Origin of the sequence: Microcystis sp. 49638_E5, assembly GCF_021300285.1 — a bacterium.
GTDB lineage: Bacteria > Cyanobacteriota > Cyanobacteriia > Cyanobacteriales > Microcystaceae > Microcystis > Microcystis aeruginosa_C.
Map to the genome: position 1 here is coordinate 57,672 of NZ_JAJTDH010000029.1, position 49,429 is coordinate 107,100.

42 protein-coding genes and 1 tRNA gene (1 of these 43 running past the window's edge) are annotated in these 49,429 nt (G+C 42.7%); 19 read left to right on the forward strand and 24 right to left on the reverse strand.

The genetic code is table 11. The features are described 5' to 3' along the window. Together LW728_RS10220 and LW728_RS10225 are read left to right on the forward strand one after the other, a co-directional pair. A protein-coding gene (locus LW728_RS10220; RefSeq protein WP_004268101.1) for an aldo/keto reductase crosses the window boundary here: on the forward strand, positions 1–158 show its final stretch. Its footprint begins 802 nt before the window's first position; 158 of the gene's 960 nt are visible here — the last part of the coding sequence; its start codon lies beyond the left edge, outside the window; its stop codon occupies positions 156–158. A gap of 110 nt (positions 159–268) precedes the next feature. Continuing rightward, positions 269–844, forward strand: a complete 576-nt coding sequence (locus tag LW728_RS10225) for an Alr1449 family protein (protein ID WP_004268100.1) — start codon at positions 269–271, stop codon at positions 842–844. On the opposite strand, the gene LW728_RS10230 is transcribed toward LW728_RS10225, so the two are convergent. Continuing rightward, positions 827–2,470, reverse strand: a complete 1,644-nt coding sequence (locus LW728_RS10230; RefSeq protein ID WP_287766584.1) for a CocE/NonD family hydrolase — start codon at positions 2,468–2,470, stop codon at positions 827–829. The two genes, LW728_RS10225 and LW728_RS10230, sit on opposite strands and share 18 nt — an antisense overlap. A 135-nt stretch (positions 2,471–2,605) precedes the next feature. Between LW728_RS10230 and LW728_RS10235 the strand changes: the two genes are divergently transcribed. Both LW728_RS10235 and LW728_RS10240 read left to right on the forward strand, forming a co-directional pair. Further along, complete coding sequence (locus LW728_RS10235) at positions 2,606–4,300, forward strand: ABC-F family ATP-binding cassette domain-containing protein (RefSeq protein WP_004268096.1); 1,695 nt, start codon at positions 2,606–2,608, stop codon at positions 4,298–4,300. Positions 4,301–4,349: 49 nt separating this feature from the next. Beyond that, the gene (locus LW728_RS10240) at positions 4,350–4,805 is read left to right on the forward strand and encodes a peroxiredoxin (RefSeq protein WP_287668904.1); all 456 of its coding nucleotides are present in this window, start codon (positions 4,350–4,352) and stop codon (positions 4,803–4,805) included. A gap of 513 nt (positions 4,806–5,318) precedes the next feature. Here the strand turns inward: LW728_RS10240 and LW728_RS10245 are convergent. Together LW728_RS10245 and der are read right to left on the reverse strand one after the other, a co-directional pair. Next, a complete protein-coding gene (locus LW728_RS10245) occupies positions 5,319–6,194 on the reverse strand; it encodes an energy-coupling factor transporter transmembrane component T family protein (protein ID WP_287766586.1) in 876 nt (291 codons plus the stop codon). 3 nt (positions 6,195–6,197) lie between these two features. After that, on the reverse strand, positions 6,198–7,556 hold the full coding sequence (gene der, locus LW728_RS10250; protein ID WP_004268090.1) for a ribosome biogenesis GTPase Der: 1,359 nt from the start codon (positions 7,554–7,556) through the stop codon (positions 6,198–6,200). Positions 7,557–7,842: 286 nt separating this feature from the next. Here der and LW728_RS10255 point away from each other — a divergent pair, with 286 nt between their 5' ends. After that, the gene (locus tag LW728_RS10255; protein ID WP_002735750.1) at positions 7,843–8,313 is read left to right on the forward strand and encodes a DUF4079 domain-containing protein; all 471 of its coding nucleotides are present in this window, start codon (positions 7,843–7,845) and stop codon (positions 8,311–8,313) included. Positions 8,314–8,713: 400 nt separating this feature from the next. On the opposite strand, the gene mutL is transcribed toward LW728_RS10255, so the two are convergent. Further along, complete coding sequence (mutL, locus tag LW728_RS10260; protein ID WP_004268088.1) at positions 8,714–10,366, reverse strand: DNA mismatch repair endonuclease MutL; 1,653 nt, start codon at positions 10,364–10,366, stop codon at positions 8,714–8,716. 615 nt (positions 10,367–10,981) lie between these two features. Between mutL and aroQ the strand changes: the two genes are divergently transcribed. Next, positions 10,982–11,437, forward strand: coding sequence for a type II 3-dehydroquinate dehydratase (aroQ, locus tag LW728_RS10265; protein WP_159251592.1), 456 nt, complete (start codon positions 10,982–10,984; stop codon positions 11,435–11,437). 24 nt (positions 11,438–11,461) lie between these two features. Here aroQ and LW728_RS10270 read toward each other — a convergent pair whose 3' ends face one another. From LW728_RS10270 to LW728_RS10285, 4 genes are all read right to left on the reverse strand, one after another. Beyond that, positions 11,462–13,261 carry an ABC transporter ATP-binding protein gene (locus LW728_RS10270; protein ID WP_287668911.1) on the reverse strand — a complete coding sequence of 600 codons (1,800 nt, stop codon included), beginning with the start codon at positions 13,259–13,261 and terminating at the stop codon, positions 11,462–11,464. A gap of 40 nt (positions 13,262–13,301) precedes the next feature. Beyond that, positions 13,302–14,378: a phosphotransacetylase family protein gene (locus tag LW728_RS10275; RefSeq protein WP_287766588.1), complete on the reverse strand. Its 1,077-nt coding sequence runs from the start codon at positions 14,376–14,378 to the stop codon at positions 13,302–13,304. A 37-nt stretch (positions 14,379–14,415) separates the two neighbouring features. Continuing rightward, positions 14,416–14,790, reverse strand: a complete 375-nt coding sequence (gene ebsA / locus LW728_RS10280; RefSeq protein ID WP_271936327.1) for a type IV pilus biogenesis protein EbsA — start codon at positions 14,788–14,790, stop codon at positions 14,416–14,418. Positions 14,791–14,902: 112 nt separating this feature from the next. After that, entirely contained in the window at positions 14,903–16,159 is a 1,257-nt protein-coding gene (locus LW728_RS10285) for a GAF domain-containing sensor histidine kinase (protein WP_287766589.1), read from the reverse strand. Between the two features lie 388 nt (positions 16,160–16,547). Here LW728_RS10285 and LW728_RS10290 point away from each other — a divergent pair, with 388 nt between their 5' ends. Together LW728_RS10290 and LW728_RS10295 are read left to right on the forward strand one after the other, a co-directional pair. Then, entirely contained in the window at positions 16,548–16,862 is a 315-nt protein-coding gene (locus LW728_RS10290) for a DUF3155 domain-containing protein (RefSeq protein ID WP_287766590.1), read from the forward strand. Positions 16,863–17,435: 573 nt separating this feature from the next. Next, the gene (locus LW728_RS10295; RefSeq protein ID WP_287691733.1) at positions 17,436–18,452 is read left to right on the forward strand and encodes a type I glyceraldehyde-3-phosphate dehydrogenase; all 1,017 of its coding nucleotides are present in this window, start codon (positions 17,436–17,438) and stop codon (positions 18,450–18,452) included. 5 nt (positions 18,453–18,457) lie between these two features. Here the strand turns inward: LW728_RS10295 and LW728_RS10300 are convergent, their stop codons facing one another. Beyond that, positions 18,458–19,234 (reverse strand): ABC transporter permease, encoded by a 777-nt coding sequence (locus tag LW728_RS10300; protein ID WP_287668919.1) that lies wholly within the window; start codon positions 19,232–19,234, stop codon positions 18,458–18,460. A 228-nt stretch (positions 19,235–19,462) separates the two neighbouring features. Here LW728_RS10300 and LW728_RS10305 point away from each other — a divergent pair, with 228 nt between their 5' ends. Next, positions 19,463–20,575, forward strand: a complete 1,113-nt coding sequence (locus LW728_RS10305; protein WP_287766591.1) for a DegT/DnrJ/EryC1/StrS family aminotransferase — start codon at positions 19,463–19,465, stop codon at positions 20,573–20,575. Between the two features lie 305 nt (positions 20,576–20,880). Here the strand turns inward: LW728_RS10305 and hflX are convergent, their stop codons facing one another. Next, positions 20,881–22,584 carry a GTPase HflX gene (gene hflX / locus LW728_RS10310; protein ID WP_287668396.1) on the reverse strand — a complete coding sequence of 568 codons (1,704 nt, stop codon included), beginning with the start codon at positions 22,582–22,584 and terminating at the stop codon, positions 20,881–20,883. A 100-nt stretch (positions 22,585–22,684) separates the two neighbouring features. Here hflX and LW728_RS10315 point away from each other — a divergent pair, with 100 nt between their 5' ends. Then, positions 22,685–23,605, forward strand: coding sequence for a class II fructose-bisphosphate aldolase (locus LW728_RS10315; protein ID WP_287668398.1), 921 nt, complete (start codon positions 22,685–22,687; stop codon positions 23,603–23,605). A gap of 167 nt (positions 23,606–23,772) precedes the next feature. Further along, positions 23,773–24,366, forward strand: a complete 594-nt coding sequence (gene rdgB, locus LW728_RS10320; protein ID WP_004268069.1) for an RdgB/HAM1 family non-canonical purine NTP pyrophosphatase — start codon at positions 23,773–23,775, stop codon at positions 24,364–24,366. Here rdgB and lipA read toward each other — a convergent pair. Continuing rightward, positions 24,329–25,234, reverse strand: a complete 906-nt coding sequence (lipA, locus tag LW728_RS10325) for a lipoyl synthase (RefSeq protein WP_128575114.1) — start codon at positions 25,232–25,234, stop codon at positions 24,329–24,331. The two genes, rdgB and lipA, sit on opposite strands and share 38 nt — an antisense overlap. Before the next feature lie 71 nt (positions 25,235–25,305). Here lipA and LW728_RS10330 point away from each other — a divergent pair. From LW728_RS10330 to LW728_RS10350, 5 genes are all read left to right on the forward strand, one after another. Beyond that, positions 25,306–25,379: transfer RNA gene (locus tag LW728_RS10330), tRNA-Pro, on the forward strand. Between the two features lie 228 nt (positions 25,380–25,607). Then, positions 25,608–28,661: a type ISP restriction/modification enzyme gene (locus tag LW728_RS10335; protein ID WP_287766593.1), complete on the forward strand. Its 3,054-nt coding sequence runs from the start codon at positions 25,608–25,610 to the stop codon at positions 28,659–28,661. 794 nt (positions 28,662–29,455) lie between these two features. Next, positions 29,456–29,917, forward strand: coding sequence for a DUF2996 domain-containing protein (locus tag LW728_RS10340; protein WP_287766594.1), 462 nt, complete (start codon positions 29,456–29,458; stop codon positions 29,915–29,917). A 79-nt stretch (positions 29,918–29,996) separates the two neighbouring features. Beyond that, entirely contained in the window at positions 29,997–30,374 is a 378-nt protein-coding gene (locus LW728_RS10345; RefSeq protein WP_004268065.1) for a DUF3110 domain-containing protein, read from the forward strand. A gap of 170 nt (positions 30,375–30,544) precedes the next feature. Further along, on the forward strand, positions 30,545–30,964 hold the full coding sequence (locus tag LW728_RS10350; RefSeq protein ID WP_287668405.1) for a YraN family protein: 420 nt from the start codon (positions 30,545–30,547) through the stop codon (positions 30,962–30,964). A gap of 589 nt (positions 30,965–31,553) precedes the next feature. On the opposite strand, the gene LW728_RS10355 is transcribed toward LW728_RS10350, so the two are convergent. Then, positions 31,554–32,372 carry a tetratricopeptide repeat protein gene (locus tag LW728_RS10355; protein WP_287766596.1) on the reverse strand — a complete coding sequence of 273 codons (819 nt, stop codon included), beginning with the start codon at positions 32,370–32,372 and terminating at the stop codon, positions 31,554–31,556. 274 nt (positions 32,373–32,646) lie between these two features. Between LW728_RS10355 and patR the strand changes: the two genes are divergently transcribed. Beyond that, positions 32,647–33,519, forward strand: a complete 873-nt coding sequence (gene patR / locus LW728_RS10360) for a heterocyst master regulator PatR (RefSeq protein ID WP_004268060.1) — start codon at positions 32,647–32,649, stop codon at positions 33,517–33,519. Between the two features lie 68 nt (positions 33,520–33,587). Here the strand turns inward: patR and LW728_RS10365 are convergent, their stop codons facing one another. Then, positions 33,588–34,061 carry a hypothetical protein gene (locus tag LW728_RS10365; RefSeq protein ID WP_004268058.1) on the reverse strand — a complete coding sequence of 158 codons (474 nt, stop codon included), beginning with the start codon at positions 34,059–34,061 and terminating at the stop codon, positions 33,588–33,590. A 38-nt stretch (positions 34,062–34,099) separates the two neighbouring features. Between LW728_RS10365 and LW728_RS10370 the strand changes: the two genes are divergently transcribed. Beyond that, positions 34,100–35,023, forward strand: coding sequence for a lysylphosphatidylglycerol synthase domain-containing protein (locus LW728_RS10370; protein ID WP_287766597.1), 924 nt, complete (start codon positions 34,100–34,102; stop codon positions 35,021–35,023). Positions 35,024–35,088: 65 nt separating this feature from the next. Here the strand turns inward: LW728_RS10370 and LW728_RS10375 are convergent, their stop codons facing one another. Together LW728_RS10375 and LW728_RS10380 are read right to left on the reverse strand one after the other, a co-directional pair. Then, the gene (locus tag LW728_RS10375) at positions 35,089–35,325 is read right to left on the reverse strand and encodes a hypothetical protein (protein ID WP_004268050.1); all 237 of its coding nucleotides are present in this window, start codon (positions 35,323–35,325) and stop codon (positions 35,089–35,091) included. Between the two features lie 117 nt (positions 35,326–35,442). After that, the gene (locus LW728_RS10380; RefSeq protein ID WP_004268049.1) at positions 35,443–35,799 is read right to left on the reverse strand and encodes a hypothetical protein; all 357 of its coding nucleotides are present in this window, start codon (positions 35,797–35,799) and stop codon (positions 35,443–35,445) included. Positions 35,800–35,913: 114 nt separating this feature from the next. Between LW728_RS10380 and LW728_RS10385 the strand changes: the two genes are divergently transcribed. After that, positions 35,914–39,240 carry an AAA-like domain-containing protein gene (locus LW728_RS10385; protein WP_287766599.1) on the forward strand — a complete coding sequence of 1,109 codons (3,327 nt, stop codon included), beginning with the start codon at positions 35,914–35,916 and terminating at the stop codon, positions 39,238–39,240. Between the two features lie 268 nt (positions 39,241–39,508). On the opposite strand, the gene LW728_RS10390 is transcribed toward LW728_RS10385, so the two are convergent. From LW728_RS10390 to LW728_RS10430, 9 genes are read right to left on the reverse strand one after another with little or no spacing between them, the layout of a single operon-like run. Next, positions 39,509–40,645, reverse strand: coding sequence for a hypothetical protein (locus tag LW728_RS10390; protein ID WP_287668424.1), 1,137 nt, complete (start codon positions 40,643–40,645; stop codon positions 39,509–39,511). After that, the gene (locus LW728_RS10395) at positions 40,645–42,339 is read right to left on the reverse strand and encodes a YfaP family protein (protein ID WP_287766601.1); all 1,695 of its coding nucleotides are present in this window, start codon (positions 42,337–42,339) and stop codon (positions 40,645–40,647) included. Before LW728_RS10395 ends, LW728_RS10390 begins: the two co-directional genes overlap by 1 nt. After that, positions 42,336–43,967 carry a PrsW family glutamic-type intramembrane protease gene (locus tag LW728_RS10400; RefSeq protein ID WP_002799066.1) on the reverse strand — a complete coding sequence of 544 codons (1,632 nt, stop codon included), beginning with the start codon at positions 43,965–43,967 and terminating at the stop codon, positions 42,336–42,338. The genes LW728_RS10395 and LW728_RS10400 overlap by 4 nt, the downstream gene beginning before the upstream one ends. 40 nt (positions 43,968–44,007) lie before the next feature. After that, positions 44,008–44,187: a hypothetical protein gene (locus tag LW728_RS10405; RefSeq protein WP_287766603.1), complete on the reverse strand. Its 180-nt coding sequence runs from the start codon at positions 44,185–44,187 to the stop codon at positions 44,008–44,010. A 39-nt stretch (positions 44,188–44,226) separates the two neighbouring features. Beyond that, positions 44,227–45,468 carry a DUF1036 domain-containing protein gene (locus LW728_RS10410; RefSeq protein ID WP_287766605.1) on the reverse strand — a complete coding sequence of 414 codons (1,242 nt, stop codon included), beginning with the start codon at positions 45,466–45,468 and terminating at the stop codon, positions 44,227–44,229. Further along, the gene (locus tag LW728_RS10415) at positions 45,465–45,839 is read right to left on the reverse strand and encodes a hypothetical protein (RefSeq protein ID WP_287766606.1); all 375 of its coding nucleotides are present in this window, start codon (positions 45,837–45,839) and stop codon (positions 45,465–45,467) included. Before LW728_RS10415 ends, LW728_RS10410 begins: the two co-directional genes overlap by 4 nt. Beyond that, complete coding sequence (locus LW728_RS10420) at positions 45,836–47,134, reverse strand: PP2C family serine/threonine-protein phosphatase (RefSeq protein WP_287668435.1); 1,299 nt, start codon at positions 47,132–47,134, stop codon at positions 45,836–45,838. Before LW728_RS10420 ends, LW728_RS10415 begins: the two co-directional genes overlap by 4 nt. 12 nt (positions 47,135–47,146) lie before the next feature. After that, on the reverse strand, positions 47,147–47,842 hold the full coding sequence (locus tag LW728_RS10425; protein ID WP_002738410.1) for a vWA domain-containing protein: 696 nt from the start codon (positions 47,840–47,842) through the stop codon (positions 47,147–47,149). A gap of 57 nt (positions 47,843–47,899) precedes the next feature. Next, the gene (locus LW728_RS10430) at positions 47,900–49,231 is read right to left on the reverse strand and encodes a protein kinase domain-containing protein (RefSeq protein ID WP_079208033.1); all 1,332 of its coding nucleotides are present in this window, start codon (positions 49,229–49,231) and stop codon (positions 47,900–47,902) included. Between the last annotated feature and the right edge of the window lie 198 nt (positions 49,232–49,429).

Here is a 49,429-nt window from a genome sequence, read left to right on the forward strand (position 1 = left end):
CTAATGCAATTGCTGGGGTAAGAAATGCCGCTCAGGCAGTTAATAACGCTCAGGCAATGACAATTAATTTAACCCCAGAAGACCTAAAATTAATTGATAATATTGGTAAACAGGTAACTGATTTCTTGGATGATAATCCTGTGCTGTGGGATTTCTAAAAATTATACAGCAGTTATCTTAAGGGTGAAGACAGAGGCTTTGGTTAATTCTCAGGAAAAAGCCTGTATAATGATAGCTATAGTCCGATTCTTACCGCAGGATTATCCCTATGGCTAAATCCAAAAAACACAATCTGCAATGGATTAAAGAAACCCTCGACTTAAATCCAGATCATAACTGGAAATCTAGTCCGGGTAACAGTATTTTTGTAGCTGGTCGCGGTGCAGTGCGCTTTGAAGTTCCTCAAGATTGGCATTTTGAACCTGATGATAATTCCTTTCGTTTTTTAGATAGAAAACCTCCCGATGATGATTGTCGTTTAGAGGTTTCCTATAATTTACTTCCTCCCGGAGATTGGAAAGAATTACCGCTAAAAGGAATGGTCAAAAAATTAGCTCGTGAAGATAGCCGCAATCCTCACGAAATCGGCGAAGTTATCCAAGAAAAACGCCAAACTGTCCGCATTGTTTGGGTACAAATTCAATTCATCGACCCCCAAGAAAATCGACCCGCTTATTCGCGCATTGCCGTGGGTATTGGTTCCGGGGTTCAATGTTTAATTACTATGGATTATTGGGTCAATGATGCGGAAAAATTCACCCCCGTCTGGGATACGGTTATCTCCTCCCTGGTGTTAGGTTTATATATTCGCGATCCTCGCAGCGGTTTAGCTTTCCCCGACTAAAGGTAATAGCAATTTTGCAGGAAAATTTCCTTGACAAAAAACCTTAATTGTGATAATGGAAAAATTTATCCCTCGACTTGCGTGGGGATAGCTGCCGGTCCCCGCATTGACGGGATGTGCAGGAAAGCAAGAGGGACTCAGACTTAAACGCAAGCTATGACCTTGAGGAATAGTGATAAAAGTGGCCTGCATGACAATATTTAGGGGTGATTCGGGATTATTTACCCGTTTATAACCCTGAGTGATATTAAAAACCCGACCATCGGGGGTAACTTGAGAAACCACCGCGCAGATATCGAAACTAACCGCATCTGCTTGACAATAACAATCCAGACGGGAACTACCCAAAATCGTTAAATCTTTCTCTAGGGGGGGAGAAGTGTAGGTAATCACATCACTGCGACAGTCTAGCATGGTGCGGTCGAATATTCCCCCCGGTAAGGCGCTATGACCTCCTAAAGATGGCACCGGTCGCCAAGGATCGTGAACGATGGTATCCTCGATCGCAGGTTCTAACAAAATCGCGCTTAATTTCCCCTCATCCTCGCGCAGATTGGCTAAACCTTGACTAGCAAGATAATAAATTTGCTGATTTTCTCTGGGAAACTTCTCCAGATATCGCCATTGATTAGACCCCATTTGAAATAGATACATAGGAGGATTTTCAAATAACTCCACTTCCTGACCTTTTAAGAAATAATCAAACCATTGCAGCTGCATTTTATCCACGGGACTAATTGCCTCTTGACCATAATCTATCTCTCCTACTTTTCTCCCCCAAGGTAGATGAGTCCAAGGACCAATAATTAGTCGTTGGGGATAGATAGAACGACTTTGCATTTCTTGGTATAAACTCAAAGTTCCCCGGAGATGAGGATCGAACCAACCCCCGATATGTAACATCGGTAAATCGATATTTTTTAAAAGGTGTTGCGGTGATAAATTTTGCCAATAGTCATCGGGAAGATAACGAGTAATCCAATCGTGATAAAAAGAATCGGCGGCCAAATCCTGTAAAATTTGGGGAGAGGCTGCAATAGGATCAAAAAGGGGTAAATTTCGGGAAGCTACCCAGAGTTTTTGATAGGCAGTTTCGTCCCCTTTTAATCTAGCTGTTTCCGCAGCTAATTGTATTGCCCAAGCAAGATTATATTGTAAATTAAATGCTTCATTTTCATAGGCCCAATCTCGATATAAATCGTGAGCAATCATCGCTGGGCAAATAGTTTTTAAAGCGCTATGACCATTGGCAGCGGCATATAATTGGGTCATTCCCTGATAGGAAAAACCATACATTCCCACCACACCCGTATTATTAGGAATAGTTAAAACCCATTCAATAGTTTCTAATCCGTCGCTAATTTCATGGGCAAATAAATTAAAATTTCCCGTCGAGTTTCCCCGTCCCCGGACATCCTGAATTACCACAATATAACCCCGACGTGCATACCAGCTAGGATGGGCATAAACCACCGTAGAAGCGATCGTTTTTCCGTAGGGTTGTCGCATTAGTAAAATAGGAAAAGATTCCCTACTATCGGGACGATAAATATCGGCAGCTAAACTAATTCCATCTCTGGTGATGAAACTAGCTGTTTCTTTTTTTATGGGGTAGGGATTAAGCATTATTATCTCTTTCAGATAAAAAATAGTGTCAGGTGGCTCAATTGGGAAAACTTGACAAAGACCAGATAAAGCTTAACTAAATGTTACAATAAAGGCGGACTGCCTCACCGGCCTAAGACTGGAGAAAAATCAACGATGCTACGACTAGAGAGAATTAGTAAGATTTACCCGACGGGAGAAGTGTTAAAAGATGTCACTTGGGAAGTAAAAACTGGCGATCGCATCGGGTTGGTGGGAGTCAATGGGGCCGGAAAATCCACCCAACTAAAGATTATTATGGGGGAAGTGGAACCCACCGCCGGAGAGATCATCCGTCCTACCAGTCTCCATATCGGCTATCTTACCCAAGAATTTGAAGTGGATCCCCGTCGGACGGTACGCGAGGAATTTTGGACGGTGTTTCAAGAAGCGAATCAAGTCCACCATCAACTAATAGAAATTCCCCAGCACATGGAAAAAGCCGATCCCGAAGAATTAGATCGCTTAATTCATCAATTGGATCGCTTACAAAGACAATTTGAAGGGTTAGATGGTTATGGATTAGAAGCACGCATCGAGAAAATTTTACCAGAAATGGGCTTTACTATTGATGACGGCGATCGCTTGGTAAGTTCCTTTAGTGGTGGTTGGCAAATGCGGATGAGTTTAGGCAAAATTCTCCTACAAACTCCCGATATTTTACTCCTCGATGAACCCACTAACCATTTAGACTTAGAAACCATTGAATGGTTAGAAAAATTCCTCAAGGATTTAACTACTCCCATGGTCATAGTTTCCCACGACCGGGAATTTCTCGATCGCCTCTGTACCAAAATTGTCGAAACTGAAAGGGGAGTTTCTACCACTTATTTAGGTAATTATTCTGCCTATCTACAGCAAAAATACGAACAACAATCCGCTCAGTTAAGTGCCTACGAACGTCAGCAAAAAGAACTAGAAAAACAGCAAGCTTTCGTGGATCGGTTCCGGGCCAGTGCCACCCGTAGCACCCAAGCAAAAAGCCGGGAAAAACAATTAGAAAAGGTGGAAAAAATTGAAGCCCCAATCGCCGATGTGCGTACCTTAAAATTCCAGTTTCCTCCAGCAGTGCGTAGTGGTCGGGAAGTGGTAACTATCAAAAATCTTGTTCACATTTACGATGATAAAATTCTCTTTTTGGGAGCAAATCTGGAAATAGAAAGGGGCGATAGAGTCGCTTTTTTAGGCCCAAATGGTGCAGGAAAATCCACGCTTTTACGTTTAATTGTTGGGTTAGAACCCCCCACAGAAGGCTCGATTGAAATCGGTAAACATAACGTTATTCCTAGTTATTTTGAGCAGAACCAAGCGGAAGCTTTAGACCTAACTAAAACCGTTTTAAATACGATTCATGATGAAGTTCCCGATTGGAAAGATGTGGAAGTTCGCAGTCTTTTAGGGCGATTTTTATTCAGTGGGGAAACGGTATTAAAAAGAGTAGAATCTTTGAGTGGTGGCGAAAAAGCGCGTCTTGCTTTAGCCAAAATGTTACTTGCTCCCGCTAACTTATTGATTCTCGATGAACCCACTAATCACCTCGATATTCCCGCCAAGGAAATGTTAGAATCGGCTTTAAAAGTTTATGAAGGCACGGTTTTAATTGTTTCCCATGATCGTTATTTTATCTCCCAGGTAGCTAACAAAATTGTCGAGATTCGGGACGGCGAATTAATTGCCTATGCGGGAGATTATCACTATTATCTAGAAAAACTAGACGAAGAAAAACAAAAAGCCGAACAAAAACGCATTGAAGCGGAAAAAGCGGCCAAAGCTGCCGCTAAACGCTCTAAACAAAAGGCCAAAAAAGGTTAGAATGTAAAGTATCAACCTATCCACAATTATCTATCGATTAATTAATCTTATGGCAGCTATAAAAGTAGGCGATCAAGTTCCTAATTTTTCTCTCCCTTCCCAAACAGGGGCAACGGTTAATATCGGCGATTTAATCGGTAAAAAATCCCTAGTAATTTATTTCTATCCCAAAGATGATACTCCGGGTTGTACCGCAGAATCCTGCGCTTTCCGCGATAGTTATGAAGTGTTTACCGATGCAGGTGCGGAAGTTATTGGTATTAGTGCCGATAGTCCCCAATCTCATCAACAATTTGCCCAAAAATATAATCTTCCCTTCACTCTTTTAAGTGATAGTGATAACCGAGTGCGGAAATTATTCGGTGTTCCCTCTACTCTATTCGTCCTCCCCGGACGAGTTACCTATATCATTGATAAAGCGGGAATCGTCAGACATATTTTTGATTCTATGTTAGATTTTAAAGCTCACGTTACCGAATCTTTAAACACGATTAAATCTTTTTAAGTTGATGATTATAAAAGAAATCCCGATCAGATAATTACTTGGGAAGAAATTAAAACATCTATCGAGTAATTGTGCTGATTCTGACTTAAAAACACGCCAATTCAAGTCTGAATTGGCGCTTTTCCCCTAGTTTCGACTGATCGTTTATGGGTGAAAACTCATCTCTTCGGTGAGATTTCCTTTTAAGTCTTCTCCCAATCACTGGGAAAGATTGGTGATCGCTCGTAAAGTAGTTATCTCAATGATGAGGTACGAAGTCTCCTTTTGGGTAACGTCGCCACTGCGGAACGTCGGAAAAGTAGCTAGTCCTCTGGAGATGATGCTAAATACCGTCATACTTCATCTTTATGAGAAAGGCCGTAACTTGCTTTTATAGGTAATACTTTTGAGATATTTACATATCTATCTGTAGTAGGAAATTGGCGAGTGGCGAGTTTTTTTAGTAAACAGTAAAGAGTAATCAGTGAAGTGATAACTGATAACTGATAACTGATAACTGATAACTGATAACTGCTATAAACCACCCCAAACTAATCGGGCTGCCCAAAAGGGAATTAACAAAAATAAAGCAATAAAATCAGCCCATCTTAACTGTAATTGGTGCCAGCGAACTTGATGCTGATTGGGACTGGTAAAACCGCGAACCTCCATAGCGATCGCTATTTGTTCGGCGCGTAAAAGCAAATTATCTAGTAATTTTTCCACTACTGTTAACCAGACGTTTAAACTTCTTTTAATCCCTAATTTTTGCCAATCGATCGCCCTAGTTCGCACTGACCTAGCTAGATTTTGCACTTCTTCTAAAACCAGGGGAATAAAGCGCAAAGATAGGGTAAGAGTCAGAGAAATTTCTGTCACTGGCACATTAAATCGCCGTAAAGGACTCATTAAATTCTCTAAACCTTCGGTAATTTCTTCCGGTGCCGTCGTCAACAAAAAGAGATTAGTGCTATAAATTAAAGTAAAAACTAAGGTACTAATTCTCACTGCTAATTCCAAAGAACGTCGGGTAACAAATAAACGACCTCTATCCCATAAAACATACTGATAATCACTTGCTGGCGGTAAATTCAGCCCTTCCTCCGGCAAACGCGGCTGAATACTCACCCCTAAACCATCGGGAGTGATAGCAGTAATCAGAAAGACAATAATCGCCAAAAATATCAGCCAGCCCATCTGTTGCCGCCAGACGCGGGGAGGAATAGGGGCCAACAGGGTTAACAACATTAACAATCCCACCAAAGCTAAACGCCACCAAGGATTAGCTAATAAAGGTGCTGCTAAAAAAGCCATTAACCAGATAAATTTTACCCGCGCATCCAGTTGATGTAGTCGGGTAATCGGTTGATCGAGATAAAGACCGATGGGCAAACTTCGCAATAAATCCATAAATTAGACCTTGGTGGCTCTATTAACCGTTTTTTCCACTTCTCGCGCCGGTTTGCCGCGCCAGATTAAGCGGATCGGGGTTCCTTTAAAGCCTAACTGTTGCCGGAATTGCCCTTCGATGTAACGGCGATAGTTATCATTAAAGCGCTGGGGATCGTTAACAAAAAGGGCGATCGTGGGGGGTTGACTCGATACTTGCGTGCCATAGTATAGTTTCCCCTGTTTTCCGCCTCTGGTGGTGGGGGGATTGTGCCATTTAACCGCATCTTCGATCACATCGTTGATTACCGAGGTACTGACGCGACGACGGTGAGATTCGGCGGCAATATCAACTAATTCGAGGATTTTAGTGACTCTTTGCCCCGTCATGGCGCTGACAAAGATCATTTCTGCCCAATCCATAAAATACAGCCGATCTTGGAGCATTTTGGTATAAGTATTGATGGTGTAGGTGTCTTTCTCCACCGCATCCCATTTATTGACCACTAGCACCACCGCACGCCCTTCTTCAATGATTCGTCCCGCTAATTTTAAATCCTGTTCGGTGACACCATCTAGCACATCGATGACGAATAACACCACGTCAGACCGGCGAATTGCCTTAAAAGCACGGTTAATACTGAAAAATTCGGCTCCATAGTCCACATTCTTCTTACGGCGAATGCCAGCGGTGTCAATTAACCGATAAACCTGTCCTTCTCGTTCAATTAAAGTATCGATCGAGTCTCTAGTGGTTCCCGAAATCGGACTGACGATCGCCCGTTGTTGTCCAGTTAAAGCATTGAGGAGACTGGATTTACCCACGTTAGGACGACCGATAATTGCCACTTTAATCTCTTCATTTTCGGGAATTTCCGCCGCGGGTGGCAAATATTTAATCACCGCATCGAGTAGTTCACCTGTACCAGAACCGTGAATGGCCGAGATGGGGAAGGGTTCACCGATGGCTAATTCCCAGAATTCCGTCGCTTGCAGGATACCCTGTTCCACCGATTCACATTTATTAACTGCCAAAAGTATCGGCACATTTTGCTGTCGTAACCAAGCGGCAATTTCTCGATCGCCGGCGGTAATTCCCCCTTGCCCATCGACGACAAAAATCGCCACACTTGCCTCTGCTAGGGCGATTAAAGCCTGTTCGCGGATTAAAGGGAGAAATTCGCTGTCATCGTTAAAAACTAGCCCTCCTGTATCGACAATTTGAAAATCTCGATCGCACCAGAAAGCTGGTTGATAGGTGCGATCTCTGGTAATCCCGGGTTGATCAAAAACGATCGCCTGTTGATCTCCAGCGATACGATTGACGAGGGTGGATTTGCCCACATTGGGACGACCGATAATAGCGACGACAGGCAGTTTCATAAGAGGAGAAGGGGACGGAAATTAAAGACCCAATATTCTATCATAGCGATTTGCGATCGAGCTTGGTTGATTTAAACGTTGGTGTACCTAAAGATAGTAGTAATGGAGATAGGGATCGGTCGTCGGTCGTCCGGAGACTATTTTTATTTATTCTCCCCACACCCCACACCCTACACCTTTTAAACGGGATTTAGTATGACAGGTCTAGTGACCCAGAAAACAAGGAAGCGCGAGCGATTCATGTTAATTTTTATTAAGAAGCGATCTTTGATGAGAACAGACAACTATGAACTTCGAGATTCCCAGTGCCGTAAAAACTTGGTCACAATTTGGCCATCCCATTCTCATGTGGGTTTTATTAGGATTAACTATCTATGCCCTCTATTCGGGGCTACAATGGCGACGGACGCGGACAGCAGATAAAGACCTAAAAAAAGAATTATTGCCCAAAAATTTTCGCACTAAACACTATCAAATTGGCTCCCTAATCCTGGCTTTAATGGTGTTGGGGACGATCGGGGCTATGGCGGTGACTTATATTAATAACGGTAAATTATTTGTCGGGCCCCATCTGCTGGCCGGTTTAGGGATGGTGGGTTTAATCTCAATCAGTGCCGCTTTAGTACCTTTAATGCAAAAAGGCAACGAATTGGCTAGAATCACCCATATTACCCTTAATGCCGTCATTTTAGGTCTTTTTGGCTGGCAAGCCTTCACAGGAATGGATATAGTCCAGCGTATTCTCAGCAAAATGTAAGAAAACCTAAACAGAGAGGATGCGTCTGATGACGCATCTAACCCTATGAGAGAAGGGAGAGGGGAGCAAAAAACTGACACTAAATCCAGTTATTAAAAAGTGATACTAAATCTGGTTATTAAAAACTGATTATCTATTGCTCCTATTGCCTATTGCCTATTGCCTTTTGCCTGTCCTGATATGTAGCCTATACTTAACGGATTTAGTATGAGATGCTCCCTAACCATATCTGCCAATTTTCAGTAAACAGTTCACTGATAACTGATAACTGATCACTGATATAGTCATTTCAGATAAGTCTGATACACTCTAGACCAGTTAAACCCTTATTAACTCTAGCATTGATATTCTCAATCTTAATTGAAATGACTATAACTGATAACTGATCACTGATAACTGATTAAATGCCGTGACTTTTGCCGATTACCCAATGACGACGGAAGAAGCGAGCGAGCGAGGTTTCTTCTAAGGATAAGTAAATCGGTCTTCCGTGGGGACAAGTGCGGGGATTACGAGTATTTTGCCAATCATCGAGTAAATTCTGCATTTCTTCTAAACTTAAAGCTGTACCGTTGCGGATCGCACTACGGCAAGCGGTGGCCACCTGAGCGGTTTGTAAATCGCCCCCTAAACTTAATTCTAGTAAAGCATCAGCCCGATCCTGCCGCTCTTTTAGTAGAACAGGAATACTACGAATAGCCCAAGAACGATCGCCAAAACTAGCAACTTCTAATCCTAAACGTTGTAATTGTTCGACTTGTCGAGTAGTTAACTGATTTAAGATGATCGGAGTATCTAACGGCACGATTTCCCAGTTATCCTCTAAACGTTCGTACAAAACCCGCTCATGGGCAATATGTTGTTCCACTAACCATAATCCGTTAGGATGTTCAGCAACTATATAAGTTTGGTGAATTTGGGCTAATGCCTTTAATTCCAGCCGATTTTTCCTGGATTTTTCCCCTATTGTATAAGTGCTTTTTTCCTCGGCAGCCTTGAGAATTTGACTGACGCGCTGATTTTGCGCTTTTTCGGGTATATGTTCGGGATTTAGTCCTAACGCCTTGTCTATGGCTGAAATTATCTGTTCTTGCCAAAAAACAAGGTTATGCAGGTATATTTCCGCTTTAGCTGGGTGACGATTCCAATCGATCGAACGGGGGTTAAGATGTAGATGGAGAAAACAAACGGGATAGCGATCTTTAGGGACTGTGCGAGCGAAAGCTTTAAATATTGCCTGTTCTAACTCCGATGAGCGCACCATTCGCCCATTAACAGCAATTTTAACCCAATCCGGTTGATGGCGAGAAATGCGATCGGGCAAACCGATGACTAATTCAATTTGAGCCAATTCTGCGTCAGGAGTCGTTAAGTCAAGTTTTAGGGATGCTAAATCGTTAAAATGCAGAGATTTAACTAATTGGGGTAATATTTGACTGGCATCCTTACCCGGACTAATGCGTAACCAATCTTGATGATCTTGGAAAACCTGCCAAGTAATTTGGGGATGACAGAGAGCAAAATTATGAATTAAAGTCTGTATATCCTTTAATTGTTTGTTAATTGACGGTAAAGCTTGACGACGCACGGGAAAGTTACCAAAGAGATTCTCTACCGTGACGATAGTGCCGATAGCTATAGGAATCGTTTCTAAATTATCCGGCTCGCCCTGGTGATTGTAAAGACAATAACAACCTAAATCATCGTCATGGCGACTGGCAACCCGCAGACGCGCCACCTGTGCGATACTGTGCAAAGCTTCACCACGGAATCCGAGACTGGTAATCTGCCAAAGATCGTCCCGTTGGCGGATTTTGCTGGTACTGTGGGCATAGCTACACAGTTGCAAATCTTCTCTAGACATTCCCCTACCGTTATCCGATACTTGTATTCGCCAGTTTTGCGGAGATATATCGATGGTAATCCTATCTGCCCCCGCATCAATGGCATTTTCGACTAATTCTCGCACCACAGCGCCTAAAGAGTCGATTACCTCTCCTGCGGCAATTAAATCAATTACGTCTTGGGGTAAAACTTGTATGGGCAAGGTCATCAATTAATGGTTTTAGCCAAGGGCAAACTCGATATATTGTCGCACAGGGGGTGCATGATTAAGGACTCCCCTCCCTACCAATTTATCGGCGATCGCTGCTTCCTTGCCATCCCGCTGCACTGATCAAATATAGCGATAGTCCTGGAGCAAGTCCAATGAGTATGGGCTACATATCAGGAGATGCACTCCTGCAAGGGGAGTGACTCTTAAATTATACTAAATCCGTTGAGCATAGGCTACATATCAGGAGAGCCAAGAGGCAGAAGGCAAGAGGCAAAAGGGGGAATAAATAATCAGTTTTTAATAACCGAATTTAGTATTATTACAGATGCGTCAGCAGCTGCGTGTAAGCATCCCACCGAAAAACTAATGCGCGGGGGGTTTGGGGGGTAGAACCCCCCAAAAGCTTGGATTGAGTGATAAAATCGGAAGCAATACTAAATCCGTGGAGTATGGGCTACATATCAGGAGAGGCACTCCTGCAAAACGGAGAATAAATAATCAGTTTTTAATAACTGGATTTAGTCTGATTACCGTAGCGGCAAAAATGCTGTTGATAGGCAATAATCCCTGATCGAGATAAGATTAATTCTGGTGATCATAGGGAGGACAGTGGTGAATAAACTAAGCATTCTGGTTTTACACGGGCCGAATTTAAACCTATTGGGGAAAAGAGAGCCGAATCTCTACGGTAACGTCAATTTAGAAGCGATTAACCAGTTTTTAAGCGAAGAAGCTACCCGTTTAGGGGTGAATTTAACCGCGCACCAGTCCAATCAGGAAGGGCAATTAGTGGACTGGATTCAGCAAGCATGGGGTCAGCATGACGGTATTTTGATTAATGCAGCAGCTTATACTCATACCAGTATCGCCATCCGCGACGCACTCTTAGGCACAAAAATTGCCTGTGTGGAAGTACACTTAAGCAATATTTACAAACGCGAGTCTTTTCGTCATCATTCCTACATTGCCGATATAGCCATCGGACAGATTAGCGGTTTTGGGGCCGAAAGTTATCGCTTAGGATTATGGGCATTAGTCGATTATTTGCAAAAGAATGGGAAAATTTAAGACAAATGCTGGAACTTCGGGCTTTTAAACCCAAATTTTCGATAAACTAGCGTAGAGGCCGTCTTTGGTTAATAAATCTTCATGGGTTCCCGATTCGACTAATTCCCCGCGTTTCAGCACAAGAATTCGATCGACATTGCGAATAGTGGAGAGACGATGGGCGATAATAATAGCAGTACGATCGACTAAAATCTGTTCTAAAGCTTCTTGAATTAATACTTCTGTCCCCACGTCTAAACTAGCAGTAGCTTCATCTAAAACTAGAATTTCTGGGTTACGAATAGCGACTCTCGCAAAAGCGAGTAATTGTTTTTGTCCTCCCGACAAATTTGCGCCCCGTTCGCGTAAACGGGTATGATAACCATCGGGTAACTCCTCGATAAAGTGATCGATATTAGTTAATTTAGCCGCTGCCTTCACCTGCTCAAAATCATAATTTTCTCCTAAAGTAATATTGCGAGTAACATCCCCAGCAAAGAGAAAAGTTTCTTGGAGAATGACACCAATATAACGTCTTAATTCCCCTTGGGGAAGATAACGGATATCGATACCATCCACTAGAATTCTGCCCTTACTTGGTTCGTAAAGACGACAGAGAAGACGAATAATCGAACTTTTTCCCGCACCAGTGGGACCGACTAAAGCGACTTTTTCACCCGGATGAATAGTAAAATTGAGACCTTTGATAATATATTCATCAGGTTTATAACCAAACCAAACATTTTCAAAAATAATCTCGCCAGTTTGACATTTTTCTGGAAAAGAAATCTCTTTATAATTGTTAGAATCGGTTATTTCAATGGGAATACTAATTAATTCCCCAATGCGTTCAATAGCAGTAAAACCCGATTGAAACATGGTAAATTTTTCGGCAAACTGACGCAGGGGATTAAAGAGACGTTGGGAGAATAAAATAAAAGCCGATAAAACCCCAAAATCAATGGTTTTCTGGAGAATAAAAATCCCGCCTAACCATAATACTCCTCCCACGGCAATTAATCCGATCCATTCCAACGTAGCTGAGACGGCCGAATCATAAAAAATTGTTTTATCTAGGGAGCGACGATAGTGAGTATTGGTAGCGCGAAACATTTCAGCGTTAAAGCGTTCGCGGCGAAACAATTGAACAATATTAACTCCGACTACATTTTCCTGTAATTGGGCATTAAGTTTTGATAATTCCTCGCGTACTTGATAGTTAGCGATGCGGTATTGTTTTTGAAAAAAGATAATTAAAACAGTGACGGGAAATAACATCAACACCAACAATAGAGCTAATTGCCATTGTAGGGTAAACATGGTGATGATAATAACTAAAATATTGACCAAATCACTGACAACTCCGATCGCCCCACTAGCAAAAACTTCTCCTAATGCTTCCACATCGCTGGTTAAACGAGTGACTAAACGTCCCACGGGAGAGCGATCAAAAAAACTGGAGGAAAGGGAAGTAACATGACTAAATAAATCTTCCCGGACATTAGCAGTAATGGACTGACCGACTTTCTGCACTAGATAACCTTGTGTTGTCCCTAAAATCAGTCGTAAAATAATCGAAGCTGACAGGATAATAATTAAGGTATTAATGGCTGCTGTTAAGGGCATTTGAGCCAAAAAATCCCAAGTTTGTTCCTTTTGCAAAAGGGAGACCGCTTGACCGATAATTAAGGGTTGGATCGCCCCCGTGAGAGATAGGGGAAAAAGAAGTATTAATGAGCAAAATAGCAGGGCTTTTTGCTTTTTTGCGTAGGGAAGTAATCTTAATAATAAGCTCCAGTCATTTTCTTTGACCGGAGGGGACACAGGGGGTGATGATAGACTCATGAAGTGATTTCCAATGAAATTCTCGGCAGCCGGGGAGAAATTACACCCCTATTGTTAACTTTTCTAACAGGCGATCGATCTGGAAATGTTCCTCCATTAATTCTCGAATACAAGCGACTTTTACCTGTTCCTGTAAGCGAATCTTGCCGAAGGCCTGATCGACAATTTCCACGGTGGTGAGAGTATCTAAATTTACCGAGAGAATCGGGACTTCTAAATCCTCGGCCCGGCCCAGAATCAGGGGATCCGGAGAGATGGAACCAGTTAAGATCAAACAAGTGGTAGAAGTTTCTAGGGCAGCTAACTGTAGGTCTGTGCGATCGCCGCCCGTGATCACGGCCATATTTTCCCCCTTGCGAAAATATTCTAAAGCGGCGTTGACATTCATTGCCCCGATCGCTAAACTTTCTACCATCCAATCTAAACGATCGGGCCGACATAATACTTTGGCCCCCAAAAGATGGACAATTTCCCGAACACTAATACTGCGCAGCAGTTTACTAGCGGGTAACAGTCCTAAAACTTCCACACCTTGGCGGGCCAGATAGGGTTTCAGGAGAGATTGTACTTCCTCCCAATCATCTTCCGGGATATCACTAATCACTACCCCCAGCAGCTGATTATTTAATTCCTCTCTTGCTTTCAGCAGACTCTCGGCAATTAGGGGAGAACTATAGCGGGCCACCAATAGGATTGGAGTCTGGAGAATTTTGGCCATCTCCCCCATCGATAACTGAAAAATACTGCCTTCCCAGAGAGTCCCCGGCCCTTCGAGGAGGATAATATCACTGTTAACTCGATCGAGATAACCAGCAAGAATATTGCCGTAGTCCTGTTGATCTACACCTTGTAAACGTTTAGCAACGGAATCCGCATCAGTGTAGATCAGGGGTAAACGCAGCTGCTCCGGGGATAATTCTAATAATTGCCGAATAAATTCTACATCCTCATCGACCAATTGCCCATCGACGTATCCCGGACAATTGCCCACTGGTTTGCCGTAACTTATCTCTAGTCCTTTTTGTCGCAAGAGATGCGCTAAACCGACGACAGTTCCCGATTTACCACTGAGGGGTTCTAGGGAAGAGATAAGTATAGATTTGGCTGATTTGGCCACGATTTGCTCCTTTTAACCCGTAAAATCCCGACTTTTATCATTCAAATTGCAGCAGTTTCCGATAAAATCCCTGCGAAAAGTCGGCCGAACCTAGCTGCTTAAAGGTTTTAATCGCATCGATGAGGTATTCGATCAACTCGGCGTTAATAATCGTCATCTCATAGCTTAGGTCGGCCTGTCCTTCAAATTGTAAACGACAACGGGTCAATTCCGAGGGCAATTTTGATACATACCAAGAGGCCACAAAGGGAATCCCTTCGCTATTTTCTATGTGACGACGACCTTCTAAAGCTCCTCCTTGATACAAAGCGATCGCATAGGGCAAGATACTATGTTTGTCCTTGGCATAGTAGGGCATATATACTAACACATCAGCCTTATTAGCGGGTTCTAATTGTTCGATAGTCGGCATAATTAGTTAATTCTTTGCTTCACGGCCAAGTTAACATTGATACTGATATTTTTCAGAAATTTTAACCGACCACTCCCACCGATTGTCCTGATCGGCAGATTTTACGGCCAGATCATCCCTCTATGCTGAGGTTATCATCGAGTATAACTGGCATACTAACCCGAAAAACCGTGCCAGGATAAAGGGAACTTGTTCCCTCGGGATTAGGACTGATAAATTCAATCGTCCCCCCCATGCTGGTAATTAATTCTTTGGCGATCGCTAACCCCAATCCTGTACCAGGTATATCTCCCCCCGCTTGCACTCCCCGGTAGTGACGTTGAAAAATTCTTTCTTGATCGCTCCTCGCTATACCATAACCCGTGTCTTTAAAAACAATTTCTACACTATTCTTAACATTTTTTACCTCGACGGTAACTTTTCCGCCAGCAGCAGTATATTTGAGGGCATTATCAATTAAATTACTGAATACTTCCCGCAAACCGGGGATATTAGCCCGAATAAGTGGTATGTCTTCCCCGTAAATCCTTTCTAAACTGAGATTTCTCTCTTTGGCTACCGCTTGGGCGGAAAGGAGCAGCGGATCGAGAATATCATGGATATCGATCGGAGTTAGTTGGCTGCTGCCAGCAGGCAAGAGAAAGGCAGTGGGGGAAGATTGCGCTTGCAGGAGAGGAATATCGACAGTGGGGTAATTTTCGCTTTCTTGCTGAATTTGTCCCTCAAATTCGGCAATTAAGTCCCGAACTCGATCGCTTTCCCTCAATATACCGGTAATGGCGGGATCGTTACTTTCTTCGGCTAACAGCCTTTTGAGTAGAAGTTTACCAAAGGTTTTTAACGCGGTGAGGGGATTGCGGATTTGATGGAGAAAGGTATCGAGGCGCTGACGTTGCCATTGTCGATAATAGCGTTCTTCTCCCAATTGGCGATCGAGTACACAGGCTAAAGCGAGGGTTTGGGTGATTTTTTCCATCCGGGTTAATTCCCAGCTTTGCCAAGGTCGTTTTTCTCTGGTTGTCACCAATAATCCGATCATGCCCTCTTCATACATTAAGGGTAAAAACAAGCGATGACCGCTGACGGTCTCCTGATTACTCCAGAGGTGGGATAAATCTTCTAACTTAACCGCAGTTAACAAGTCGGCCGCCGGTTGCCCTGGTTGTAAGGAAAGCCGCTTTGTTTGGGGAGAAGGGGGATTAAAGGGCGGATAAACAACGACTGGAATTAAATCACTCGATAAAGGTTCAGTTAAATAAACCGCACTTCTGTCTGCTTCCATTTGCTCCCGCAAAAGTTCCATCTGTGCCTGACAGAGGGCAATAAAATCATTACTCAGGGGAGTCCGGGAGGGGAAGGAGAAGGGCATACCAAGAAAGTAAAAAGTAAAAAATCAGAAAACCTTGATAAAGCTAGGGTTGCGAGTTTTATTTCCCAGTTTACACGGGAGAGAAGGGCGATTCTCTTGGATCGAGGGCAGCCAGCAAAAAGCAATTAGGACAAGGGTTTGGTCACTATTTTAGAGGTGGATCGCGGTATATATTAAAAAAAGTTTAAGAATAATAAGTTTTGTATCGGGATTTGGGGGAGTGTTTTTGTCAGAAAAACTTAAACATAGTCCCAGTCTAGCTTCCGGTCAAACTTGTCTGTACTTGGCTTTGTGAGAGACACTTGATTTCTTGGTCTAGAAGGGATATAATCGCTACGGCTTTTGTAACTATCATTACAACGATTAGCCAAAACAGGAGGTAATTGGGTTGGCCAGAAAACGGAAACGTAAGAGTCGCCGTCGTCAAGAAGGACGTAAGATACTTGAACTTGTACCCCAGTATAGTATTGAAAGTGGCGAGGATAAACCCGTAACTGCGGCGCGTAAGTATATTCAAGCTATAGGCATTAGCCCACCAGCTTTATTGGTTGTTAAGCGTAACGAGCATACAACCGATCGCTATTTCTGGGCTGAAAAAGGACTGTTTGGAGCGCAATATGTGGAGGAAAACCACTTCCTTTTCCCAAGTTTACGCGACCTGCAGCCCCAGCCCGTCAAAGCACCGGTAGCAGTTGCCAAATAATTCACAAGACTATTAATCGTATCATGGAAAGTGAACTCGTTTACAGAAAAGTAAACGAGTTTTTTTTGAGGATAAGAGGAGCGGGAACCTTTAAGTGATCAGTAATCAGTAAAATGAAAACTCACATCTGATCACCGAAAAGGCGGACAGCTAAAGAGGGAATGGGGTTATGAGAATTTTTTAGCGGTTATTTAGGGTTTGCTGAATAAATCTAAAAACCTTGTTGGGTAAGACTTTTAGACTTTTTGTCAATCAAAAAGTACCAGGTATGGGAGTGATCAGGGGGAAAATCCTTGGACTTTTTCCCTAAAAATTAGGTAATTGGCCACCTCAAAACCGGTAAAACCCCACACCCCACACCCCACACCCCACACCCTGTCCCCACGAAAAACTTTTTCAGCAGACCCTCTTTAAATCGCTGTAATCAATTAAATTTCCTCATTTAAACCCGATAAGATTGGTGAGGTAATAAATTATTTCCGATCAGGATCGCAAAGTTCAACCTTTAAGGTATGATTGGGAACATTAATTATTTTTTTATGTATTGCACTAAAACGTAGAGGGCAAGCAGCAGTGATTAGAGTAGCGATCAATGGTTTCGGACGGATTGGACGTAATTTCCTAAGATGTTGGTTAGGACGGACTGATAGTGGCTTGGAGGTAGTGGGGATCAATGATACATCCGATCCCCGTAGTAACGCTCACCTGCTCAAATATGACTCGATGTTAGGCAAACTTAACGCTAATATCGATGCCGATGATAATTCTTTAATTGTTAACGGTAAGACTATTAAATGTTATTCCGATCGCAATCCCCTCAATCTGCCCTGGGCAGAATGGGGTGTAGATTTAGTGATCGAAGCTACCGGTGTTTTCGTCGATGAAGAGGGCGCTTCTAAGCATATTGTCGCAGGAGCTAAAAAAGTCCTCATTACCGCACCGGGTAAAGGTTCGGGTGTGGGAACCTATGTCGTCGGTGTCAACGCTCACGAATACGAACACGATAAATACAACGTCATCAGTAATGCCAGTTGTACCACCAACTGTCTTGCTCCTGTCGTCAAAGTGATTCACGAAAACTTCGGCATCATCAAAGGGACGATGACCACCACCCACAGTTACACTGGTGATCAACGGATTCTGGATGCTAGTCACCGGGATCTGCGTCGCGCTCGCGCCGCCGCCGTTAACATCGTTCCCACCTCCACCGGCGCCGCTAAAGCTGTAGCCTTAGTTATCCCCGACATGAAAGGGAAACTTAACGGTATCGCTCTGCGGGTACCCACTCCTAACGTTTCTGTGGTGGATTTAGTGGCGCAAGTGGAAAAAAGCACGATCGCGGAACAGGTAAACGAAGTCCTCAAAGAAGCTTCGGAAAATTCTTTGAAAGGAATTCTCGAATATAATGATTTACCTCTCGTTTCCTCTGATTATCGCGGTGTTGATGCCTCCTCGATCATCGATGCTAGTCTCACCATGGTGATGGGTGGCGATATGGTGAAAGTTATCGCTTGGTACGATAACGAATGGGGTTACTCCCAACGGGTGGTTGATCTCGCTGAAGTCGTCGCCAGCAAGTGGAAAGGCTAAATTAGTTAACTGAGCAGTGATAAATTCTCACTGAAAAAGCGCCGATAGATTCCCTCTGTCACCAATTGAGCGGTGATTAGGTTAGCTAGGGCAATCATAAACAGGATCAGTATCTGGTAGGAAGCGGCGTTTAAAGGTTCACTTCCTGCCAATACCTGTCCGGTGAACATTCCGGGTAAACTGACTAAACCCACCACCATCATCTGATTGAGGGTGGGGATTAAACTAGCTCGAATCGCTTCTTTTTGATAAGCTGCGATCGCTTGTTGAGGGGTTGCCCCTAAACAAAGATGGGTTTCGATTTCCAAACGGTGACTTTTAATGGCACTGCTTAATCTTTCCCCGGCTAAAGAGGCACTGTTCATCGCTTGCCCTAACACCATCCCCGTCAAGGGAATCAAGTATTGGGGTGAGTACCATTGTTCTGGTTGAATGATTAAAGCGATCGCATAACCTAAAGTTAGACAGCTACTAATTAATAAAGAGCCGAAAACTAGCGGTAATAGGGCTTTATCCCGGCTATCAATGCGATTTTTAGCAACAATAGTCGCGATAGTCATCATTACTGCCAAAATCCCCAGCACTGCCAGAGGATTATCAAGGGAAAAAATAACGGCGATAACGTAGCCTACCACTAATAATTGCAGGATCGAGCGACCAGTCGCTAATAATAATTGGCCCTCTAGGGCTAAATTTGACCAACGGGAGAGGAGTAAACAAATACCCATCATCCCCAAAGCCCAACCCAAATCCACCAGATTTAGTTCTACTAATCCATCCATAAAAATAAAAGAAACAAATTACAACGATAGTTCATCTATAAATAGCAAGTTTATAATTATTTTTGACCAATTATCAAAAAAATCGGCTCTAAAACCTCGCCTTAAGGCGAAAAGTTTTTGTAAAGGGAATTTATGCCCCGTTACAAAAACTGCCTCCTGCCTCCTGCCTTCGTTATTCCTTCTTTTCGCCGACAAATCCCGATTAGTCTCTAATTTGAGTGAAAGCGCGTGAGTACAATTCCCCCCGTCGATTTATCCCGTCAATACCAAGTCATCAGCGAAGAAGCTAACCATGCCGTTTTAGAAATCCTCCGTTCTGGGCGCTATATTGGTGGCGAAGCTGTGAGCGAATTAGAACGACAATTTGCCCTCTATCATGGTGTTAGCGATTGTGTTGCCTGTAATTCGGGGACCGATGCCCTTTATCTGGCACTACGCGCCCTCGGTATTCAAGCGGGGGATGAAGTAATCACTTCTACTTTTTCGTTTATTGCCACCGCCGAAGCGATTAATTTAGTCGGAGCAGTGCCAGTTTTTGTCGATATCGATATTAATACTTTTAACCTCGATGTGGCACTGTTGGAAAAAGCGCTTACTCCCCAAACTAAGGCGATTATCCCCGTACACCTTTTTGGGCAATCTGTCAATATGTCTGAGGTGGTAAATTTCGCTCGTTCCCATAATTTATTGGTGATTGAGGATTGCGCTCAGGCAACGGGAGCAGAATGGCATGGGCAGAAAGTGGGGAGTATCGGCGATATTGGCTGTTTTAGCTTCTTTCCCACCAAAAATTTAGGCGGTTGTGGCGATGGTGGCGCAATTACCACCAATAACCCCGAGTTAGCGGCACAAATTCGCATGATTAAAGAACACGGCAGCAAGGTGCGTTATCTCCATGAGGTAATTGGGGTGAATAGCCGCTTAGATGCCATTCAAGCGGTTATTTTGCAAATTAAGCTGAAATATCTCGATTTTTGGAATAATCAACGGATCGAGATTGCCCAACGTTATCGGGAATTACTGCAACCTTTGCCTAATATCACTTTACCCGCCGCTTTAGCCGGGGGTAAGCACGTTTGGAATCAGTACACAATCCTAACGGAAAATCGTGACCAAATGCGGGCGGCTTTGCAGGAAAAAGATGTCCTATCGATGGTGTATTATCCGATTCCCCTACATTTACAGCCGGTTTATCAGTATTTAGGCTATAAAAAAGGTGATTTACCCATGGCTGAATTGGCCAGTGAAAAAGTGTTATCTTTGCCTATGTTCCCCGATTTAAGCTGCGAGGAACAACAACAGGTAGCCTACGCGCTAAAAGATTGTTTGCATAGTTCCTGAGTTATCAGTGGGAATTATGAATTATGAATTATGAATTAGGAAGTGGGAAGAATAAACAAAAATAATCTCCTGACGACCGACTCCTGACGACCGGCTACTGACTCCTAACCCCACCAACAGACTTATTCAGCCAACCCTACTTAAGGTCTGCTGAATAAATCTAAAAACCTTGCTGGATAAGACTTTTAGCCTTTTTTGAAATCCAAAAGTACCAGATATGGGAGTGATCAGGGGGAAATTCAGCTACTTTTTCCCTGAACACCCTACACCCTGCCCCTAGGAAAAACTTTTTCAGCAGACCCTACTTAAGCGGTTAAATCGATTAACTTTTGTTTTAAAGTTTCCAATCCTAGCCGACGAATAGCCGAGATAAAAACAGCTTGGGGATATTTTTCCTTAGCTATTTCCAAATCCTCGCTTTTTACCTGATCCAACTTATTAAACACCATTAACATTGGACCGGTTTGAATCGGCATCTCCGAGAGGATTTTTAATACCGAGGCAATCTGACTTTCCCAAGCTGGATGGGACAGATCCACCAGATGGAGTAATGCGTCTGCTTCCGTTACTTCCTCCAAAGTTGCCCGAAAAGCATCCACCAGCGAGGGGGGTAATTCGTGGATAAAACCCACCGTATCAGTTAGTAAGAGGGGGTGAGATGTTTGGGTAAGGGGATCGGTAATAGTTAAGCGTCGGGTAGTGGGATCAAGGGTAGCAAACAGTTGATCGGCGGTATAAACTTCGGCAGCGGTGAGAGCATTAATTAAAGTAGATTTTCCCGCATTGGTGTAACCGACGATCGCCACACTGGCTACCTCTTGTTTTTGCCGTTGTTTGCGTAAACGGGAACGATGAGCTTGCAGCTGATCCACCTCATCCTGGAGACGGGATAAACGACGTTGAATAGTTCGGCGTTCTGTTTCTAATTTTGTCTCCCCCGGTCCGCGAGTGCCAATTCCTCCCCCTAATCTCGACATGGCTAATCCGCGCCCGGTGAGACGGGGTAAAGTGTATTCTAATTGGGCTAATTCTACCTGTAGTTTACCCGCTTGGGATTGGGCCCGTTGGGCGAAAATGTCCAGGATCACCTCGGTGCGATCGACCACTCTCACCCCGATTTGGTTCTCTAGATTGCGAATTTGGGCGGGAGAAAGATCCCGATTGAATACAACTAAATTAGCCCCCGAAGTTTGCACCTGTAGGGCGATTTCTGCCACTTTTCCCGAACCGATCACTGTTTGAGGATGGGGATGATCCCGTTTTTGTCGGGTGACTTGCAAAACTTTGCCCCCGGCGGTATCAACTAAACGTTCTAATTCGCTTAAACCGTCCTCGAACTGGCGATCGCTCATATTGTCGGTCATTAAACCAACCAATAGCACCCGATCTTCGGCTGTATCAACGGTTATAGCGGTAAATTCGCGCTGAAACTCCGCCTCTAGTCCTTCCACTAACTCTAAAAAGTCCTGTTTGCTTAAATCCTCTAGATTTAAGGGCGGGGAGACAGACCAGTATATATTACTATTGACATTTGTTTGACTTTGTGGTATGAGATGCGCCAGATAGACCTGCTCCACATAACCAGTCGCCCCACCACCGCGACGGATCATGCCTGTGCCGGTTAGGGTTAAGATCACCAGTGCGTCTAATCTTTGCAGAGCCATGGCGGTTAAACTGGATTCTTTTGGCGGTTCCTGCTTGAGTTCCGTGGCGATACAACGAATTCCGCAAAGACGTTCGGAACCGTAGCGGGGTAGTTCCAAGAGGGAAAATTGGGTTTGTCGGGGGGTTCCCACTCCCACACGAATTACCTGGCCGCGACGGTTGATATAGGTGCAGAGGGGTTGATGAATATCGGTACTGATGGCCGCCAGTCTTTGGGCGAATTCTGGGGTGGTGAGAGTATCGATAGGCAAGCGTTCATGGTACAGCCTTTGTAGCTGTTTCATCTGACTGGCTTTTAGTCCCTGGGTATTGCCGAAGATGGTATCGATAGGCTTTCCTCGCAATTAGGATTTTATCTATATATTGTAGCGATTTTGACCATGGCTGCCCTTTTATTTGTCCTCTAGAAGCCAGCCCTAATTAGGGTAAAATTGGGCAGTATCAATGGTTATTTTCCATATTATGCTCGCTTCTACTCAGGAACTCCTCGAAACCGCTCGCAAAAATATCTATGCGATCGGAGCTTTTAATGTTTATAACCTAGAAGGGGTCAAAGCGGTGATTAGTGCCGCCGAGGATTGCCGTAGTCCCGCTATGTTGCAAATTCACCCCAGCGCTTTGCGTTATGGCAGTTCCACCCTCGTCGCTCTCTGTTTAGAGGCCGCTCGCTCGGCCAAGGTTCCTATCTCGGTCCATCTTGACCATAGCACTAAAGCCAGCGATATCTACGAGGCCCTAGAAGCGGGGATGACCTCAATTATGGCCGATGGCTCTCATCTTCCCTACCAAGATAATCTCGCTTTTACCAAAGAAATGACTCGTTTAGCTCACGAATACGGGGCTGTGGTGGAGGCAGAAATCGGCCGAATTAGCGGCACTGAGGACGGGTTAACTATTGCCGAAAAAGAGGCTAAAATGACAGATCCAGAGCAAGCAGTGCAATTTGTGCAGGCAACGGGAGTGGATTCTCTGGCCGTAACTATCGGTAATGTCCATGGCGAGTACAAAAGTCCGCCCCGTCTCGATTTCGATCGCCTGGCCCGGATTCGACAACTTCTGTCTATTCCCCTAGTTTTACACGGTGCTTCCGGTTTACCCCCAGAAATGATCGGGCGATCGATCCAGTTAGGAGTCTGCAAATTTAATGTTAATACAGAAGTGCGTCAAGCCTATATGCAGTCCCTGAAACGGGAAATTTGTGGGCCAGAGGATAAGGATTTATTAGAGATCGCAGGAGAGGCAATTTCCGCGATGAAATCGGTAATTATCGACAAATTAACCCTTTTTGGTGCTGTCAATAAGGCCCATCTCCACGAAACTCCCTACGCTCAAATGTTAGCGGGATTATCGGGGGTTAGGGACTAGGAATTATAAATTATGAATTATGAATTATGAATTGGGGAGAAGAGAGAAGGGAGAAGGGAGAATAAATAAAAATAATCTCCTGTCTCCTGAATACTGACTCCTGAAGTCTGACTCTCGACGACCGGCTCCTGACGGTTAAAATAACTGATCACTGAGATAAAATGCCGATGAAAAAATTAATTCTAGCCACGAGTAATCCGGGTAAATTGGCAGAGATAGGGGAATACTTAACTGATATCGACCTAGAATTGCAGTTAAAACCCGATGATTTAGAGATAGAGGAAACCGGGGCGACTTTTGCTGAAAATGCCTATTTAAAAGCTGCTCAAATTGCCCTAACTTTGGGAGAATGGTCGATCGCCGATGATTCGGGATTGGAAGTAACCGGGTTAGGAAATGCCCCGGGGATTTACTCGGCCCGCTATGGTAAAAATGATCGAGAAAGAATCGATCGCCTCGTCAGAGAATTAGGGGATAATCAGGATCGATCGGCCCGTTTTGTCTGTGTAATTGCGATCGCACGTCCCGATGGTGAGATTGCCTTGAGCGCCACAGGAATCTGCACGGGAGAAATTCTCACCAGTCCTAGGGGTAAAGGTGGTTTTGGTTACGATCCGATTTTTTATGTCCCCGAATACGCTTTAACCTTTGCGGAAATGTCTCCCGAATTAAAAAGAAAAATTAGCCACCGAGGACGAGCTTTTGAGCAATTGCTGCCCCATCTCAAGACTCTCGCGGGTACAAATTCATTAAGGCTCTGACTTGTTCAGCATGATAAGAGCTTCTTGTCAAGGGACTCGCAACAATTTGTAAAAATCCCAGAGATTCCCCATATTCGCGCCAAGCTTGGAACTGTTCGGGGGTGATAAATTCCTGTACACCGAGATGTTTTGGCGATGGTTGCAGATACTGCCCGATGGTGAGAATATCACAATCAACGGCCCGTAAATCGCCCATCACTTGCCGCACTTCCTCGTCGGTTTCCCCCAATCCCACCATAATGCCCGATTTTGTGTAGGTAGCGGGAACAATGGCGCGAGCGCGCTGCAATAATTCTAGAGAACGCTGGTAATCACCCTGGGGACGCACACGACGGTAGAGACGGGGAACAGTTTCGGTATTGTGGTTTAAAACTTCAGGTTTAGCGGCAAGAATTAAAGCTAAAGCCTGCCAATTGCCGCAAAGATCGGGAATCAGCACTTCGATGGTGGTTTTTGGGGAAATGCGGCGAATTTCCTCGATACAACGGACAAATTGACTAGCACCCCCATCAGCCAAATCATCGCGATTGACAGAAGTGATCACTACATGATTAAGATCAAGACGTTGCACGGCTGCCGCTAGTCGCAGGGGTTCCGTGGAGTCTAAAGGTTGGGGTTTTTTCTCAAAATCTATATCACAGTAAGGACAGGCGCGAGTGCAAGCAGGACCCATAATTAAAAAGGTAGCCGTCCCCGCGTGGAAACATTCGCCGATATTGGGACAGGAAGCCTCCTCACAAACGGTATTTAAGCCTAAATCGCGTAAAACTTCCTTAACACTGCCGACTCGCTGCCATTGCGGTGCTTTTACCCGTAACCACTCTGGTTTTACCGTCACGCCTGAACTACTCCGATAATTTTTGCCTATATCTGTAATATCCTAGCAAGTCTCGACCCACTCAAGGCAGAATATGCTATGATGATTTAGCTAAAAACTTTCGGGATGTAGCGCAGCTTGGTAGCGCACTTCGTTCGGGACGAAGGGGCCGCAGGTTCGAATCCTGTCATCCCGATTAAAGACAATCAAGGGGAGAGGCACAATCGACTCTCTTGGGTTTGCTGGGTAAAATGTATTCTAGGATATAGTCCTGCTGGCGAGGGAGTGGAAAAAACCACAGAGACACAGAGGACACAAAGATCGATCGCTCCTATATGGGTTAAACTGATCACACCAAGAATAAGAGAGTCCAAAATCTATCTTCTATTTGATTATAACTACTTAATTTACCTCCTCTAAGCCCATGTCTAGATTATTAATCAGCCAGTATCAGGCGGAAGTTGAGAAGATTGTCCAATATGGCGGCAGTCGCAAGGAAACTTCGATTAGAGTCGCTTTTCAGAATTTGTTAAATGACTATTGCAAGGCGCGGGATTTTTTGTTAATTCCGGAGTTGGATTATCGCACTAAATCGGGAAAAGTTGTCTATCCTGACGGGACGGTAAAGGATGCTTTACGGTTAGATTGGGGATATTGGGAAAGTAAGGATCAATACGATAATTTAGACGAAGAAATTGAGAAAAAGTTAGCGAAAGGCTACCCTAATGACAATATTTTATTTGAAGACTCCCAGACGGCGGTTTTAATTCAAGGAGGAGAAGAAAGACTGCGCGTCTCCATGCGCGATGATGAGGCTTTGGATGGGATTATTAATGCTTTTATTAATTATGTACGTCCAGAAGTTAACGATTTTCGAGAGGCGATTGATAGTTTTAAGGAAGATTTACCAACAATTTTAGAAGCGTTGCGGGGTTTAATTGCGTTGCAGTCGGAGACGAATCGGAATTTTGTGACAGCGCGGGACAAATTTTTAGAGATTTGTCGCAAGTCAATCAATCCAGAAATTAGTCTGGAAGATGTGCGAGAGATGATTATTCAGCATATTCTGACAGAGGATATTTTTATCAATATTTTTAATGAGTCCCAATTTCACCGGGAAAATAATATCGCTAGGGAATTACAGGGAGTGATTGAAACTTTCTTTACTGGTAATACCAAGCGCAATACTTTAGGGACAATTGAACGTTATTATGCGGTAATTCGGCGGACAGCGGCGAATATTTATAACCACCACGAGAAGCAGAAGTTTCTCAAGGCGATTTATGAGAATTTTTATAAAGCATACAATCCGAAAGCGGCGGACCGGTTGGGAATTGTCTATACACCCAATGAAATTGTCCGTTTTATGATTGAAAGTGTCGATTATTTAGTCCACAAGCATTTTGGTAAGTTGTTGGCGGATCCAGGAGTAGAAATTTTAGATCCGGCGACGGGGACAGGAACTTTTGTAACGGAGTTGATTGAGTATTTACCGAAGGATAAGTTACGGTACAAGTATAAGCATGAGATGCACTGTAATGAGGTGGCAATTCTGCCTTATTATATTGCTAATTTGAATATTGAGTTCACCTACAAGCAGAAGATGGGTGAGTATGAGGAGTTTGAGCATATCTGTTTTGTGGATACCCTGGACCATGCTGCTTTTCATCTCAAGCAGATGGATTTGTTTGCCATGTCGGTGGAGAATACCCAACGGATTCAAAATCAAAATGACCGCAATATTTCTGTAATTATTGGTAATCCTCCTTATAATGCTAATCAGCAAAATGAGAATGACAATAATAAAAATCGGAAGTATCCTGCTATTGATAAGCGCATTAAGGATACTTACATCGAAGAGAGTACAGCGCAGAAGACAAAGCTATATGATATGTATTCTCGCTTCTTTCGTTGGGCTACAGATAGGTTAGGTGAAAATGGTATAATAGCTTTTATTACTAACTCTTCTTTCTTGGATGGTCGCTCCTTTGATGGATTTAGAAAATGTATTGAAGAAGAATTTACTTGCGCTTATTTTATAGATTTAGGTGGTAATGTCAGAAAAATTTCTGGTAGAGATGGTATTTTCATTGGTGAAAAACACACAATTTTTGGTGCTGCTGCTATGACAGGTATTGTGATAAGTTTTTTGATTAAAGACAATCATAATAATCGAAATAAGCTTTCTTATGCGAATCCTTTTGATGTTCATGAATTGCGACAAAATAAACTTAATTATCTGCAAGTAAATGATTTCAAAGATATTCACTTTGAGCATATCATACCAGACAAAAAACATAATTGGATTGAACAATCAGATAATGATTTTAATAGCTTAATACCTGTAGTTGATAAAGATACTAAGCTGTCCAAAGATCAAATTCATGAAGTAGCAATATTTAAGTTGTACACAAATGGAATAAAGAGTAATAGAGATGAATGGGTATATGATTTCAATTCACAGCAACTTGAGAGCAAGATAAGTTATTTTATCGATATTTATAATTCAGATATTTTTAAATACGCAGAAACGTCTTTGTTTTCCAATATAAATATTGATGAAATGGTAAATCTTAATATTAAATGGAGTCGAGATTTAAAGAAGCACTTAATCGCTAGGCATAGCATTACTTTTGACAGAGCAAAAATTATATTTTCTCTCTTTCGCCCTTTTATAAAGCAATTATTTTACAGCGATTTTATACTCAATGATGTTCTAACTAACTATCATGCAGAATTGTTTGGGAAAGGATTTGATTATAGTAATAGTGTTATTTATTTTTCAGGTACTCCGCTTTCTAAACCTTTTCAAGTTTTAACCTCTAATTGTCCGGTTGATTATCATTTCATTGGTGATACACTTTGTCTCCCCCTCTACCGCTACGACAAAGAAGGAAACCGTATCGATAATATCACCGATTGGGGATTGCAGCAATTCCAAAAACATTACAACGATAAAACCATCACCAAACTCGATATCTTCCACTACACTTATGCAGTCCTCCACTACCCGGAATATCGCAGTAAATACGAATTAAATCTTAAGCGAGAATTTCCCCGGCTTCCCTTTTATGATAACTTCTCTCAATGGGTAGAATGGGGAAGCAAACTAATGGAATTACATATCAACTATGAAACCGTCGCACCCTACCCACTAACCCGCATTGATACTAATAATAACCTCAAACCGAAACCTAAACTAAAAGCTGACCGAGAAAAAAATTCTATCAACCTCGATGATGTCACTTTCCTACAAGATATTCCCAAAATTGCCTGGGAATATAAACTCGGTAATCGTTCGGCCCTAGAATGGATTTTAGATCAATATAAGGAAAAGAAACCCAAAGATCAAACCATCGCCGAAAGATTTAATAACTATCGCTTTGCCGATTATAAAGAAACAGTAATTGACTTACTACAAAGAGTCTGTACTGTCAGCGTCGAAACCATGAAAATAATAGAAGCGATGAGACATTAAAAAGATTGCTTCTGGGAAATTTTATTCTACACCCTGCCTCCAGTAAAAACTTTTTCAGTAAACCCTAAGTAGCTGGTTATAATTAAATTAAAAATGGATTTTAGGTTTGATCCCCCCTGCCCCCCTTGATAAGGGGGGTTGATTCGTAGGGTTGAATGGATTTTAGGTTTGATCCCCCCTGCCCCCCTTGATAAGGGGGGTTGATTACTAGGGTTGATTACTAGGGTTGATTCGTAGGGTTGAATGGATTTTAGGTTTGATCCCCCCTGCCCCCCTTGATAAGGGGGGTTGATTCCTAGGGTTGATTCGTAGGGTTGAATGGATTTTAGGTTTGATCCCCCCTGCCCCCCTTGATAAGGGGGGTTGATTCGTAGGGTTGATTCGTAGGGTTGAATGGATTTTAGGTTTGATCCCCCCTGCCCCCCTTGATAAGGGGGGTTGATTCGTAGGGTTGATTCCTAGGGTTGATTCGTAGGGTTGAATGGATTTTAGGTTTGATCCCCCCTGCCCCCCTTGATAAGGGGGGTTGATTCGTAGGGTTGATTCGTAGGGTTGATTCGTAGGGTTGATTCGTAGGGTTGATTCGTAGGGTTGATTCATGAATCAACCCTACTACCTTGATATAGAGGTTTTCATTACCCTGTCCAGTTATACTTCATCTTTATGAGAAATGCCCTCACCAGAAAAGTGGCTAATCAATGGGGTAAATAAAAGCTGATAGCTAAAAAAACTGATAACCGATAACCCGGGAGAAAATATAATTGTAGCTACCTACCCATTCCAGATTAATTCCTATGGCAGAAGAAACCACCACCCCCGCAACTCCGGCAGCAGCAGCAGAAAAACCGGCTCAACCTGCGGCTGCTAAAAAACCCAAGGAGCCTACCGTCGAGGAAAAACCCTTTGCTGAATTTATCGAGCAGCATTTTCAACCCGCACTGGCGGCAGCCTTGCAAAAGCTGGGTATAACTGATATAAAACTGTCCTTTAAACAGGATAAAATTGCCGTGCAGGGCTTTTCTAGCTCTCCCTGTTGGCAGTTAACCGGCAATTGGCTCGGGGGAATGCGTCAATTTAGCATTTATTTTTTGGAAGAAAACATCAACGGTAAAAAAGCTTTTTCCCAGGCTGAGGGCGGCGCTCAACCTAGTACACTTGAATCATTTATGATCGATGAAAGGAAAGTTAGTCTCGATTTACTGTTGTTTTACACCCTGCAACGGCTTAACGGTCAAAAGTGGTTGACGAGAAACTAAAATTACTGAGGATTAGCGATCGAGAAGGGGGGTAAAATGAGTATAGATGACCACTGCTTATCGATCGCTAATAGTAATTATGCGTGTATTTGTACTACTTTTTAACGCAGGCACAGAAAACGAAGGTATCCACACCATTCAAATGGGAGCTATCAATAAGGTGTTGATGTTTGAATCGGAAGATGATGCCACCCGTTATGCGCTGCTGTTAGAGGCGCAGGATTTTCCGACTCCCACGGTAGAGAAAATTGATTCGGAGGAAGTGGCAGAATTTTGTCGCGATGCTGGCTATCAAGCGGAGATGATTGAAGCGGGTATGTTGGTAATTCCCCCCGAAAGCAATGCCTCCGAGTTGGATTGGCGAAAAGAGGAAGTCCCCCCCGCCGAAGAAGAGTTTTCCGAGATTCCCGATGCGGAGTTGGACAGCATCCGTCGTCGTCTAGAAGGACTTTTGTAATAAACCTCTGGTAAAGAAAATTGTCCTGCTTGGTTCGGAGACAGGAGACAGGAGCCAGTAGTCAGGAGTTCGGAGTCAGAAGACAGGATAATAAATCAACGTTGTTCCCTGTTCCCTGTTCCCTGATAACTGATAACTGATAACTGATAACTGATAACTGATAACTGAATATGACAACTGTGGGGGAATTGGGCGAAAATTTGGTGGCGGATTGGTTGCAATTACAGCAATGGCATATCCTCCAGCGTCGTTGGCGTAGTGGCGGCGGTGAAATCGATTTAATCGTTTTGTCTAAATCTCAGGCGATTCTCGCTTTTGTCGAGGTGAAAACCCGCAGCGCTGGCAATTGGGATTTAGGGGGCAAATTAGCAATCGATGACCGTAAACAGGGGAGAATTTACGAAGCTGCTCAGATATTTCTCTCCTTTTATCCCCAATGGTCCGATTTAACCTGTCGCTTCGATGTGGCTTTGGTTAGTTGTCAAAAAAGTTCTCTATTAGCTTTACCTGAGTTTTCCCTTGATTATCCCTGTCAGCTACAGGCAGGTTATCAATTGCAGTTACAGGAATATCTCGTGGCGGTTTTCTAAAAACACAATAGGCCCGCCTAGGGAGGCGGGCTTCATCTTGTACAAACGATATGGACTCCTAAAAAATTAACGGACTCAACATAATAAAGGTTTACGGAACCCACAACAGTCTATCTGTCAACTATCAAGATTTCTCAGTTTACCGACTCAGGTGATGATTACGGCTCACTCCATCTGTCCTATATCGAGCAACAGAGGCGAAACCATACTTTACTTTACAAACTTTGAGAATCTGCGTCCGATTTAGCTGTTGCGTTGAGCTAGAGCAGGTGGCACAGGCTCTAGGTCTTTTTGCCTGGAAGGAAGTTGAGTCGCTTCCTTTGTGCCTTATGTTCTTAAGATAACACCGTTGTCGGGACTCGATCGACCTTGTAATTAAAGTTTACATTTATTGATTTTTAGTAAAAATTGCTGTTACAAAACTATGGGAATTATGAATTATGAATTATGAATTATGAATTGGGAAGTGGGGGAATTATGAATTATGAATTATGAATTATGAATTGGGGAAGTGGGGGAAATGGGGGAATTATGAATTGGGGAAGTGGGGGAAATGGGGAAGCTGTCTCATCACCCTATCTCCTGACTCCTATCTCCTGACTCCTATCTCCTGACTCCTGATTAGGGACTGAATCTCCTCTTTGTAGGCAAAAGGAGCGCGACTGAGAGCCTCTTGAAAGAGGGGTTGAGCCTCTTGATTTTTGCCCTGTTCTTTTAGTACGATCGCAGCCGCTAAAATCGGTCGGAAATCGTTAACATCCATCTGTTGAGCTTGTTTATAGGCGTTTAAAGCTTCTGGATAATTTTGCTGCTCGAAATAGATTTTGCCTAAAAGTAACTGAACGGAAACGATATCGATTAAACTAGCCGAATTATTGGGATCGGAACCAGCTTTTAAAGCGCGATCGATCGTGTCTTTGACCAGACTAATCGCCTCGATAGAGCGGTTTTGGCTGAGAAATAAATTAGTTAATCCAGTTAAGGCCCGCAGATCTTGGGGTTGGGAGGCCAAAAGGGCGCGATAACTGCCTGTGGCTCCTGCATAATCCTCTATTTGCTGTTTCGCTTCCGCCAAAAGTAGTAGATAATCGGATTGTTGGGGGTTAAGTTGCGCTAATTTTTCTAAAGGTTCGATCGCTTGCTTTAAATCGCCCTGCTGTAAGCGAGTATCTAATAATCCCCGCAAAGCCGTCTGATTATCGGGTTCACGCTCTAAAACCATCTGATAACCCAGTGCTTGACTGGCTAATTCCTCTTGTTTCACTGCGGACAGATGACTCTGTCCCGAGGAGTGCCGACTCTGGAGAACAGAAGTCAATAGTGGCATAGTCGAGAAAGACAGCAAAGCAAATAACATCAGGACGAGACCGATGGACAGCCAACGACGGTTAGAGAGAGAAGCTTTCATAGACTGGGGTGCGAGGGGACAGACAAGAAAATGTTATAGAAGTCTGGAGATTTGATTAGGGGATCAATCGAATTCTCCGCTCTTTATTGAGTACAATGGGCAAACGGTCAAGACTCAAAAGGGTTTTGACGAGGTTGACAGTCAAAAGATCATGGTTCTTAATATACTAGATGCCAGTAGAGTCGCCCTAGAGGGTTATTGTAACCCCCCATATCGCGCTTTTGACTTGCTTGATTACTAATTTACTGTGTGTCTCCGCCGCTAGGAGTGTGATATGAATCGTCCTGGGAATCGGTTTACCGAATCACCGAAAACCCCCCCGACTCCTGAAGTGGAAATTCAGGAAGTCTCCGTTGAATCCCCCAATACCGAGGCTGATTTAGCCGTAGAGTCAGCCACCCCCGAAGAAGTCAAACGTCAACAACCGATCCCCCCTCCCAGTCATCTGCGGCAGTATCGGGCGATCGGTCTCGTCTATGGTCATTATCAGCGATCGGAGGAACAATTAACTAAAGGCAATATTTTAACTGCCGATGGTACTCTGATCGATTCTGTGATTCTCGGCCGGGTGATCAGTTTGGTTAAAAATCATCTCGATCTGGAAAAACCCCATCTTTGGGTGGTTTACCCGCGTACCCGTCAGGAAAATGATGCCCTTCATGTTCAGATTGTCGGTGTTTGGGAACCAGAAACCCTGAAAAAAGAGGATGATCAAGAGATAGAGCCACTCCTCGCTTCTACCCCGGGTTATTTTTCGATTCGAGGTGAAGTCATCTTTACTGAACGGGAAAATCAAGCGGTAGTGGTCAAAATCCGACAAATGCCCAAAACCGAAGCGGACAAACCCAAGTTTTTTAAACTAAAATTGCGCGGCACTTTGCCAGGTAAACCGGTCAGTCGTTTTTGGGATTTTCAGGTGCAACTTAAAGGGGATGCCTTAACTATTTTGGAAGGTTTGGACCTCGGTTTTGCCAGCAAGAAAAAACCCATGGGTAAGGGTGGTTTTAAAAAGCCTTTTGATAAAAATCGTCATCCCTCGGCCGATAGATATTCTCGACCGGAAGGGGAAGGAGAAAAGCGACCTTTTACCCCAGGACAATCCCCTATCCCTCGGCCTTCCCGCCCCAAACCCCTATCGGAAAACTAATTTTTTTCTAGGATGGGTGCAGAACCCATCCCTAGGTTTACAGGTTTTTTTCAGGAGTTAGTTGCTCCTTAGTATCTGGGAATACGAGCGCGGATTCTATAACTATAACCTGTTCCCAAAATCTCGGTGATAAAAACTGCTAACTGAGTGCCTAAAATCGCTTCATCGGCAGAACTAAAAGATTTATAATCTTCTATTAACCATTCTTGACCACCATTAACTAGAGTACATCTAAATGTACCAAGAGCTTCGGCGATTTCTGTATGTTCTGTATAGTTTCTCGTTTTTACTTCCCCCGCACTATCTGCCCTCAAACATAATTGATTAAGTTCTGAATGAAATTTGGCAGGAATTTTGTCTAAATCACCCCCTTTAGTCACCCAATGCACAAAAAGATGAAAAGACCAAGGAAGATTGAGATAAACTAGATAACATAAAACCAGAATGATTGTTAAATATAAGGAGGAAGTCAGGAATTTATCATATTTCCTTTTTCGGGATCGATTTAGACGTTTGGCTAGATCTACCTTTGATTTTTTCATAAATTTTAATGGGACAAAAGTAATTCGTAAAAAGTAAGATGTATAAAAAAATTCTGCGTTTTGCTCCGATTATCCTGTCCTTGAGTTTATTTATTCTAGCGGTCTGGGCAATTAGTCAAGAATTTAAACACTACACTTTTGCCCAACTGTTGGCTAGTTTGGATCATATTACCACAAGTCATAAACTAGAAGCTATTTTTTGGATGGCCTTGGGTTATTTGTCGATGACGGGTTATGATCGCCTAGGTTTTTATTATATTAATCATCCCTTAGCTTTAGGCACTATTATCCGTACTGCTTTTATCAGTTATGCTCTTGGTAATACCATTGGTTTAACCTTATTTTCTGGAACTGCGATCCGTTATCGTTTCTATACTCCTGCGGGGGTGGGGGTGGTGGATATTGCCAAAGTCATCACTTTTACCCATTTAAGCTTTTGGTTAGGAATGTTAGGGATTGGTGGTGTAAGTTTCCTCCTCGATCCCCAACGGATTCCTCAACTTTTAAAATTACCTTTTTTAACTACCAAACCTTTAGGAGTAATTTTTTTATTGCTGGTTACGGGATATTTTTTCTTGACTCTCACCTATAAAAAACCGATAAAAATCGGCAAAGAAAATATCTATTTACCCTCTTGGACTCTTTCCCTGGCTTTGATTTTGTTGACTTTTATTGATTGGATATTAGCCGCTAGAGTTCTATATCTTCTACTCCCAGACAACTATAATACTTCGTTTTTAGGATTTTTCGGTCTCTACGTATTTGCCATGACGGCAGGGGTATTAAGCAATGTGCCGGGGGGAGTAGGTGTTTTTGAGTTTATCATGCTGAGATTACGTCCCGAATATGTATCTAATGCCGAGCTTTTAGGTTCTTTAATCGCCTATCGAGCTATTTATTATTTGCTGCCTTTAATTGTCGCTTTTGTCTGGTTGTTGGGTTACGAAGCTCGCAGAAAATAAAGCCCGCCAATTAGCTTAAACGGACAAAAAAAGTCCCCATACCGTCATAGCTGGGGAGCATCAATCTAGTAGGCTAAAGTTTCTAAAGTTTCGCGTAGATAGGAACAAATGCGAGCATCAGCATCGTCTCTATTTTTACCTGATTCTAGTTGTTCTTGCTGCCAACGCCGAAAACCCGAACTAGCGGCGATGGCTTGTTTTAAATGCTCCCAAGTGTGATGCTCTTTGTGAAATGGGGTGTCAGAAAATGTGGTGGAGTTGCCCATCTTTACCTCTGGTGGTAGGGTTGCACCTTTTAACATAACTTAAAAATCGCTGAAAATTCTGATAACTGGGACACAATTAGCCAGAAAAAGGTGTTGCCTAGGGGGAAAGCTTCGGGGATGCCAACACCTTTTTTGAGGGAATCTAGCGGATTTTTAGGAGATTTTGCTGGTTTCTGCCGCTTCTTCTGCCTCCACTGCCGCATTTAAAGCGACGGGGGGAATGGGGATAGAAAATACCGCCGGCAGGTTAGCGGTGGCATCTTCGGGAGGCTGCCCGGAGTGAAAACGACGGTAGGTTAAAACACCAGCTACGGTGATTGCTCCCGTAGCACCGGCAACCCCTAAAATAAGTTTGTTAGCATCCACAGGGAGGGTGTGATTGCTGCCAAAAATGCTTTTACCTTTAGCGAAAGGACAAGCGGAGGCGCTGCCAGCATCAAGAGTACCTAAAACAATGCCACTGACGAGGGTAGCACTAACGGCGATGGAGGTGAAAAAAGTTTTCTTCATAATTGCCTTGGGGATAGGTTGTCAATAGCGATTATCCTTGCATTATAGATATCTAAATCACAATTGTCTATTTTATTTCTGTTGGTGACATTGAAATAATTTTGTTTAAGAATAATGAATTATCAATATCGTGTCGGGGGTAGTCTTGCCTATAACCATCCTACCTATATCGAGAGAAATGCCGATCAAGAACTGTTAACGGCGTTAAAAAATGGTCAATTTTGCTACATTTTTAACTGTCGTCAGATGGGCAAATCCAGTTTAAGGGTACGAGTGACCCATATTTTACAGCAATTGGGCATGGATTGCGCGTCCGTAGATATAACCAGTATTGGTAGCAATGATAATTTATCCCAATGGTATAACGGGGTGATTACCCGTTTGTTTTTAGGATTTAATCTGACGGGAAAAATTAATCTTAAATCCTGGTTGCGCGAGCGAGAGGATTTACCTCCCGTGCAGCGTTTGGGACAATTTATTGAGGAAGTTTTATTAGTTTATTGTCGGGGAGAAAAAATATATATTTTTATTGACGAGATTGATAAAATTCTCAGTTTACAGTTTTCTCTAGATGACTTTTTTTCCCTGATTCGTTATTGTTATAACCAAAGAGCGGAAAATTCCCAGTATGAAAGAATTACTTTTGCTTTATTCGGTGTTGCTACCCCAGCAGATTTAATTCGCGAAAAGACCCAAACATCTTTTAATATCGGCCAGGCGATCGAATTAACGGGATTTAATCTGGCAGAAATTGCTCCTTTAGCCGCGGGATTATCCAGTCAAAGTAATTATCAACCCGACTGGTTAGAAAAAGTTATTTTTTGGACGGGAGGACAGCCATTTTTAACCCAGAAAATCTGTCAGCTATTGCGGGAAACTAATTTAGATATTGAGACGCTGATCAAAGAGAGAGTTATTAATAATTGGGAATCTCATGATGAACCAGTTCATCTGCGAACTATTGCTGATCGCTTGTTAAGAAATCAAGACAAAGCGGGTCGTTTGTTAAGCATCTATCAACAAATTTTAGAAAAGGGTGCAATCGCGTATGATGATAGTCCAGAACAAGGGGAATTAAGGTTATCGGGGTTAGTAGTAAAAAAGGATAATAAGTTAGTAGTTTATAATCCTATTTATCGAGAAATATTTAATCTTAATTGGGTGGAAAAACAATTAGAGCAATTGCGTCCCTACTCAGAAGCACTTGCCGCCTGGCAACAGTCTAATTATACCGATGAATCGCGGCTTTTACGCGGAAAAGCTTTAAATAATGCCCTCGATTGGTCTCAGGGTAAAAGCTTAAGTAATCTTGATTATCAGTTTTTAACTGCTAGTCAAAATCTCGACAAAAGAGAGGCAGAAATTAGCCTAGAAACTCAGAAGCAAGCTAATAAAATTTTAGCAATCGCTCACAAAAAAGCTACGAAAAGAATTCAAATTGGCTCGGTAATTTTAATTGCTTCTCTCCTGGGTTCTTTCTTCGCTTTTATTCAGGTAAAACAAGCGTGGCAGCAAGTAGAAAGCGCTAAATTAGGTATTCAACTACAGCGCAATGGTGACAGTTATTGGCAACAATTTCAATTTGAAGAACTAGAATCTTTAATTGCGGCTATGCAAGCAGTAAATAGTTTAAAAAACATCGTTACTGATGACCAAACCCTGGGTAAATATCCTGCTACCAGTCCAATTATTACCCTACAACAAATTTTAGATCGCATTCAAGAAAAAAACCAACTGCAAGGACACTGGGGAACTATTTATAGTGTTAGTATTAGTCCCGATGGTCAAAAAATCGCCACTGCTTCCCAAGATGGGACGGTAAAAATTTGGAATCAAAAAGGTGATAATATTCAAACTTTGACAGGTCATCAAGGAGCAGTTTATAGTGTTAGTTTTAGTCCCGATGGTCAAAAAATCGCCACTGCTTCCGAAGATAAAACCGCCAAAATTTGGAACTTGCAAGGACAAAATTTAGTCACCTATCCTGACCATCAAGAATCAGTTTATAGTGTTAGTTTTAGTCCCGATGGTCAAAAAATTGTGACTACTTCCAGGGATAAAACCGCTAGATTATGGAATTTATCAGGTCAAACTTTACAGGTATTTAAGGGACATAAAAGATCGATAGATGCAGCTAGTTTTAGTCCCGATGGTCAAAAAATTGCCACCGCTTCCCGGGATGGTACGATTAAAATCTGGGATTTATCAGGTAAAATTATCTTGAGTTTAGGTCAAGAAAATATTGAGGCTTTTTATAGTGTTAATTTTAGTCCCGACGGTCAAAAAATTGCCGGAGCAGCGGCCGATAAAACTGCTAAAATCTGGGATTTACAGGGAAATTTAATAGCTACTTTCCGGGGACATCAAGATTTTGTCAACAGTGTGAATTTTAGTCCTGATGGCCAGTTTATAATTACCGCATCTAGTGACGGTAGTGCTAAAATTTGGGGACTGCAAGGGGAAGAAATAACCACTCTGAGAGGACATCAAGAATCAGTTTTTACTGCTGTATTTAGTCAAGATGGAAAAGAGGTGGTAACTGGATCGAGTGATGAAACGGCTAAAATTTGGCAGCTGAACAATTTAAATCAAGCTAAGGCCGATAATACCAGTGTTACCATTAATTCCCGGGGGAATATTATCGCTATTGCTAATAAAGATGGTCAGATTACTTTACTCGATTCCCAGGGAAAAAACATTAGAGAATTTGCCACAAAAATGCGCTCAATCTATAGTATAGCTTTTCATCATGATGATAATCAGATAGCGATTACAGGAAGAAACGGAAAAGTCCAAATCTGGAGTGAAAAAGGAACAATGCTTCAAGAATTTACTGCTAGTCAAGTACCGATTTATAGTCTTGCTTTTAATGGAGAGGGAACAGCAATAATCACGGGAACAAGCGAGGGAAAAATTCAATACTGGCATTTAAGCAATCATCGGCCTCAATTGATTAATTCTTGGACAGTTGATGATAGTATTATCTATGATTTGGTGTTTTCTCCTGATCATCAAAAAATTGCTACCGCTACTCGGGGAAAGATTAAAATTTGGGATTTACAGGGCAATCTTTTAAAGGAGATTAAAACCGATTCTTTTCCCGTTTATGGAGTTAGTTTTAGTCCCGATGGTGAGAAAATCGCCGCTATTTCAAGGGATGGTACAGCTAGACGCTGGGACATGGACGGAAATTTGCGCTCCGAGTTTAAAATAGAAGAAGATATCGTCTATGGGATCGCTTTTAGTCCTGATAGTCAAGAGATTGTGATTATTGCTAGGGATGGTCAAAAGCATCGATGGCCCTTAGAAACGGAATATGATTATTTACAAAAATTGCTCGATCGAGGTTGTCTTTGGTTAGAAGATTATCTCAGGACTCGTCCCGAAAAACGAGAAGCTCTATCCCCCTGTACTGGGAAAATAAAACCATTCACCTTTTAAACTTGGTTTGACTGGGTGGGGGGTGAAGGTTAAATTAATTAGTTAATTTCTTGATCTCTTCGGTTTGTCTTATGCAACGGACAGGGTTATAAGGGATGAAACCCTTATAGAAACAGACATTACTGCAATTTTTGTCAATTGTTTGCAATCTGGAGCGAACTAATCAATTAAATCTCTTGCCAGATCAGGATTTAGTCGATTTATGTCTCCATATAGAATCATACCAAGTAACGAAGAACCCAACATTTTGGGTTTTAACGCTAGAATTTTATCTAAACTTTGTCACTTTAATGAATTCAGATGCTGTAATTTTTAACTCTCCATCCAAGTTTCTCACGGTGTACGATCTGAGTTCTCTTTGGGTTGAACCATCGGGATAAACATAAGTATTTTGTCCTATAAAGTTTATCGAAGTATCTGTTCTCGAAGTAACTTGTAAATCTTCGACAGTTACTCTTTTAAATTGACTGAAGAAGCTAGGAGAAGAAAATGACTCTGCCAATTGTGGGCTATATAAAGACCTTGCCTGATCGAAGTTTTTTTCTGAAAGCGCATAGTACAGATTTTCAATCAGGGATATCGCTTCGCCTTCGTTGATATCTTGATTGACACTTTCACTAGGAACAAAAGTTTCTGATTTCTGACGCTCTGCTTCCAGTCGGGCTTCTGCTTCTTGTCTCCTTCTTTGTTCTTCTGCAAGTTGTTGTTCTGCCTCTTTTCTTCGACGTTCGGCCTCTTCTCGTTGGCGCTGTTCCGCTTCTAGACGTTGTTCTTCTCTGGCTTTCAATTCGGCTATTTCTCGATCGCTCGCCTGTTTTTGCTGTTCTTGAAAATGCACTACACTGCCCGCTAATGCCAAAACTCCCACTGAGCCAAGAGCGATCGCAATCTTTGTCCAATTGTTTGAAGGTGAAGGAGGCGTTGGCGGGGGTACTGGCTGAGAAGGAATGGTGACGGGATTGACAGGCAGTTGCACGGGGATAGTTGAAGAAACCGAGAAAGAGGAAGTTGGTTGCCCAGCAGAATCTGGTACAGGAGTCGGGATTGGCGTAGGAATTGGTGGATCCGATGAAGGGTTGGTTTTAAGGTCATTGCTTGAAATCACCCCCAAAGCTAAAGCCCAGGATTCCACTGCCCATCTAGCGGCCTCTTCAGCTAACCCCAGATTATCTTGCAGTTTTTTGGTTAGTCGTGCTAAAAATACCACTGGTGGCGTACTATTTTGCGAGGCCAGTAAATCGGCGGGGACTCGTTCTTTCAGTGCGCCTACGAGAACCGCAATTTCCTTCTGATACTGTCCACATAAGTCTCGTAGCAGTCCCTCACAGCGTTGTGGTTCATCACATAGAGAACGACCATATTGAATAATAATTTCCTTGAGTTTTTGACGGGGTAAATCATTCATCAGCAAATTTCTCCTGCTACTGAACCAAAGTTAATTTTAGTGCCAACCGTAAGCTTGATACTGCGCCCAGGATCGATTTGCTTTTGCTCACCGTTAGCTAAAGTTACAGTCCAAGCTCGATGGGAACAGTTCTGTAGCCCCAATACACTAGGATCTTTAGGATTAGGATTCACCTGTGCTACCACACCATCAGCACCTTGAGATTCTAACCCCGGAATCTCTCTTGCAGTTAAGCGAGTTCCATTCGTTAGAGAAATGACTTGTCTTTTAATGTGCAAGGAAAATTGAGTCTGAGGTTGAGAATAGGAAGGGGAAGACCTATCCTGATAAGCTTCTGGAGAAGCACGATTAAGATCGCGGTAGGCTAATTGATCTGGTGCATCGGCACTGTGAACAAAGACGGTAAGATTGCCCACTCGCTGATTATCCCCTGGTTGGAGTGGCTGAGTTACCCCAGTGGCGATATCTTCGCAGAGGATTTGACCTTGGCTGAGTCGGTAACGCAGGGCAACAGGTGGCGCATTCGGGGCGTAAATAGTACAAGCTTTGGCATCGCCACCAATACTGACGGGTTCGGCTCCCAGATTGACTGTGCGGCTCTCTTTGGGATTGTATTGAATCTCCAGCCAAGCTGTACGAAAAGCGACTTCAACGAAAACGACCATTAAGCCGATAAAAAAGCCTAAAATAACCGCTCCAACCAAACGACCAGAGGCATCACCGGCACTCTGGGAAACCAACAAAAAGGCTAAAGCACCAAAGAAACCGCCGATCGCACCAGCAATAGTCGCTCGTTTTGCTTGTAGGTTAGAGATGAAAAAGCCCATCCCCCTTCCCAAAAGCCCTCCCAAAAGCGTCCAGCCAGCGATCCAGCCAGCTTTAGCGAGGATTTCTGACTGGGCAACTAAACTCAACAGTGCTTGAGCAGAACCACCAGAAACGAGGCCTGCTAATAGCCCTCCTGCAAGTAAGATAGTGCCTTGACGAGTGGATAAAAACGGACGATGAAGATAGAAGTTTTGCCCGATTGCTAGGGCAAGAGATAAGCCAATGGCAAGCAAGGCTGTCCATAGACCGACAATAAACACCATATACCAAAACTGCTGGGCGTTAGGCTGCTGTTGTGCTGGTTTTGCTTCAATGGTGAATTCATAAATGGGTCGCTTTGGTTGACCATGAGAAATAGAACCAGAAAATTCTTGACTATTCCCCTCTACTAATACACCGACCGTAAAGGCAGTTGGGTCAGCCTCGCCATGATTGGCATAATGATTGACAAACACCTGATATTTTCCTTTTGGTGCGCCTCCAGCAGGCCAGTAAATGTTTTCTACTGGCTCTTTTGATTGCCGTCCACTTGCGTTCATATCAACGTCAAGTTCGCCTCCTGATTGCGATCGCTTGTGCGAGTAATAAATCTCCTCTCCTGATGGATCGATACAATGTATATCTAAATCGTTGTAGTTATTCCATAACAGAGAAAGCTGAACATCCCCTGTTTTAGCTCCCTCTCTTTGCAGTCGTTTAGTCAGTTCTGGATTAAACACAAGTGCAGGTGTCGAGGCTTCTTGTTGTGTTTGTGGCAGCATTGTCCAAGATAAGAACCATTCACCCAATAACCATCCGATTAGGCAACCAAAAGCCCCTAATAAGCCGAATAAGAGAACCTTTTTCCAACTTGATGATTGTCTCATGATCGCACCTCTCCTTGAACTGAACCAAAGTTAATTTTCGTGCCAACCGCAAGCTTGATGCTGCGCCCAGGATCGATTTGCTTTTGCTGCCCGATAGGTAAAGTAGCTATCCAAAATTGATTGGAACAGTTTTGCAACCCTAAAATGCTGGGATCTTTGGGATTAGCATTTACTTCAGCGACTATTCCATTAGCACTTTGCGCTCCCAACCCAGGAATCTCCCCTGCCTGCAACCGAGTCCCGACAGTTAAAGGAATCGTCTTCTGCTGAATCCGCAGCGAAAAGGGAGCTTGAGGTAGGATCGGTGGACTGTAATACTGAGTCGCCCAATTCTGAGAACGAATTGGTGAAAGTTGCCGAGCTTTCAGAATGGCTGCCATTAAGAAGGCATAAGCTAAAATTCCGGCAAAGGCAGTGACGAGATTGCTGATAGCACCAGAAGCGTTCCAAAGGGCGTGCAGTGCTGATGCTGTCAAGTAGCCTATAGCCAAGATTGACCAACGTCTAGACGGTTTCAGGACGCTTAAGCCAATGAAATAACCAAAATAGCCGCTATAAGCCATGTGTCCGGCTACAGAACCAATAATTCGAGGAATGAGTAATTGTATCCCGATTAATTCTCCTGCGCCTTCCCCTGCCTGAGTTGCTACCTGCTGAATCGCTCCAGGCACATACTGTCCCAGGGTTTCTAGGAGGGTAAAGCCAGCAGCAGAGGCAGTTGCTAAGAGAATGCCATCAAGGGGTTCCCAGACACCCACTCGCTCTCGCCAAGGGGTTCTGAGCATTCGTCCTATCCCCAGCGCAAGGAAGACAGGTATGGCTTTGAGGAGTTCTTCTGCCATGCCTGCACCAAAAAAATAGTGGATAAACGAAGAAAGAAATCCTATTTCTGTTCCTTCTGTCGGTATTTCTCCTGGCAGGATTTGACGGAAAACCAAGATAAATAGCGACCAAATAGGACTGAGCAAGAGTAAAACGGTAGTTATTGCCGATCCTATCAGCAACCACCAGGGTTTTTGTTTGCCGCCCAATTGATAGACGAAGTAGTAGCCTGCCCCAATCAGATAGACTGCTAATAGGGCATTGAATAGGTCAGGATTACCGATCGCAGCAAATAGTCCGACGACTAATAAGACGGTAAGGACACCTGGTATCAGGTAAGCTTTTTTAAATAAATCCTGCCTTGTCGCGATGATGGGCAGCATTTGACTTAAATGAAGGGAGTCGCCAGGTTGGATATTTAAAGGACGACCAGGAAGTCCTGGATTGCTAACTTGACATTCAAAGACGAATTCTACACCCTGCTGACCGAGAGAAATGCGATCGCCTAATTGTAATGTCCGACAACCTTGCAATCGCTGGTTATTAATATAAGTGCCATTGGAACTCCCTAAATCACAGATTTGCCAAGAAGGAGGACTTCCTGAAGGCATGACGGGACGAATTTCTAGATGGCGACTAGAGACTCCTGGATAGTTGGTGGAGTTGAGAACAATTTGACAGTTTGGCTCTCGTCCAATGACAAGAGATTGATGGGTTGATAAGGGATGATGAGTAGGTGTAGTGTGGGCGGCTGCTTTAGGGTAAATTTGTCTTAAATAAGCGTTGTACTGAGGTTGTTGTGTCATTGGATTTGCCTATTTTCATTGAGGTAAGTGAGGTATTTCTTTATAAATAAAAAATTGGTAATGGCTGCAAAGGACAATTTAATTTAAGGACAGAAATTTCTTTCCGGTACTGCCCACAAAAAACCCTGAGTAGAGCTTGACAAAGTTTAGGATCGTAGTAAACTGAATGACTGTACTGGGTAAAAATTTCTTTGATTTTTTGTCCTGGTAAGTTGTTCATATTTTTTAACACTCAATTGAATATCAGTGAAATATAAAATTATTCTGTATAATTTTTATAATCTTTAAACTTATAGTCATTGACTCCTGGGAAAACCAAAAACTTAATGGCATTAACCTTATAATTATCACCAGAGCATTCCATTTCATCAGACTTTTCAAATTCAAATGCTGTTCTTGTTACACAAAATGAAAAATCATCAGCTCCCCACTTAATATTGTTTATTTGTCCATGAATGTAGATATCTCCTCGCTTGTTAAAATCTACGAAAACTTTTGTACATTCTCCTTTTTTAATATTCCACCATCCTCTTGATTTCCATCCGTCTCCGTCCCAATACATAATTGCAGCATCAATTATGTCATTAGAAGTTTGATTGCAAAGGTTTAAATAAGTATCTCCAGATATATTAAGATTATTCTCCAGATTATTCTCAACATTTTCTAGAGTATTTTGAAAATTTTGTACTTGATTATAAAGCAAATTTCTCTTATTTGTAATATTCTCAACTTTTTGATTATGTTCAGTTATAAGATTCTCAACTTCTTGATCATGTTCAGTTGTCAGGCTCTTGATTTTTTGATTATGTTCAGTGATCAAATTTTCATTTTTTTGATTATACTCAATTGTAAGATTGTTCAAATTTTCAGTAAGATTGCCCATTTGTTGATTTTTTTGATAAGCATAAATTCCAAGCACAAAAGCTGCTAATGCTGAGATGCCAGCCAATATAGAAACAAAATTGGCAGCAAACTTATGGGCTGATTTCTGATTAATATTTTGCTGTTGTCTGGCTGTTGTTATTGCTTCATTTAGCTTGCCTACTTCTTGTTTCCATTGCTGTATTTCTTGCTCGGATTGATCTAATTTTTTTTCATATTCTTCTCTTTGTTTTTGCTCTTTTTCTGCTTGTTGTTGTCGTTCTAAAATTAATTGTTGTTGACTCTGAAAGTCATTTTTAGTTCGTGGTTGGGAAATCACCCCTAATGCTAATCCCCAAGAATCTACAGCCCAGTAAGCAGATTCCTCAGCTATTCCTAGCTCATCTTGTAATCGCTTTGTAAGCTTGGATAAAATAACTGCTTGAGGAATCTGATTCTGGGATTTTAGTAACTCGGTAGCCACGCCTTTTTTAAGAGCATTCACTAAAAGAAAGACTTCCTTGCTATATTGCCCACAAAAGTCCTTTAGTAATCCTTCACAGCGTTGAGGGTTGTCAGAAACATCCTGTCCGTACTGGGTAATAATTTCACAAAGCTTTTGTCGAGGGAAGTCGTTCATAGGTCTTTTCCTGCGCTCAGGTTTTCGATGTAACCACTAATTTGAGCTTTAGTTCCACACCAAGGACAGGTATGAAAGCTACCCTGCTCACCTCCGCAAGATACTTTATTACAGCGAGAGAATAAAGAACCCCCGCATTTAACAAAGCTCTTTTGTTCGCAGTAAGAACAACCCGGATAAGTATCATCTACCGAAAAACTGCCAGCAATTTGGCTTTTGTCGTAGCATTCCCGTTTTGCGGCTGCTTCCTTAATGGGAAAAGCCCAATCAGCTATCCACTGATTTGGTAATTTTTCCTCCATGCGAATGCCAAAGCTTTGCTTGGAGTGGCTACATCGAGCCATGATGATAACGACTTTAAGAGTAGTCATCGGGTTGAGATCCTGTTGAAAGATGATTGTTCAGAAGTATTTTTAGCGGGTTGTTGTTTAATTTTGATCCGATTGATTTCTAACTTCATCTCATTTTCTGTCTGTTGTTGGCGTTTTAACTCTGCGTTAATCCCGTCCAGACGAAAAAAAAGAGAAACACTGAGGGCAGTGCTAATAACAGATAAAGGAAGCGTCACAATTAAACCTAGTATTACCAAAACAACCTTGTTATCAATTTTTTTTTGATGGTTATCTAAGCGTTTTACCTTACTCTCAAATACCGAGATATTCTCTTGTTGTCTCATGTTGGACTCCTCAACTAATATAACTTTCCTATCTAAATCTTCTACACGGTCTGTTAGATAATCCCGATCATCGGTTTCAAGTCTTTTAATCATGCCTAGAGTGATGTCATCTCCGCTGCCTTTTTCTGAAGTCTCTTGAAGAAATCCTTCTAATTTTTGTCGGACTTCTTCAGTCAGATTTGACTTGAACATCTGTCGATAATCTTGACCAATTTTAAAAAATCCTTCATCAGTAGAAAAAGAATTAGAATAGCCATCAGTAGAAACCAGAATTAAAGCAGGTATTTCTTTGGGCGTACCTTGTGGATACAGTTTTATATGAACCTGAAATTCATTCCATGCCTTATTCATACAGAGTGAAGTTGTCTCATTGGCAATTAGGTTGGGATCCCGCTCCAAAGGTCGAGTCGTATTTCCCTTAGAATCCACCTCAAGAATGTCCCCATCACCTAACTGAATATAGACAATGAAAAACTCGGTCACTAAAACTGCCAAGACGGTGGCCCCATAAGCGAGAAAATAGTTATTTTCAACGGCTTGCCAAGCAGCTTCTCCATCTTTATCAACAAGAATCTGTTTCTCTTCATCAGTAAAGTTGGGTTTATTAGTTAATTTTTCTTCATCATTTTCTGACAAACCCAAATCTTTGTTGACAGCTTTTCTCCACTCATTGACAAGTCGCGGTGGTAGAAGTCTTTGGGCTGCATCTTTCAGTGCTGAGAAATTAATATCACTCGATTGACTGCTCAAGAAAAATTCTTGAATTACTTTAATTGCCGTTTCAACAGCAAAACGAGAGCCTCTATCGCTGCGAAAACTTTTGGCACTGCCATGGCCATCTGATACAGCCAAAATCAATGGCAAACCGATGCCTGATTCTGGAAACCAGCGAATGGCATCCTGATTGGGCAATCCAGAACGCACATGAGAGGCTCCTTTGACAGATTCACCAATGCACCGCCATTTTAGTTGGGGTATATTTTCTTTCATGAGTCCTCCATTTCACCAGACATCAGATGCACTATCGATAACATTTTGAGGCACTGGAATTGGGACATTTCCGCCTCCAAAATTAGAGTTTTTGGTTTGACTGCTAGGAGAAGAGGCAGCTTTTAAAACAACAGTAGAAACCCATTTAATCTGTTTGACTAGATTTTCGGGACTATTAGATTGAAGAGGCCTTAGTTCTGAGTGTCCAATAAACTTCTGCAATGGTTCATGATCTGCATCTCCACCAACTGCGATTGCAATTCGTACAGCCTTCTTGCCCCAAGGCTGTTCCATCAAGTGTCTCAGTCCACTGCTAAAGTCGTCAGTCGGCTGACCGTCAGAAATCAGCACTAAAACAGGGGGAAGCGCCCGGTCAGTCATGGGCGGTATTTTAAGTTGGTCTGCAACCATAGAGAGGGCTTTACCCATATCTGTGACACCATCAGCGGTCAAATCTGTCCACTTAAAATTTTCAACTGGTGTAGGTTGAGCTATGTGCCACTGCGCTCCACTAGAAAATTTAAGGGCGCGAACTAATACTTGTGCATTGGGATTCTCATTTGCTTCTTTTTGCATTAAGGGAATTGCTTCACGAATGGCTGTATTGAGAACCTGGATTTTGCCGTTTACAGACATAGAACCAGAACAATCACAAATCCAGATAAAATGTAAGGGGCGGCTTGACAACCCTTCACCTGGTAGTGGCATATTCAATATCTCCTTGATTCAGTAAAAAAAGTGGATTTCTAAACAGGGAATAACATTTCAAAGACGAATCTCACCTTCTGCTTTGCCGAAGTTGATCTTTGTTCCTACAGCCATAGTTGCACTGCGTCCTGGTTCGACATCCTTAACTTGATTATCAGCCGTAGTACAGAGCCATTTTTCTTGCATAAGATTTTTAATTCCCCAAATATTAGGATCATTGGGATGTCGAGTGACTTCAGCGACTGGTTGAGAAAAGTCAAACAATTTTACATTAATATGATGGGGAAATAGCTTGGTATCATGATTCAACATAATGATATTTTTGTCAATGCGAATTCGAGGGGGCAAGCGAATTTCTTTCTGACATGACCAACAAGGGTTAGGTTTACCGCCTGATGCTTTTATTACATCAGGATCGTAGAAGTTCTCAGCGCCACAGTGAGGACAGTAGATGATAGAATCGCGCAAGTTTACCATTGCTCCCCGCCACTCTGACTCCCTGACGCGGCCATTTTCTGGGTCTTGAATACCTTTAGTAAATGCCTTGGTAAACAGTTCGCGGAGAAATTGTGGATAAATAGGCCAGAAGGCAAGGGCATTATCATGGTAGCCACGTACTGGTACATTGGAATTGTCTTTGGGGTCAAAAATGAACACCGCCTCAGTACCATAAAGCTTATTCATCGCTGGAGCGTCCAGACATTTAATTTCGGTTTCTTTCTTTCCTTCCAAGGGGTGATGGATCATTAACATATAGAACAGTAAAACTGCCAAAGAGTACAAATCCGTTTGCGTACTCGGTCTCGCTTGTTCAGTAATGATTTCTGGTGCTATAAAGCGTGGTGTTCCCATAACACCACCTTCTTGATCCCCATTGATGGTGACGTTATCGTTATCACAGATTAAAACATCCCCAGTGTTGGGATTAAAGAAAACATTACCGAAAGAGATATCGCGGTAACATAACCCTTTGGTATGAAGTTGAAAAAAGCCATCGGCCAGTTCAAATCCTGCGGTTGTTAAAGCTCTGAAGGTGGGTTCTGGTTTAATGCGCCGTTTCATTAGATCGACAAAGCCTTTATATTGAAGTTCTCGCAATGGCATGACATAGCCAAACCCTTCTATGCCAGGCTCTGATACAATATCTATAGGCCACAGAAAGCGATCACTCGGTGCGCCAGAATGGATCGCCGCCTCAAGCCGTTCGTACTGGCGAGGATCTGCCTGAATGGAGTGGGAGTAATACCATTTCAGCGCTACAGGCTGACCGGCTAAATTAGCTCGATAGACTTCTCCTTGACCGCCACCGCCAAGTAATTGCTCTACCGTGCAAGGGGTTTTAGAAGATTCTGTATGGACTGTCTGTCCAGATTTGAGTAGGTCACTCACCTTGTTCCTCCTTTTTAGGGTAACTTAAGCAAATGGAATGTTTTTGAAGGTGATTCTTCTTTCTTATAGCTCAAGTAAATATAATTAGGGTTTGCTGAAAAAGTCATTGAAAAGTACAGGTCTCTTAATCAATGATTTCACTTAGCTACAAGCATAAGCTTTAGTTGTTGATTAATTTTTAATTTATAACTTATCCTA

Excerpts from the sequence above, each read along its gene's own strand:
- LW728_RS10390 (WP_287668424.1), bottom strand. The coding sequence starts at position 40,645 with ATGAATGATTTACCCCGTCAAAAACTCAAGGAAATTATTATTCAATAT.
- LW728_RS10350 (WP_287668405.1), top strand. The coding sequence starts at position 30,545 with ATGACAACTGTGGGGGAATTGGGCGAAAATTTGGTGGCGGATTGGTTG.
- LW728_RS10225 (WP_004268100.1), top strand. The coding sequence starts at position 269 with ATGGCTAAATCCAAAAAACACAATCTGCAATGGATTAAAGAAACCCTC.
- LW728_RS10345 (WP_004268065.1), top strand. The coding sequence starts at position 29,997 with ATGCGTGTATTTGTACTACTTTTTAACGCAGGCACAGAAAACGAAGGT.
- LW728_RS10370 (WP_287766597.1), top strand. The coding sequence starts at position 34,100 with ATGTATAAAAAAATTCTGCGTTTTGCTCCGATTATCCTGTCCTTGAGT.
- LW728_RS10335 (WP_287766593.1), top strand. The coding sequence starts at position 25,608 with ATGTCTAGATTATTAATCAGCCAGTATCAGGCGGAAGTTGAGAAGATT.
- mutL (WP_004268088.1), bottom strand. The coding sequence starts at position 10,366 with ATGACCTTGCCCATACAAGTTTTACCCCAAGACGTAATTGATTTAATT.
- ebsA (WP_271936327.1), bottom strand. The coding sequence starts at position 14,790 with ATGCCGACTATCGAACAATTAGAACCCGCTAATAAGGCTGATGTGTTA.
- patR (WP_004268060.1), top strand. The coding sequence starts at position 32,647 with ATGAATCGTCCTGGGAATCGGTTTACCGAATCACCGAAAACCCCCCCG.
- rdgB (WP_004268069.1), top strand. The coding sequence starts at position 23,773 with ATGAAAAAATTAATTCTAGCCACGAGTAATCCGGGTAAATTGGCAGAG.
- LW728_RS10240 (WP_287668904.1), top strand. The coding sequence starts at position 4,350 with ATGGCAGCTATAAAAGTAGGCGATCAAGTTCCTAATTTTTCTCTCCCT.
- LW728_RS10420 (WP_287668435.1), bottom strand. The coding sequence starts at position 47,134 with ATGAAAGAAAATATACCCCAACTAAAATGGCGGTGCATTGGTGAATCT.
- LW728_RS10340 (WP_287766594.1), top strand. The coding sequence starts at position 29,456 with ATGGCAGAAGAAACCACCACCCCCGCAACTCCGGCAGCAGCAGCAGAA.
- LW728_RS10270 (WP_287668911.1), bottom strand. The coding sequence starts at position 13,261 with ATGAGTCTATCATCACCCCCTGTGTCCCCTCCGGTCAAAGAAAATGAC.
- LW728_RS10400 (WP_002799066.1), bottom strand. The coding sequence starts at position 43,967 with ATGACACAACAACCTCAGTACAACGCTTATTTAAGACAAATTTACCCT.
- LW728_RS10255 (WP_002735750.1), top strand. The coding sequence starts at position 7,843 with ATGAACTTCGAGATTCCCAGTGCCGTAAAAACTTGGTCACAATTTGGC.
- LW728_RS10405 (WP_287766603.1), bottom strand. The coding sequence starts at position 44,187 with ATGAACAACTTACCAGGACAAAAAATCAAAGAAATTTTTACCCAGTAC.
- LW728_RS10315 (WP_287668398.1), top strand. The coding sequence starts at position 22,685 with ATGGTTATTTTCCATATTATGCTCGCTTCTACTCAGGAACTCCTCGAA.
- LW728_RS10365 (WP_004268058.1), bottom strand. The coding sequence starts at position 34,061 with ATGAAAAAATCAAAGGTAGATCTAGCCAAACGTCTAAATCGATCCCGA.
- LW728_RS10235 (WP_004268096.1), top strand. The coding sequence starts at position 2,606 with ATGCTACGACTAGAGAGAATTAGTAAGATTTACCCGACGGGAGAAGTG.
- LW728_RS10410 (WP_287766605.1), bottom strand. The coding sequence starts at position 45,468 with ATGAACGACTTCCCTCGACAAAAGCTTTGTGAAATTATTACCCAGTAC.
- LW728_RS10300 (WP_287668919.1), bottom strand. The coding sequence starts at position 19,234 with ATGGATGGATTAGTAGAACTAAATCTGGTGGATTTGGGTTGGGCTTTG.
- LW728_RS10375 (WP_004268050.1), bottom strand. The coding sequence starts at position 35,325 with ATGTTAAAAGGTGCAACCCTACCACCAGAGGTAAAGATGGGCAACTCC.
- LW728_RS10385 (WP_287766599.1), top strand. The coding sequence starts at position 35,914 with ATGAATTATCAATATCGTGTCGGGGGTAGTCTTGCCTATAACCATCCT.
- der (WP_004268090.1), bottom strand. The coding sequence starts at position 7,556 with ATGAAACTGCCTGTCGTCGCTATTATCGGTCGTCCCAATGTGGGCAAA.
- LW728_RS10415 (WP_287766606.1), bottom strand. The coding sequence starts at position 45,839 with ATGACTACTCTTAAAGTCGTTATCATCATGGCTCGATGTAGCCACTCC.
- LW728_RS10245 (WP_287766586.1), bottom strand. The coding sequence starts at position 6,194 with ATGGATTTATTGCGAAGTTTGCCCATCGGTCTTTATCTCGATCAACCG.
- LW728_RS10425 (WP_002738410.1), bottom strand. The coding sequence starts at position 47,842 with ATGCCACTACCAGGTGAAGGGTTGTCAAGCCGCCCCTTACATTTTATC.
- LW728_RS10355 (WP_287766596.1), bottom strand. The coding sequence starts at position 32,372 with ATGAAAGCTTCTCTCTCTAACCGTCGTTGGCTGTCCATCGGTCTCGTC.
- LW728_RS10395 (WP_287766601.1), bottom strand. The coding sequence starts at position 42,339 with ATGAGACAATCATCAAGTTGGAAAAAGGTTCTCTTATTCGGCTTATTA.
- LW728_RS10230 (WP_287766584.1), bottom strand. The coding sequence starts at position 2,470 with ATGCTTAATCCCTACCCCATAAAAAAAGAAACAGCTAGTTTCATCACC.
- LW728_RS10380 (WP_004268049.1), bottom strand. The coding sequence starts at position 35,799 with ATGAAGAAAACTTTTTTCACCTCCATCGCCGTTAGTGCTACCCTCGTC.
- LW728_RS10285 (WP_287766589.1), bottom strand. The coding sequence starts at position 16,159 with ATGCCCTTCTCCTTCCCCTCCCGGACTCCCCTGAGTAATGATTTTATT.